The sequence below is a fragment of the Paraburkholderia sp. BGA-UO-ETr-F12 genome, from assembly GCF_059567945.1.
The window spans coordinates 55,840-113,289 of sequence record NZ_JCAQOZ010000024.1 but is presented as its reverse complement, the minus strand read 5'-3'; the positions used below and the strand labels follow the sequence as shown (position 1 = coordinate 113,289).

The following is a 57,450-nucleotide window of genomic DNA, read 5'->3' as shown; positions in this document are numbered from 1 at the left end:
CAGGATAGCGTAATTTTTGGAGGAGCACGAGGCCCGTGGCAGACGACAGGACTTGTTCTCCGCTTTTGGGTTGCCCCGGTGTCGTATCGACCTTCGACTCAGGGGAACCGATGTTCTACTTTTGCGCGATGGGGCCGTCCGGTGCGGCTGGATTCAATGGTTATCCATGTCGGCCCTATGTGGAGATCGGCGTGCGCACCCACATCAATGGTGCCCCGGTAGCGATTAGCGCGGCGTTATCGGCCGATGCCGAGATCGACGCGGCGATCGATCGTTTGAAAGACGAGCTTGAAACGGTCCGGCGAGACGCCAAGGCAATGCTTTGTCCGCAGCGCGAACGTCACGCCATCGGAATTGCCGTGCCTCGACTCATCGGGGGAACGCGAAGCAATTCCGACTGAGTCAGCTCGATCGAAACGTCGTGCCTGGCATCATTGTACGGTCCGGCTGGCTTCATGCGGCGGCAGCGCTGTTCGCGTGTCCGGCGCATGGCACCATCTGGTGCACACAATTGACGCAAATCATGCTTCCGGTGACACGCGAGCCAGCCGGGTCGACGCCTGCTGCGCACTACCGGAACTCGAGCGCCTGACCAGCGCGGCCTGACCGTCCAACGGTTTTGCTCCATCTCGCAGTGCAGCGTTTTCCGATCAGGGTGGGTTACAACATGTAGCCGATATCCGAGGCGCCCGTCGGATAGGCAAAAATCGTCGCTTTCAGATCAGTGGCGGTGATCCCCTGGCGAACCGCTAGTGCAAACACATTGATCACTTCGTCGACACGGGGACCCACCAGATGTGCGCCCAGGATCCTGTCCGTAGCCTCCTCAATCAGGACCTTGAAGCCGTAGACCGTCTCCGCGACGTGTCGGGCGGTATACCAGCTGGCGGCTTCCCGGTGCTGCATGCGAAACTTCAGTCCGCGCGCCCGGGCAGCCGCTTCGGTCAGACCGACTGACGCAAGTGGCGGGATGGTAAAAGCGACGCTGGGTACCCCCTCGTAATTGGGCTTGCGTCGATTGCCGTTCAGGATGTTTTCGGCGACGACCTTTGCATCATGGGCGGCGACCGGCGTGAGCGGCGGCCCTTTGGCGGCAAAATCGCCGGCCGCATAGACCGCAGGATTTGACACGCTTTGCAGATAGTCGTTGAGCCTGATTCGGCCATCCCCGATCTCTATGCCCGCTACATCGAGTTTTAGCCGGCCGAGATCGGGAACGCGTCCCGCGGCCTGAACCACCAGATCGGCCGCCAGGTGTTCGTCCCTGCCGCGTGACGATACCGCGACCGAGAATTCGTCGCCGTTCCGATCGATCCGGGCAACGTTTGCCTCGAGCCGAACGTCGATCCCGAGTTGGTCGAATTTTTTCATCAGCCAGCCGACGACCTCGGCATCGAACCGTGGCAGCAGCCGGTCCCGGCGCTGCAGGAGGGTCACTTTTGCGCCTGCGCGGGCAGCGGTGTGGGCGAACTCAGCCGCGATGTAACCCCCGCCGATCAGGATGATCCGTTCCGGCAACCGGTCAAGTTCGAGAAAGCGGGTACTGTCAATCGCGTGCTGTTCGCCGGGAATGCCCAATGGCCTGGGTACCGCGCCGGCGGCAAGCACAACAAAGCGGGCCTCGAATGTCTCGTTGCCGATCGTGACCGAACGGGGCCCACAGAACTGGGCACTGCCGTGGTAGAAATCGATGCCGTGGTTCGCGAAGCCTTGTTCTTTCATCGCTGGCACAGGATCCGTGAAGGTCCGCTTGAATGCAATGAGCTCCTGCCACGCGATCGACGGTACGCCGCCTTCGACACCTTTACCGCGCATCCGGCCGACGTGATCGTGGGCGTCGGCCGCGCCAACCAGTACCTTCTTGGGATCGCAGCCACGCAATGCGCAAGTGCCGCCAAACGGCAAGTAGTCCATGACCGCAACGCTCCAGCCAGCCGCCCGGCAGCGCAAGGCTGCGACGGAGGCCGCGGTTCCGGTGCCAATGACGATCAGATCGTAATTCCTGGCCATCTTCGCTCCTGTGTGAAATCAGATCGTGTTGCGCGTCTGACATGCGACGCCGCCGTGGCCGAGGGAGATCGTCCGGCGGTGTGCCCGCGACCGGGCGATGAGGTTGGGTAAGGTGCGCTGATCGCACGGGCCCACCGCAGCCCACCCGCAATCCGTTACTGGAGACGCCCGAACGCCTTGAGGACGGAACATCCCTTGATTGTGATGCGCGGCGCCTGGCGCCCGGACGCGAGCTCTTCGAGGCTGACAAGCTGGTGTTCGAGCAGGGAATCAAGGTCGGCGTGATCCAGTTCAATGGGATCGGGGGCGTCCTTGACCAGCATCAGGGTTGCGAATTCGTGAGGGCTCAGCATCTGCGTCTCCTAGCTTGTAGGTGTTACGTTCGCTGGTAACCTGAGTGATAGCCGTTGCGCCGGGTGAGCGTGGTTCGCCCGGCGGACATGATGATGCTGCGTCCGCGGTCCCTGTTGACCGCACGCTTGCGGAACGGCCTGCGGACGGCCATCTCAGGTGGGTAGCCCCGGGTCCGGCAAGACAGGGCTACCCACGAAGTACCGTAGCCCCGGAGCGGGGTACGGACTCAAGAGAAAACCGCACGGTCCCCCGCAAAATACGTTTGTGACGGAATGACTTCTTCGGCGGACGTTCAAGTCTAACTGGCACCGAAAGCTACTGTCCAGCCAGTTGCAAGCCTCTGAGCCCGCATCGCCCGGCCACAACGTCCGTCGCTCCGACTGGGTGACGCGTTCGACGTCTGCGTACCGGTCCGGGCGACGATAGCGCTGCAGGTCAGGCAGGAAGACCCCTCAGCTGGTCCGGGCTGGAGGGGACGCCACGGCCGATCCGCCGACCGCAGCATCGAGTGCGGACTCGCCGGTGTTCGGCTGGTTGAAATAGTCGAGCGTCTGACGGTACGCCGCGTCGATCAATCCGGCGGTATGGCCGAAGTCCAGCAGATCGATCACATGCGCAAAGCGCGGCCGCACCTGATGGATGCGCACCCGTGTGCCACAGCTTTCGAGTTCCACCGCAAATTTGCGATCCAGTGCGATCGAAAAACTGCGTGCAAGGATACGCAGCGCTCCCTGAAATGGTTGCGAGGTCAATTCGCAGCACGCGCACGACACCATCAGGATGGTGCGCGCGCCCAGCTCGATTGCCCGGTCCAGCGGCACATTGTTCGCGATGCCGCCATCGACGAACTGGTGGCCGTCGATTTCTGCCGGCGGGAATAAACCCGGTAGCGTCATGCTGGCGATCACCGGTTCGATAATATCTCCTGTCCCGCTCCAGTAGACGGCGGTGCCGAGTTGAAGATCGGTACCCACGACATGCAACGGGATCCGTAAGTCCTCGAAGCGGGTGGCCGGCAGTACGTGGTGCAGCAGCCGGCGCAGCGGATCGAACGTGAAGCAACCCGGACAGCGCCGGGGTGCCAGGAGCCCCGCCCAGTTAAGCGAGACGCCGTTGCGCAGCCGGAACGCACACCACAGATCGGCGAGCTCCGCGTCAGGCAGCCCGGCGGCAATGCAGGCCCCGTTGAGCGCGCCAATCGAGCTGCCGAGGATGAAATCGACCGTTATCCCCAGTTCCCGGATGGCCCGATAAAAGCCGACCTCCATGGCCCCGCCGCTGCCACCACCGCACAGCACCAGGGCGACGGGAGCCCGCATATCGCTTGCGACCTTCATGTTGCTAACCGGTCTGCGGCCGCGTCTGTCCCAGCAGGCGCCTCTGGAACGAGAAGGTGGCGTTGCCGATCGCCGCGGCTTCCGGCAACGTGAATTGCGCGACGTCCGGCGGGACGGTGCAGTGCCGACAGACGAACACGATGCCCATGCACAGGCTGTCCGCACACGGGCGGGTCCCGGCGTGTGGGCGCCAGATCACGCGGATCCCCTGCGGGTTGCCGCCATCGACGTGTCCGTTGGCTGCGATCTCGCAAGCAAGATGGCAGCGGCATAGCGCGCATCGGGCCGCGATGTACGACGTGCGGTGCGTCAGACGGGGGATCGCGAGCGCCGCAATCGCGCACATCGCATGCACGCTGCCGTCCGCAAACTGCACACGGATGTCTGTTTTGCGGTCGCTAAAGGGGTAACACCCGATGCCATGCGCGTCGATCACGACCGCATCGATGTCAATCAATGCCCGCAGCAGCGTTGGCGCGACATCCAGCATCGCATCGGACGAGCCTTCCTGCACCCAGTGGGCCAGCACACGCCGATACGCGGCCTGGACCGCGGGCTGCGCGCGCTCAATGCGTGCCTGCAGTGGAAACGCGTTCCGCAGTCTTTGTAACGTGTCCAGCACCACGCACCTACGTTCATTTCGATGTTCTCTCAAACCGGAAGCCATGACTCGTCCGTACTGTGCGAAGGGATGACCCGTGCCCGTAATCAGGTTGAGGCCGCGATCAGCCGGCGCGGTCGCTCACGTTTCACGGTTGTCGTCTCCGGGAAAAATGCTTGTGCTGGCGCGTACGCAGAACTTCGCGTAGCACTCCGCTCCGCAGAAATGCAGCACATATTCCGTGCCCTCGGCGCTGAGCGCCGCAGAAACTGGCACTTCGGCGCAGCACTCGGCGCAGCTCAGCAACTCGGCGTCGATCGGTTGCGGTTTGTCCATGATGCCTTCCTCCAGCATTGGGCCCGCCGGTGCAGACTGATCGGTCACCCGGCGCAGCACGACAGCTGCTTTACATCCATCGTGAAGGTCTGGGCGCACAGTTTCAGCCCTTCGACCATCGTCAGGTACGGGAACAACTGATCCGCGAGATCATGTACGCTCATGTGGTTGCGCAGCGCGAGTGCCGCCGACTGAATGATCTCGCCGGCCTCGGCTGCCAGAACATGCACCCCCAGCAACTGCCCGGTATGCCTGGCCGCCACCAGCTTGATGAAGCCGCGCGTATCGAAATTGGCCAGGGCGCGCGGCACATCGGCCATGGCCAGGGTGCGCGTGTCGGGGTCGAGTCCGCGGTCCTTCGCTTGCTGCTCGGTGAGTCCCACCGACGCTACCTGCGGGGACGTGAACACGACCGCGGGCATCGTGGCCAGATCCAGCGCCGCGACGCCCCCCGTCATGTTGACCGCTGCGCGCGTGCCGGCCGCCGCCGCCACGTACACGAACTGCGGCAGGCTGGTGCAGTCGCCCGCGGCGTAGATATGTTCGACCGAGGTGCGCAGGTGATCATCGATCGCGACGGCGCCGGAGCGATCGGTCGCGACGCCGATATCGGCAAGCGCAAGACCGGCGGTGTTGGGCCGACGCCCGGTAGCCACCAGTAACCGGTCACCTGTCACCGTTTGCGCGCCGGCCTCCAGAATGAACTGGCCCTGCTCGAAACGGGCATGCGTGATCTGGGTCTGCGTCAGCACGCGGGCGCCTTCATGTTCGAGGATCTGTCGCAGCCCGGCGCCAATCTCCGGTTCGAATCCGGGCAGCAGCGAGAACAGTTCAATCACGGTGACCCTGGCGCCCAGATGGAGGAATGCCTGGCCGATCTCCAGCCCGACCACGGAGCCGCCCAGCACGATCAGATGCTCGGGCACGGTCTCGGCGACCAGGGCTTCAGTCGAGGTCCAGAACGGCGTCTCCTGCAGGCCGGGAACAGGCGGGATCGCCGGTGCGGCGCCGGTGGCGATCAGCACACGATCCGCCAGCAGACGTGCCTCAGTCCCGTCCGGGCGCGTCACCAGCAGGGTCGAGGCGTCAACAAATCGGGCGCTACCGCGCAGCAGCGTGATGTTCGCGTTGGCATCCACAATGCTTTGGTATTTCGCCTGGCGCAACTCGTGCACGCGCGCCTGCTGCTGGGCGACCAGTGCGGCGCGATCGAGGGCGGGCGTCCGGTGCTCGATCCCATCAAAGGGATGGGCTGATTGCAGATGGGCCACATCCGCGCCCCGAATCATGATCTTCGAGGGCACGCAACCAACATTCACACAGGTTCCGCCGACCTCGGCCCTCTCGATCAACGTCACCTGCGCCCCCTCGTTGGCGGCACGGATTGCGCAGGCAAAGGCGGCGGAGCCGCCCCCGACAATGGCGATATGCAGACCGTGAGCGCCGCGCCGCCTTACTGGCTCTGCGACTGCGCTTTGCTCCTCGAGCAGCGTGGCAACATAGGGCGCGGGAATCGCTGCGATGAGCTTGCTCACCCCCACGTCCGAAGGACTGCTTACCGAAGCCAGGCCCTGCTCGAAAGAAACCCGGGCGGAGACCCCTGACACGGCATTCAGCGCCTGCTCGACGGTGCGCGCGCAGTGGTCGCAGGTCATGCCGGTAAGGCGGAACGTACGTTGGATCATGTCGCTTATCTCCTTTCAGAGCCGCAGTCGTGGCACCAACCTGTAAATCAGGTGCCGGAAGCACAGCCGACGACGCGCGGCCACAGTCGCGGGCACACGGTCCGGGCCGGTGCGCGAGTCAACCGGTCAACGTGACGGTCGAAAGACAACAGACCACGACAAGCACAACGAAAAGCACAATTGCGGCTGGTATCACGAGTTTGCTCATGAACTGTTCCCCTGTGTGATTCCCGCGTAGCGCACGACCGTGATCATGGCGCCATCGGCGGGGAATGGCTTATTGCCAGTTTAGATGCGTACCTTAGTACGGAGTCAAACGGTATATCTGCCAGTGTGGTCCGACGCGGCGTGTGGCAGCATGGCCATCGATGCTTAGCTCTCCGCACGAGCCCTCAGCGCCCGCCAGGCGATAACCAGTAATAACAGGAACAGCAGCGCGAACACTGCGAGCGCGACGCCCATGTGCGCGCCCAGAAAGCCGCCCGCCACCGTGCCGGACAGCAGCACGAGCAGCAGCGGTAGGTGGCATGGACAGGTCAGCACCGCGAGGACTGCCGCCGCATAGCCGCCGATTCGGTGGCGACCAGGCGAACCGGGTTCGATGGACCGTCTCATATATTTCTCCTTCCAGGGCTGCGGGTTGTGCGTGTCGGCCGCACACGCAAAAGGCAAGGTCATCCGGGGCATAACGCAGATCCCGGCTTACGTGGCCCGTTCGAAACAGGGGGGCAACTCCAGTGTGGACGCGTGACCGAGTTCATCAAAGTGTTGGTCAAGCCAATGATCGGCTTGCTCGCGACCAAGGTCTCGAAGATGGTGGAGAAACGCCGGGCGGGTATCGAACCTGGTGTGCCGGCCCAACCCCTGAAACACCTGGTCGGCGGCGATCCGATGGAGATGGACGCACTGGTAGCGCGGATCCTTGACAACGCCGGCTTCGATCAAACCGGTGAGGTTGGGGTCGTCTCAGAAAACGGAAAATAAAGCACGTTAAGCTGGTTGCAGCGGCCGTAGCGACCTGAACTTGCCCGCGCCGATCTTGGCGTTGCTGCGCCAGAGGTAATCGCCAGTCAGGTTGATGTGCTCCCAACCCAGCGGCGACAGATACTGCAATAGAGNTGCAAGAACCGGCGCAGACGGGCGTGCAGGGATTTCCGCCGCAGCAGTTCTCGGTCAGAAAGGGGTCGTCTCAGAAAACGGAAAATAAAGCACGTTAAGCTGGTTGCAGCGGCCGTAGCGACCTGAACTTGCCCGCGCCGATCTTGGCGTTGCTGCGCCAGAGGTAATCGCCAGTCAGGTTGATGTGCTCCCAACCCAGCGGCGACAGATACTGCAATAGAGAATCATCAACGGGCTTGCCGTGGCCACGCAGGGCATTCGCGGCCCGTTCCAGATAAACCGTGTTCCACAGCACGATGGCTGCCGTCACCAGGTTGAGGCCGCTGGCCCGGTAGCGTTGCTGCTCGAAACTGCGGTCGCGGATTTCGCCCAGGCGGTTGAAGAACACGGCACGGGCCAGCGCGTTGCGGGCCTCGCCCTTGTTCAGTCCGGCATGCACACGGCGGCGCAGCTCGACGCTTTGCAACCAGTCTAGGATGAACAGCGTGCGCTCGATGCGGCCCAACTCGCGCAGGGCGACGGCCAGACCATTCTGGCGCGGATAGCTGCCGAGCTTGCGCAGCATCAGCGAGGCCGTCACCGTGCCTTGTTTGATCGACGTGGCCAGCCGCAGGATTTCATCCCAATGGGCGCGGACGTGCTTGATGTTGAGCGTGCCGCCGATCATCGGCTTCAGCGCGTCATAGGCGGTTTCACCCTTGGGAATGTAGAGCTTGGTATCGCCCAGGTCACGGATGCGCGGCGCGAAGCGGAAGCCCAGCAGGTGCATCAGCGCGAAGACGTGATCGGTGAAGCCCGCCGTGTCGGTGTAGTGCTCCTCGATGCGCAGGTCGGATTCGTGGTACAGCAGGCCGTCGAGCACGTAGGTCGAGTCGCGCACGCCGACATTCACCACCTTGGTGTGGAACGGCGCGTACTGGTCGGAGATGTGGGTGTAGAACGTCCGTCCCGGGCTGCTCCCGTATTTCGGGTTGATGTGGCCGGTGCTCTCGGCCTTGCTGCCAGTGCGGAAGTTCTGGCCGTCCGACGATGACGTGGTGCCGTCGCCCCAGTGCTCGGCGAAGGGATGCCGGAACTGTGCGTTGACCAGATCGGCCAGCGCCGCCCCGTAGGTTTCATCGCGGACGTGCCAGGCTTGCAACCAGGCCAGCTTGGCGTAGGTCGTGCCGGGGCAGGACTCCGCCATCTTGGTCAGGCCCAGATTGATCGCGTCGGCGAGGATCGTGGTCATCAGCAGGTTCTTGTCCTTGGCCAAGTCGCCGGATTTCAGGTGCGCGAAGTGCCGGGTGAAACCCGTCCATTCGTCCACCTCCAGCAGTAATTCGGTGATCTTGACGTGCGGCAGGATCATTGCGGTCTGGTCGATCAGGGCCTGTGCGGTGTCGGGCACTGCCGCGTCGAGCGGCGTGATCTTCAGGCCCGACTCCGTGATGATGGCGTCCGGCAGCTCGTTGGCCAGCGCCATTCGGTTGACGGTGGCAAGCTGTGTTTCCAGCAGCGTCAGCCGGTCGTGCAGGTACTGGTCGCAGTCGGTGGCCACGGCCAGCGGCAATTCGCTGGCCTGCTTGAGGCGGGCGAATTTCGCGGGCGGCACCAGGTAGTCCTCGAAGTCCTTGAACTGGCGCGACCCCTGCACCCAGATGTCGCCGGAGCGCAGCGCGTTCTTCATCTCCGATAGCACGCACAGTTCGTAGTAGCGGCGGTCGATGCCCGCGTCGGTCATGACCAGCTTCTGCCAGCGCGGTTTGATGAAGCCGGTCGGCGCATCGGCGGGCACCTTGCGGGCGTTGTCGATGTTCATGTCGCGCAGAACCTCGATGGCATCAAGCACGTCCTTGGCGGCGGGAGCAGCCCGCAGCTTGAGCACGGCAAGGAATTCCGGCGCGTAACGGCGCAAGGTGGCGTAGCTCTCGCCGATGCGATGCAGGAAATCGAAGTCATCGGGCTGCGCGAGCTTCTGCGCCTCGGTGACGCTCTCGGCGAAGGCATCCCAGGACATGACGGCCTCGATGGCGGCGAACGGGTCGCGGCCCGATTGCTTGGCGTCGATTAGCGCCTGACCGATGCGCCCGTACAGGCGCACCTTGGCGTTGATCGCCTTGCCGGATGCCTGGAACTGCTGCTGATGCTTGTTCTTGGCAGCGTTGAACAGCTTGCCCAGAATGCGGTCATGTAGATCGATAATTTCATCGGTAATGGTGGCCATGCCCTCGATGGCCAGCGCCATGAGGGTGGCGTAGCGCCGCTGCGGCTCGAACTTGGACAGATCGGCGGGCGTCATCTGGCCACCCTCACGGGCGATCTTGAGTAGGCGGTTCTGGTGCACCAGCCGCTCGATGCCAGCGGGCAGGTCGAGGGCCTGCCAGGCTTTGAGGCGTTCGATGTGTTCGAGCATGTGGCGGGAGTTCGGTTTGGCGGGCGACTGGCGCAGCCAGGCTAGCCAAGTTGTCTTGCCGTTATCGCGGCGTTTTAGCAGATCGTCGAGACGATGACGGTGCCCGTTCGACAACGGTTCGGCTAGGGCATCGTAGATGCGCCGGTTGGCGCGGGTGATGGCCTCGGCACTGGCGCGCTCGATGGCGTTGAGAGCGGGCAGGATGATCGACTGCCGCCGCAGATGCTCAATCAAGGCGCTGGCCAGCACAATGCCCTTGTCGGTCTGCATGGCCAACTCGGTCAGCAACTGAACAGCCTGCCGGTAGTGGCTCATGGTGAACGGCTGGAAGCCGAACTCCATTTGCAGCTCGACCAGGTGCTCGCGCCGGGTCTGCTCCCGCTGCCCATATTCACCCCAGCTTTCGATGCCAATCTTGAGCTGGTCAGCGACCAGTTTCAGCAAGGGCGGAAACGGCGGTTCATCGGCGCCAAGGATGACGCCGGGAAAGCGCAGATAGCAGAGCTGCACGGCGAAGCCAAGGCGGTTGGCCGGGCCGCGCCTCTGCCGGATGCTGGACAGATCGGTGTCGCTGAACGTGTAGTGACGGATCAGCTCTTCCTTGGCGTCCGGCAATGCAAGCAGGTTGTCACGCTCGGCGGCGGACAGGATCGAACGGCGTGGCATGGATGCTCTTTTTCTTTCTGTGGCCGAGTAAATCCAGTTCCACTAAAAAAAGGCGCGGATATAGAGCGGTATCCCGATGACCGCACTCAAGAGAATAGCCATACGCCAAGCCGCTCACCCTTCTTTACTCCAATACTGCATGTCCGCAAACAGCGCTCCGCTCGCATCAAGTGAGACTCAGGCGAAGAGCTAGCGCAGCTAGTGTCACTGCCAGTACAGGAACAGTTAGTACAACACCCACCTTGAAGTAATAACCCCAAGTGATCGTCATGCCCTTGCGCGCCAGCACATGCAACCAGAGCAGCGTCGCCAGCGATCCGATGGGGGTGATCTTCGGCCCGAGGTCACTGCCGATCACATTGGCGTAGATCATCGCGTCCTTGACCACACCGGTTGCACTCGTGGCATCAATGGAGAGTGCACCCACCAGCACCGTAGGCATGTTGTTCATGACCGACGATAGCAGCGCGGTGAGAATGCCCGTCCCGAAAGCTGCGCCCCATACGCCTCCTTGTGCGAAGTAATCGAGCAGTCCGGCGATATGTTCGGTGAGACCCTCGTTGCGCAGGCCGTAGACCACCAGGTACATGCCAAGTGAAAAAATCACAATCTGCCAAGGCGCTTCTTTGAGCACCTTGCGGGTGGAGATCACATGGCCGCGCGCCGCCACACCCAGTAGAATCAGCGCTCCGGCTGACGCTACAGCGCTGATCGGCACGCCGACATGTTCCAGCCCGAAAAAGCCAACCAGCAGCAGCGCCAATACCCACCAACCGGCCTTGAAGGTGGCGCTGTCAAGAATCGCCTCACGCGGGTTTTTTAGTTGCATAACATCGTAGTCTTTCGGGATGTCGCGGCGAAAGAACCACATCAACATCGCCAGGGTGGCAGCGACGGCGACGATGTTGACCGGCACCATGATGGCGGCATACTCGGTGAAGCCGATCTTGAAGAAATCGGCTGAGACGATGTTGACCAGGTTGGAGACGACCAGTGGCAGGCTGGCGGTATCGGCAATAAAGCCAGCCGCCATCACGAAGGCCAGCGTCGCCGCTGGACTGAACCTGAGCGCCAGCAGCATCGCCATTACGATCGGTGTCAGGATCAGCGCCGCGCCGTCGTTGGCGAACAGTGCCGCCACGGCCGCGCCCAGCAGCACGAAAAAGGCGAACAGCCTGCGTCCGTTACCGTTACCCCAGCGTGCCACATGTAGCGCCGCCCACTCAAAAAAACCGGCTTCATCAAGCAGCAGGCTGATGATGATGACGGCGATGAAGGTGATGGTGGCATTCCAGACGATACCCCAAACCGTTGGAATATCACCCAGATGCACCACGCCGGCTAGCAGTGCCAGTGCGGCGCCCAGCAGGGCACTCCAGCCCACACCCAAACCTTTCGGCTGCCAGATGACCAGTACGATGGTGGCGATAAAAATTAAAAAAGCGGTCAACATTAGCTCAGTCCTTGCTCATGGGGTTGAAGATATCCGCGGTTGCTGGCCAGTCGCTTGATCAAATCGAAGCGCGAGATGATGCCGATCAGCCGCTCGTTTTCGATGACGGGCAGAGACTTGATGTTGTGATCCGCGAGCAGACGCGCGGCCACGGTGACATGGTCTTCGGGCGCCACGGTAAGGACTTCCCGCGTCATGACCTGCGCGGCCGTGCGGCCCTCGGTCTTGTCCGTCTCGGGTGTGCGCCGGCGAAACACAGAGCGGTAGAAGTTCTCCTTCCAGACCGATTCGCGCGGCTCCAACCGCTCGTCGGCGGCGCGATGGACCAAATCACCCTCGGTCACGATGCCGAGCAGACGTCCCTCAGTATCGGTGACCGGAACGCCGTTGATGCGGTGTTCAATCAAGATGCGGGCGATTTCCGCCACAGCCGTCTCGGGCGCGATTTGTATCGGGTTTGGGGTCATCAGGTCGCGAACTTTCATGGTGTGCTCCTTCCTAAAATTTGTGGGTCGATGGGCGGTGAACAACTTGCCACTTCGTTTTTCATCACGCTCGTCCAGGCCTGCGCGCCCATCTGCACCGCGTCCCACGGGCTGCCGAAGGGCGGTGTGTAGCTGAGATCGAGATCGTTCAAGTCTTCGACGCCCATGCCGTGGAACAGTGCCGTTGCGAACACGTCGATGCGTTTCGACACCTCCGAGCGCCAGGGGCCGAGGATCTGCGCGCCCAGGAGCCGGCCAGTCCGGCGATCACCGGTCACCCGGACGCGGAGCTTCTGCGCTCCAGGGTAGTAGGCCTTGTGATCCCAGGTTTCAGTCTCGATGGTGACGGGATCAAAGTCGGCCGTGCGCGCCTCGGCTTCGCGCAAGCCCGTCCGTGCGATTGCCAACTCGAACACTTTCACGGTTTGGGTGCCGACCGAGCCCGCGAACAGACGCTCCCCGCCTACCGCGTTCTCGCCGGCCACACGGCCCTGTTTGTGCGCGGTCGTCCCGAGTGGCAGGTACGCTGGCCGCTGGAGTATCCGATGCCAGGTCTCGGCGCAGTCGCCGGCGGCCCAAATGCCGGGTAGCGTGGTTTCCATGCGCTGCGTGACGCGGATGGCGCCAGAGGGCCCCAGCGCAATCCCCGCAGCGGCGGCTAGGGTGGTGTCGGGTCGCGCGCCGGTGGCGACCAGCACCAGATCGGCAGAGGCGGTAAACCCGCCCGAACCCGATACCGTGAGACCACGCCGGTTATCGGCGGCTTCGATTCGTTCCACGGTGCAACCGACCACGACGCGCACGCCATGCCGTGACAGCTCCTCCCCGATCAGCCTACCGAACGACGGATCGACGCTTGGGAACACGGGATCGGTATGGCTTACGAGTGTGACATCGATCCCTCGATGCCGCAGCGCGTCGGCCATCTCCACGCCGATGTAGCCAGCGCCAATAATGATGGCCGAGCGTGTCTCGCCGCCCATGAGACGGCTATGGACAGCGAAGCCATCTCCCATGGTGTGCAGGAGATAAACGCCGGGGAGATCGAGGCCGGGCAACCCTTGGGGACGGACTGGGACGGCACCGGTCGCGATGACCAGGTGGTCATAGCGCAACGTCTTCACACTGCCGTTCGCCCCGCGCACGACATCGACCGTCTTGGCCGCTGGATGAACCGATACGGCCCGATGGTTCGTCAGGATTTCGATTCCGTCGAACGCGGTGCGATGGGCAAGCTGCCGGTGATCCGGCGTCTCGCCGCTGAGGTAAAAGGGCAGGCCGCAGATGCTGTAATTCGGGTACTCGTCGGCCAGTAGAACCGATACCTCGGTTTGGGGATCGAGCTCGTGAGCCCGCAGCGCCGCGCTGATGCCCGCATCGCTGCCGCCGATGATGAGCAGACGCGTCATAGCGCCACCTTTTGATGTTTCGCGCCGCCAAGGCCGAACCCGTTCCGCGGCTCGACCAAGGCTAGCAAGGGTTCGATGCCAATCGGTTCTTCCGCCTGCATCGGCACCAGGGCGACGCGTTTGGTGTAGCGGGTGCGAACCGCCTCGATCTGGGTCAGCTCAAACGCGGCCCGCCGCTTCAGCAAGGGTGACGCGGTTGGTGCGGCGGACAGGCTGTTGTTGATCAGCCAGGCCCACGGCTCAATGCCAGCGCGGCGCAGGTCTTCCTGTAAATTGGCTGCTTCCAGCACCGGCGTGGTTTCCGCCAAGGTCACAATCATCACCTTGGTGCGCGCCGGGTCCTGCAACTGCATCATCGGCGTGGTGTAGCGCACGTTCGACTCGGCGTGACGGGCCACTTCGCGGTGATAAGCCCCGGTGGCGTCGAGCAGTAGCAGGGTGTGGCCGGTTGGTGCGGTGTCCATCACCACGAACTTTTTACCGGCCTCGCGGATGACGCGCGAGAACGCCTGGAACACCGCGATTTCTTCGGTGCAGGGCGAGCGCAAGTCTTCTTCCAGCATGGCACGGCCTTCGGCATCGAGATCCTTGCCTTTGGTGACCAGCACATGCTGGCGATAACGTTCGGTCTCCGCCTGGGGGTCGATGCGGCTGACTTCCAGGTTGTCCAGCGAACCGGCCAGCGTGTCGGTCAGGTGTGCGGCGGGGTCAGAGGTTGTCAGATGCACGGGCAGGCCGCGTTCGGCCAGCGCCACCGCCACCGCAGCCGCCAGGGTGGTTTTGCCGACGCCGCCCTTGCCCATCATCATGATCAGGCCATGGCCCGTTTCAGCGATCTCATCAACCAGCGTCGACAACGGCGGAAGGTCAACGGGTTTGGCAGGCGCACCGGCGACGACGGGCGCAGCCTCGTCTCGATCGGAGAAGAGGCTGCTCAGCGCCTCGACACCGACCAGGTTGAATGCCTTGAGCGGCAGTTGATCGAGGGGCAGGTCGCGCAGCACGGCGGGCATGTTGGCGATGGCCTCCTGTTCACGGCGATGGATGGCAGCGGCCAGCGCGTCGTGAACGGCTTCGCTTTCCGGCAGCACACCGTTGATGACCAGGTTCTGCCTGGACAGGCCGATGGCGGCCAGTTCCTCGTGCGTGCGTGCGACCTCGTCCAGCGTGGTTTTCTGCGCGCGGGCGACCAATATCAGGCGCGTGCGCTCAGGGTCGGACAGCGCCTTGACCGCTTCAGCGTAACGCTGGCGTTGCTTTTCAAGACCTGCCAGCGGTCCCAGGCAGGACGCTCCTTCCGGATTCTTCTCGATGAAGCCGCTCCACGCGCCCGGAAGTTGCAGCAGACGGATGGTATGACCGGTCGGCGCCGTGTCGAAGATGATGTGATCGTAGTCGGCAATCAGTGTCGCATCGGTCAGCAACGCGGTGAACTCGTCGAAGGCCGCGATTTCGGTGGTGCAGGCTCCGGAGAGCTGTTCTTCGATACCTTTGACCACGTCGTCTGGCAGAGCGCCGCGCACCGGGCCAACGATGCGTTCGCGGTATTGCTGCGCTGCCTGCTGTGGGTCGATTTCCAGGGCTGATAGCCCCGCTACGGTGGAAATGGTGGTGATTTTGTTGCCGATTTCCTGGCTGAATACCTGACCGACGTTGGACGCCGGATCAGTGCTGACCAGCAGTATTTTCTTGCCCTGCCCGGCCAGATGAATGGCGGTGGCGCAGGACAGCGAGGTCTTGCCGACGCCGCCTTTGCCAGTAAAAAACAGGAAAGCGGGTGGGTTTTGTAGAAAAAGCATGATGAAGTCCTTTTAAATAATGAACCAATGATGAACGGGGTCAGCAGGTGCGGCTGCCGCCACCGCAGCAGCCGCCAGACGGGGTTTTCATGGACGGCGCAGCCGCCAACCCAGCCCAGCGGACCAGCTCATCGCGGGTGGGGTAACGCCCTGCGAGGGCCACTTCACCATCGACCAGGATCAGTGGCAGCGCATCCTGACCGGAGCGCTGCAAAAAACCTTTTACGGTCGCATTTTCGGCAAACATCTGTGGCTGCTGCGCCAGGTTGTAGCGTTCGATGTGCGCGCCGTTCTGCTTCGCCCAATCAACATCAGCAGCAAAAGTCACCGAGGCTTGGTCAACCTCCACGCCGCAGACGCCGGTGCTGCAACACAGCGATGGGTCAAACACTTCGATCTTCTTCATTTAAACTCTCCATCAAGTATTCAAATATAAGTCAAAAAAACTACGCCGAAAGCACCCCAATCCGATCCAGTTCCGCCTTCAAGCGTGTCCGGTCGTGCGCAAGTTGCGCCAACGGCAGCGCGTGGAAGGCTTCGATGCGACGCCGCAAGATACGGTAGGCCGTCGTGAACGCGGCTTCGATTTCCGCTTCGGTCCCTGTGGCATGAGCGGGATCGTCAACACCCCAATGCGCACGCAGTACCGAGCCAAGATACGCCGGACAGGTTTCCCCAGCAGCATTCGAGCACACGGTGATGACCACATCCGGAGCCAGCGGCAGGTTGTCCCACGATTTACTGTGCAGTCCGTTCGTGTCGATACCTTCACGCGCCAAGAGCGCCAGGGAACGCGGATGGACGGTCCCGGTCGGCTGACTTCCCGCACTCATCGCTTTCCATCCTGTCGGAGCCAAGTGGTTAAAGGTCGCTTCCGCCAATATAGAACGGCAGGAGTTACCGGTACAAAGAAACAGGATATTCATGTTATCGCTTTCGTTGGAGTGGGTGACAGGGCGGGCAACAGTTCCTTGGCGCAGTTCGAGGCAGCAACCATTTCTACGCATTTAGCGGGACTGCCAGTGCAACACTCATCCGTGAGGTACGCGATCAGATCCAACATCAACGGGATGTCCGCTCGGTAACGCTGGAAACGGCCCTCTTGCTCAACCGTCACCAGGCGAGCTTGTGACAACGCCTTCAGGTGAAAGGAGAGGTTGGCCGGCGGTATATCCAGCGCGTTAGCAATCGCGCCTGCCACCATGCCGTCCGGCCCCTTCTTGACCAACAGCCTGAACACGTCCAAGCGCAGGCCCGATGAGAGGGATTCGAAAATTGATGTTGCGGCTTGCTTTTCCATATTTAAATAATACTACAACCATCAAAATGATGCAAGTGCGTTGACCTGTCTGCTTAGACTATGCCCTAACCGGACGTCAGGACAGCCTACCCAGAAACGTCCGGATAGACTCCATCGCTTAATTTATTGACACAAGCTGCGCAAGGTCATAGATTTATTCCTGACACTTTTCTGTTTGGGGGCATCTTGCAAGGTCAACGTATCGGCTACGTCCGGGTCAGCAGCTTCGACCAAAACCCGGAGCGGCAACTGGAACAGGTCGAAGTCGGAAAGGTATTCACCGACAAGGCATCGGGCAAGGACACCCAGCGCCCGGAACTTGACTCGCTGCTGGCCTTCGTGCGCGAAGGAGATACGGTGGTGGTGCACAGCATGGATCGCTTGGCCCGCAACCTCGATGACCTGCGCCGCCTTGTGCAAAAGCTGACCAGGCGCGGTGTGCGCATCGAGTTCGTCAAAGAATGCCTGACCTTCACCGGTGAGGATTCGCCGATGGCGAACTTGATGTTGTCGGTCATGGGCGCGTTCGCCGAGTTCGAGCGAGCATTGATCCGCGAACGGCAGAGGGAAGGCATCGCGCTCGCCAAACAGCGCGGAGCTTACAGGGGCCGCAAGAAAGCGCTTTCGCCCGAACGCGCCGCTGAACTTCTGCAACGCGTCAAGGCCGGCGAACAAAAGGCAAAGCTGGCCCGTGAATTTGGCATCAGCCGCGAAACGTTGTACCAGTACCTGCGCGAAATTGGAGCTTAACGTGCTTAATTTTCCGTTTTCTGAGACGACCCCAGAAAGGCCAGCAGGTCGTTCATGGCCGCGTAGTTGGCCGAATAGATCATGAAGCGGCCACGCTGCTCGACCGTGACGAGATTCGCGTAGGCGAGCTCTTTCATGTGAAAGGACAGTGATGACGGTGCGATACCTAGGCGCTCGGCAATCTGGCCTGCAGGCAGGCCACCGGGGCCGGTTTCCACCAGAAGCCGAAAGACGGCCAACCGGGATTCCTGAGCCAGGGCGCCAAGAGCGCGGACGATAGAATTAGTTTTCATGTTTCAATGATAGTAGAAACATGGAAGATTGTATAGACTCACATGCAAGTTCGATCGAGCACCGTGCGACGGTCGCGGCGTCGACCTCAAGGAAGAACGGGTGACGTTCGCACTGCTTGCACGGGATCGTGACGATGTGCGGCCTGACACGGCGAGCGGAAGGATGCGCAACCTGATCCGGCAGTCACGCTCGTGCGTGCTGCGATGGACCTGAGATGCAGGAGGCCGAATCTGGAAGGCCTCGGCCGATACCCGTCGAAGCTTGCCTGCTCCCCGGCAGAATTTCTGATTCGCTTTGTCGGGACGCACAGGAACCATGAACCCACGGCAATTCTTGTCGCACTGCCACCCGAGCCTCACCATTCCTCATCCTCGATGAAAGTAAGCAGGGCTACGACATCTTCACGATGTCCATGACATGCTGAGGCACTAATGAAAGCAGACGCTCGGTGTATTCGGTCGAGAATTTCTCGTCAACGCCGCGACATAGCCAGTTTGCCTTCCGTTCATTCAGGATCTCACGCAGTGCCACCGAAAACGCCGGCAAATCCTGCACGAGCGGCAATGTAGCCTGGAGCACGGTTTCGACCGCCTCGGTCTGTGCCTGCATGAGATTGATCCGCTCCCAGAGCTGGCCGACTTCCTGCTCGATATCCTTCAAGGCCGTTCCCTCATTTTTCATGGATCGTCGCGCCACCATCGCTACCGTCATTCAAGCCGGGAACTTCTTTCATTGAGACCCGGGTGATGCTCGCGTCAGCATGCCTCTCGGGCACAATAGACTCGTTGACCTGGATCAAGTCATCTCGTGGCGTCCGCCGACATCATGGTACCGGCATCAAGGCACGCGCAGCGCCGGGCGGGGACTCCAAGGCATTACGTAGCACCTCATCGAGTCAAGCCAGGGAACCGTTTCGCAAGGACTTACCCAGCGCGATTGGTGATCGGCGAAACCGGAACGTTGCCGCGGTACTGCGGCGCGGAGACACGTCAGTCTTTAGACGCGCGCCTTGGGCATAACTAAGCCAGGATCAGGAGTATGTTCCGATGAGCGAAATACAGCGAAAGATGACTTTTCTGGTTCACGCCCAACGCATCGACGCACACGGTAGTGTCGCGCATTGCAAGCAGGCATCGATCACCCTCGACACGGACCTGGGCGGTCGCGAAGACGCGCTGAATCCGGCTGAGTTGCTACTCGCCGCGCTGTCGGCGTGCATGCTCAAGAGTATCGAGCGCGTCGCCCCCATCATCAAGTTTCAGCTACGCGGCGTCGAGGTGCGTGTACGTGGAGTCCGCCAGGATAAACCGCCCCGTCTCGAATCCGTCGACTATGAAATCGTCGTCGACACGGACGAGGACGATCGGCAACTCGATCTGTTGCATCAGAACGTGAAGAAATACGGAACCGTCTTTAACACCATCGCCCCGGGCACCGCTTTGTCCGGCACGATCCGGCGCGCCATGTGATTTACGCGCCATTACTGTCAGGAGCAAGTCCATGAGCAACATAGAGGTCGTCTTGTGCAGCCCGGTCCGCACCGCGATAGGCACTTACGGCGGGGCAGTCAGGGATGTGCCAGCACCAGCGCTCGGCGCTGTCGTTATCCGCGAAAGTCTGAAGCGTGCCGGACTGTCCGCGGACAAGGTTCAATCGCTCGTCATGGGCAATGTGATTCAGGCCGGGGTAAAAATGAACCCGTCGCGGCAGGCAGGTATCGCCGGCGGGCTGCCGGTCGAAGTTCCTGCGCTCACCGTCAACCGCGTCTGTGGCTCGGGCGCGCAGGCGATCGCTAGCGCAGTGACGGAAATCTGGGCCGGCATGATCGATTGTGCGATCGCCGGCGGGATGGAGAACATGGATCGCAGCCCTTACCTGTTTCCGCAGGGGCGTTGGGGCGCCCGCATGGGCGACGTGACCTTGTTCGACAGCATGCTGATGGATGGGCTCAACGACGCCTTCAGCGGCCAGCATTCCGGCTGGCATACCGAGGACCTGGTGACGCAGTGCGGCATCTCCCGGGAAGACCAGGACCGCTGGGCGCTGCGCTCACAGCAGCGTTTTTCCGAGGCCCAGGCTGCGGGCCTGTTCGACGCCGAGATCGCGCCAGTCGAGGTGCCCGGTCGCAAGGGACCGACTGTATTTGCCAGGGACGAACACAATCGGCCTGAGACCACAGCCGGATCGCTCGCCGCGCTTAAACCGGCCTTCCGCAAGGACGGCACTATCACGGCTGGCAACGCGCCCGGCCTGAACAGCGGAGCCGCCGCGATGATCGTTGCCGGGCGCGGCTGGGCTGAGCGCAACAGCCTGACCCCGATGGCGCGGATCGTCAGTTATGGCGTGGGGGCCGTCGAGCCTGGCTTCTTCGGCCTGGGACCCATTCCCGCCGTGCGGCAGGCCATGGATCGTGCTGGCTGGTCGGTGGCCGACGTGGACCGTGTGGAAATCAATGAGGCATTTGCAGCGATCGCGCTGGCGTGCCTGCGTGAGTTGGGGTTTGCGGAAGACATCGTCAATACGGAAGGCGGTGCGATTGCCCATGGACACCCGATTGGTGCAAGTGGCGCTGTCCTGACGACCCGTCTTGTGCACCAGATGCAGCGGGGCGGCGGACGACGTGGCATCGTTACGCTATGCATCGGAGGCGGTCAGGGCATTGCGCTCGCGCTTGAGGTGTTGTGATGTCCGCGCGAAGCGAAAGGAAGCGATGGCCTTGAGTCACGCCCACGACCACGATCCCCCGCCGTCGAGCTTTGGCCGCGCGTTCGCGATCGGCATTGCGCTCAATATGATCTTCGTGGTGATCGAAGCGATTTTCGGCTGGCGTGCCGGCTCGCTCGCGCTGCTCGCTGACGCGGGACACAACCTCAGCGACGTGGGCGGGCTTCTGCTGGCGTGGGCGGCCCTGGCGGCCGATCGTCTGCGCCCGAATGACCGCCACACGTACGGCTGGCGCCGTGGCTCCATCATGGCGAGCTTTGCCAATGCCGTGATCCTGCTTGTGGCGATGGGTTCGTTAGCGTGGGAAGCGGTGCAACGATTACACTCGCCCGCTCCTGTCGAAGGCACAACGGTGATGGTGGTTGCCGGCATCGGCGTCGCCGTCAACGGCATTACGGCGGCGCTGTTCATGGCCGGCGGGAAAGAGGATCTGAATATACGCGGCGCCTTCCTCCACATGCTCGCCGACGCGCTGACCTCGGTCGGCGTGGTATTCGCAGGAGCACTCTATGTCTGGCAGGGATGGACCTGGATCGACCCCGCTGTAAGCCTGGCGATTGCGGCCGTGATCGTCGTCGGCACCTGGTCGCTCCTGCGGCAATCTTTGCATCTGCTGTTTGACGGCGTCCCCGAACATGTCGACCTTTCGGCCCTGCGCCAGACTCTGCTGGCACTGCCTGGTGTTCAGGCCGTGCATGACCTTCACGTCTGGGCAATGAGCACCCACGAAGTGGCCCTGACCGCGCATCTCGTGATGCCGGACGGCCACCCCGGCGATGCGTTTCTTCGCGAACTCGACGAAACGCTGCACGCCCGCTTCAGCATCACGCACCCTACGATTCAGGTCGAAACGGGCGCGATTGAGCATGTCGACAGGGTCTAGCGGCCGAGCGCCTGCCAGCTTTCTGTGTGTTTCCCGTATCGCCATTACCCTTGTCGCAAGATCAATCCATCGAACTGATGCGTCATCGTCCCGTGTCGACTCAACTCAATCGAGGGCGGCCTGCTTTGCCTCCTGGGTCCGAACCGGACGCCGTCGTTGTCCGGCCGGGGCTTATGTCTTTTATGTCTTGCCCACTCGCTGCGACGGGATTGTCGCCGGACTGGCCATCCGCGCTGGTATACACCGGTGCGAACCCACCGCCCGGTGTTCGGAAATTCGTGGTTTGGCCCTGATACAGGCGAGCCGCAACCCATTGAACCGAGCCGTCGTATGCGTAGTTGCGCAAATCGAACTTGAGCGCCTGTGCCACGTCGTGGTGCCCGATGATCCGCAGGCCAGGCGCAACCATGGTCTGGGCCACATAGTCACCCGCGAGGATGTCCTGCCATACGCGCTTCGTGACCTTGTCACCACGATACGCGGCACGACCGCCGAATCCCGCGGTCGGCTTGAAGAACAATGTACGTCGCTCCGTCCACAAGCGTTCGGCATGCGCGACGTCAACAATTTCCGTGTGCGGGATGCTGTCCAGCAGCATCGCTCGCGCGGACGGCGATACGCCAAGTTCCCGAAGGCTGCTGGCATCGCTGAGCAGTGCGAGGTTTCGCTTGTCCGCGTACAGAGCATGAGCTCGCGGATGCGGCGTGAGCACGACGCTGCGTTGAACGTAGGCCTCCCGCAACGGCGCGCTGTTGGGGTCCGCCAATGCGAAATCCGTCAGCCGGTTATAGACAAGGTCGACTTCCGTCCCGTTGTGCCAAAGCGCACCGGCCCGCAGCACCAACGCGGCAGGATCGGCGATCATGGCCGAGATGCCGTGGCGCTCGAACAGGCGCTGGAATAGTATGAATTCCGGATACAGATATTGCTGCTCCGGCGCTTCGTCAACGATTGCGATAGTGCGCAGCGGTTGCGTGCGTCCTGCCAGTCGCCATTCACTGAGAAACATCGCGACGATGCCACGCTCGAACGCGTCGATGGACGCTGGAGACGGAACCATGCCTGCCATTGCGGGGCAGCAGGCGCGCTGCGCCCGGGCCAGGACGGCATTGAGCAACGCCCCACCGGCGTTGGTATTGATTTCGATCAGTCCCAGGGAGCCTTGGTCCAGATGAAAGTCATAGCCGTAGAACACCCCCCGGTTGCCCGGCTCGTGACGAGCGATGACCGGGGCTCGCGCCAAAACTTCCTGCTGGTACGCCGGCAGTGCGACCACCGATTCGATAGCCTGCACCACTTGCGCCATGCGCTGCACGTGAACATTGGAGATGAAAACTGGCTGTGCTGCAAACAGGTAGGGGCAGCGCTGCCTGACCAGTTCATACAAGCCAGGCTGACCCAACTCCGATTCGAGCGCACGGTCCAGCGCCTCGGCATCCAGACTGATACAGAAGCATTCACGGTTCAGCGCTTCGCTTGTGGTTCTTTCGCTATCCAGGTGACCAGCCGTGACGACGGATGCATCGACATCACTCGCACGCGCGAGCGCGTCATCAGGCAATCGTGGTTGTGTCATAGCCTCTCCATCCGCCTTCTCAGCAGAGCAACCAGCACACCGCCCGCCACGAGCGCGGCGCCGACAGTCCAGGCCAGTACAGCGCCCAGTTCGGTACTGGTAGAACCAGGTGGCAAGGCCAGACGCGATAAAACCAATTTCCGTCGCCCCGAACACGACCGTCAACCAGAACTGCAGCTCGGTCATGCGCAACTGGTAGCGCGTCGTGAGCATGAAGCTCACCGTTTCAAGACGTTCCATCACCGCATCGTAGGCGTCCACGATACCGAGTATGCGCTCGCCGTCTTCTGCCACGGTGTCGCCGAATCGTGTCGTCGCGATGGTGGCGCCGTAATATTCCTCAAGGCTGTCGGTAACCTCCCGCCTCAATTCCAGCAAGCCGCCAATCGTCGTCGGCCCGGTGCGAGCCAGGCGTTCGTCAAGCTGCACCAGTACCGCGCGCTCGGTCAGCAGCAGCTCCAGCGTGAGGACAAACGGCATCGCGCTGCGCGGCGGCACGCCGATGTCGAAGGCGGGGATGGTCGCGTCGTCCTGCCTGTCATGGATGTCGAGTGCCGCACGGCGGCCGAGCAGGGTAATGCCACCCTCGCGGGCACAATAGTCCCGCGCCAGTTCGGTTTCCACCACCGTCTGTTTGAGCGCCCGGGCGGACCGGTCGCGCCACAGCAATCGCACGATATCGTTTGAGAACCCGTCCAGGAAGGCGTCCAGCGTTTGATCCTCCAGACGAAGTACACAGCAGGGCAAGTACTGCCGGTAGTGATCCGATCCGCCCAATTCGCGGTTTAACGGTTGCAGTACCTGCCACATCCTCGCCGGAAGGCCCTCGGGCACATCATCATCATCCAGCCACGCTATCCAGCGACTGACATCCAGTCCCTGCCGCGGGCCAGGTAACCAGACCTCCCAGAGCGCGATGCCTGCGACATGCGTGTAAAGATGCACGTCTGCCACGTTGGGAGTCTCGGGCGTGGCACTATCCACATCGAACAAGATGCGCCCGACTGGCCAATGCCGTTGCCGTTCCGCCGCGAGGAAAGGTACGCCGAGAACGTGGGCTTCGGTCTCGGCGCGAAGAGTCTGATACGCCGCCAACTGCTCTGCCGTGAAAGGCGAGCTCGGGGCATCGCGCTCGAATCTTTCAATACGCGAGCCGACGTCCTGCTCTCCGGTCAGCGTCCCCAAAGAGACAGAAAAACAGCAGGATGAATCCCGGCGTCACCGCCGGTAATGCGGCGCGCGAGTCTGTACTCGCCGGGAGCGTCAGCTTGTCCATCAGATCAGAGCCTGCCTCTGAAGCCTGGTTGCCAGAATCATCTTTATGCCCCGCCTGACGTGGATGCCGGTCCTCAGGACACGCTGGCCAGCCAACTTTCCACCTGTGCCCGGCTGGGCACGCCGCCAGCGTGCATCACTTTGCCGTTCACCACAACGCCGGGCGTGCCCAACACACCGTATTTCATGATGCCGGGGATGTCTTCCACCTTTTCTACTCTCGCCGCGATACGCTTCGCCGCGAGCACATCTTCGATCAGCTTCTGCGTAGCCTTGCACTTCGAACAGCCTGTGCCAAGTACCTTGATTTCGATCATGATCCTTTATATGAACGTCCCCCGTTTGCGAAGGTTTTTCGGGTGTTCCGACATAGACAGGATGGGTTGCAGCTTTATATCCGGCCTTCTTGCAGCCTGATACGCTGCGGGCCCCTATGAAATCCGCTGACTCGCGCCTCATTTCTCCGACGAGCTTGAAGCTCGTATGGTCATGCAGGTTTGGCAAGTCCCAGTCCTACCTGTTTAGTCATCACATACGATCGCCACCGCAACCTTTCGACGTATCATCCTGTGTTAAAAGTTAATCTCTATGGAGTGCAAATCGCTCAAACCGACTTGACACTCACATGCCCTTTTTCATACGGCCGGTCATGGGCCAGCACCGCCCAGATCGTCCGGGCCATCTTGTTGGCGAGCGCCACGGTCACCACATTCGGTGGCCGGCGCTTGCTGATCTGTTCGACCCACGGACCAGGCTCCTTCGCGTGTGTCAGCACGCTGCGGGCACCGTGAATCAGCAACGTGCGCAAATACGTGTCGCCCCTTTTGCTGATACTGCCCAACTGGACCTTCCCGCCCGTTCCTGTCTGCCTGGGCACGATTCCGATGCAGGCAGCAGTTCACTTTGGATCCTCCGGTTTGCCTTGGGAAATCGCCATGATCTCCCACCTTGGGCACTCTGATGCCGTCGGCCCGTGAGGATCCACCCTTCCTTCACTTCCCCACCGGACTTACGGGTGGGGGACGTTCATATCATTTCTCCTGTGGATAAAATTGCGGCTACATCACAAGATTGAAAACGTAGCCAACCAGAACGATGCCGATCGCCACCACGGCGGCGAACAGGGCGATCAGCCTGGGTTGCATCACCTTCTTCAGTATCATGAACTCAGGTAACGACAGCGCGGTCACCGACATCATGAACGCGAGCGTCGTGCCAAGCGCCGCGCCTTTGCCAAGCAGCGCCTGTACCACGGGAATGATCCCGGCGGCATTGGAATACATCGGCACCCCGATCAGTACCGCCAGCGGTACGGACCACCAGGCGCTCTTTCCCATCAGACTCGCCATGAAGTTCTCGGGCACGTAACCGTGGATCCATGCCCCCACACCCACACCCGCAACAATGTAGGGAGCCACTTTCACGACGATCTCCCGCACATGCTTCCAGCCTTGTGCGAAGCGCAGTGCCCAGTCGAGTCCGGCCTCGTCAGCATTGACGGCAGGCATGTCGAATACCCAGGGCTCGACCAGTTGCACCGGATTCATACGCCCGATGACAAGTCCGGCGACGATGGCGATTGCCAGGCCCAGGCCGAGATACAACGCGGCGATCTTCCAGCCGAACATGCCGAGCAGCAGGGCGAGTGCAACCTCATTGACCATCGGTGCCGACACCAGAAACGAAAAGGTGACGCCGAGCGGAACGCCAGCGGTCAGAAAACCGATGAACATCGGCACCGCCGAGCAGGAACAAAAGGGCGTGACGATACCGAGTGCGGCTGCCAGAACACTGCCCAGCGTCTGACGTTTGCCTGCCAGAATCGCGCGGGTCTTCTGCGGGGTGAAGAAACTCTGGAGTACGCCAACAACGAAAACGATCAGCGTTAGCAGCATCAGCACCTTGGGCACTTCAAACAGGAAGAAGCTCGTTGCGCCATACAGACGTGAGTCGGACGCCATGGGCAGCAGGTGCATCACCGCTCCCGTTGCCGGTTCGAGGACGCTGTACAGCAGGCACCAGGCCAGGATGAACAGGATCGGCACCAGCCACGCCCGCCAGGCTGGTCGGTGCCCTTTTCCAGCAGGGATGTTCGAGGTTTGCGTTTGCGTAGTCATGCCATATTCTCCAGAGCACATCTTCCTGGCTTCAAACCGGGCTCACACTGAGCCGGGTGAGGTAGAAGGGTTCCACTGGACCAACTTCCACCATCGCGCCGACCGGCGCCGCTGCGGCCCTGAAGCGCGCGTCAAGATGCGAATTTTCGTGATCCCACACCGACTCCCAGATACCGTGCATGAGATAGGCGCGTAGCGCCCCATCGGGCCGGATTTCCCGGAGGATCTCCGTGCTCACCGCCTTGCGATAGAAGCGGTTGTCGCGGCTGCCCGGCATGCCGGATCCACCGGCCTCACCCTCGGGCTGGCAGGTTTGTTGAGCGACCTCCAGCAGCGGTCCAATCCGGTCATCAAACTCAGGCACGCGTTTCTCCGCAACAAACACGTGATTGGCGACTGTCACCCACTCGCCAGGCGCGGCATGTACGGGGCGCCGAAGGAAATGCAGCAGCGCATCGCGGCTGTGGTAAATACCGTCGCGATCGCCGGCTACCCGCGTTTCGAATATGCGGCGATAAACGGCCATCGGCGCGGAGCCTGGAGTGGTTCTCCCGTCCCTGGCTGAGACCGGATGCAGGTGGGGCAAAAGAAACTGGTCAAACGTCGTATCAATTCCGGCGGCCCGCAATTCCCCCAGGCTGGCAAATCGTGCAAACAGGCTGTAGAACAATGGCAAGGTGCGCGCCTGCAGCCCGTCCAGATACGCCGTGGCCAGCGCCCCCTTGGAGGACTCTGGATAGTTCTTGACCATGGTCGATTCGCCGCTCATCTGCTTGAGGGCCGCATTGAGAAAGCCGGGCTGGACGCGCACACGCTCTACGAAATTCTGCATGGCGGCATCGAATCCAGCCTTGATCTGGGGCATCACGCGAAGCTCCGCGTAAAAAGTCACCGGCCCCTTGACTGTGCCATCATGGACGAACTGGACCGCACCAGTGCCTGCAAGAGCGCTGCCGGCAACCAGGGCAGCGCCGGCAGCAGGCGCCGCGGCAAGAACATGGCGACGCTTTGCGGAAAAAACGGGATTCATTCCAGTGCTCCAGATCGATGGCTTCTTACAGGAGACGAATGGGCGCCGAAAAGGATGCAGCCCTCGGGAAGAAACGATGTCGCGTTCATTTCGGTTCGCGTGGCACATGACAGCAAACCCGACCGCCCTCATCAAAACGGACCTGGCAGTTGCGCGTCAAAACGTCGCGCATCCGTTGTCGTGCCCGCTGGACGCGGGATTTCGCGCCCGGCAGACTGAGATGATGCGCGTCGGCGAATGCCTGGAGTTTCATGCCTTCCAGATCGCAGCGCTGGATGATCTCGCGGTCTTCATCGGACAGTTCCGTAAGCACGCGATCAAGACAATCGGTCAGGGCATCGACCGGCGCAATGTCGTCGCGATCTTCAATCAGATCGTCGGGTAGCGGTACCGCGTTCTTGCGCAGACGGCTGTGGTCGACCAGTGCGTTGCGCGCAACCTGGAACAGCCAGGCGCGCGGATTGTCGAGTGTGCAAAATGCGCCACCCTGCTGCATGGCCTTCAAAAAAACATTCTGCAGCACGTCTTCGGCCAAAGCGGGGTCCCCGAGACGGTGGGTCAGATACCCCTGGATCTCGGATCGATACTGGTGCCACGCACGCTGCGCACAGGCATTGGGTGATGTGGTCATTTGAGCCTCACAGCCATGTTGATGTGCCTGGTTTTCTTGCAGTCCGATATCAGCCTGACCCGATGTATCGTCGGCCTCGTCGGCTGCAACTGCAGCCACAGATCGACGGCAGTAGTCGACGTCGTATCCTGGCGGACAATGTTAACAAGGACTGGCCACTGACGATTTCTCCACCGACTGCCATCGCCCTTTCGCCATCTGCCGAAAGTCGCCTGGCTTTCCCGGCCATCGGCATGGTGGTGAAAAGTGTTATGTCACGATGCGACACCGTAGTGGTGACCGGGGCGAACTCAACTACCGCGCCGGACAGTGCCACTGCGATACAGGAAGCGGCGACGTCCAGACACCGCCACGATACCCACGGCGACGCCATCTAACCTGGCCTCGCCTTCAGCTTCGGATCGTCTACAGCAACGCTTCCGGCACCAGCGCCCCCACCAGACGAGTCATCCAGCGACGCCATTCGCCGGCTAACGGCTCGTGGCGATAACGCACGGGGCGATCGTTCTCGATGCAGTCCCAATGCAGCGATGCATTCGCATTGCCGGCTTCATCGAGTTCAACGCGGAACGCCTCGTCCGGAGCGGTAGCGTCGTCGAACAGGGCTGTCAGTTGTTTTCCTAATTCTCGGCTCTCGATTCTCAGCGCCACCTCTGTATTCAGGTGCTTGGATCGGGGGTCGAGATTCATCGACCCGAGGAACACATCCTTGCCGTCGACCACGATTGCTTTGGTGTGCAGACTCGCGCCAGAAGACAGCCCCGTGCGTGCTGGCCTGGTATCGGCTCCGCTGGGTCGCAGCTCATACAATTCCACGCCACAAGCCAGCATGCGAGGGCGATAACGCGCGTAACCCGCGTGCACCACCGGAACGTCGGTGGACACCAGCGAATTGGTGAGGATGCGCACCCGTACCCCGCGGCGGGCAATCCCGCATAGCACCTGTAATCCGCGTTCGCCAGGCACCAGGTAGGGTGTCACCATGATTACTTCCTTCTGGGCGTTCTCGACGGATTGGTGCAACACCGAAAAGATCGGCCCCTTCGTTTCAGCAGCGTCAGTACGTTGAAGGCCTGGCACGTTGTAGAGAGCCTCCGCGGGTGCCGTGATCAAGGGAACCGTCCCCGCTCGCACAAGGCGACCGAATGCTTTCTCGCGCAGCGAGCGAACATAGTCGCCTTCCCGGAACCGGTTCGCGCGCTCGGCCATCTCGCTCCATGCCTGCTCCAAGCCGGCGTTCATCTTCGGAGGACCGGTGATCGATTCGATCGGCAGCGCCCATTCGCTGTTCCAGAATTGGTCGAAACTGCTGGATACCTCACTCACGACGGGCCCGGCAGCCAGCACATCGAGGTCGCCAAAGTCTCGCTCCGGCGCCGCGTTGAAATACGCGTCCCCCAGATTGCGCCCGCCGATCACCGCAACCGCGCCGTCGGCAATCCATAGTTTGTTGTGCATGCGTCGGTTCAAACGATCACTGTCGCCGAGCAACTCAAGCGCGCGCGACAGGCCGAAGCCGCCGCGCAGCGCAAAGGTATTGAACAGTCTCACCTCCACATTGGGGTGCTGGGCGAGGATCGCCAGATCCGACTCGTGATCGACGGCATTCATGTCATCGATCAGCAGGCGCACACGCACACCGCGCTCTGCGGCCCGCAGTGCGGCGTACAGCAGCATCGTGGCAGTCGTGTCCTGTTTGACGATGTAGTACTGCAGATCGAGCGTGCGTTGCGATGATTCTGCAAGAGCGGCGCGCGCAGCGAAGGCGTCCTGCCCGGTGACCAGCAGGTAAAAGCCCGATTGGCCCGGCGTGGCCGCCAGTTGTGGCAGGTAGCTTTTCCCCAGCACCGTCAGAAGCGGCTGGTCGAAAGCATACGACGGCGCTCGCGGCACGGCGAATCGAACCGACGGGCAGCCGGCGAAGAGCAGCGTCAGCGCAATGGTAACCACCCATCGGCGGCAGACTCCGCATTTCAGATTGGCGATTACGCCATCGAATGGATGGATCACGGCATCCTCACCGATGGTTCAACTTTGTGGAACAAGTCACGGCGACGGGCTCGACGCATATCTAAAGAACCGTGTTCCACCCGATGACCCCATGTCATCGGGCACAAGAGGTCATCGGTGAGCAGAAGAACTGGTTGCGCAGCCCGCCGTGCCAGGTCGTGCATCTGCCGGTTGATGTGTTGCACGAATGCGCCGCGAATGTTGCAGTTGACCTCGCGATCACGCATGAACAGCAGCGCGGTGGCCGTCTCGACGGCGATGCCAATGTCCGCGCCTTTCATAATCGTGGGGCGGTCACGGAGCCCGGGTGATCCAGACCGATCCGCCACTCCCCTGGCTAGCGAAGCCGTGGCACCAACCATAGCAGCGCGTTGAAGAAGGCGGAAGGCATGCTGGTGAATACGGCGGGCGGTCAGAACGCAACTAAGCTGCCAGGCACCGCAGGCCAGCACCAGGCCATCGACGTTACTCGAATTGTGACCGGCATCGGCCAACAAGATCACGGAATCCACCTTCACCTTCGGGCCATAAAAAGCTTCGACGGCACAAGGACGACGGTGAGCATCATCGCGAGTGGCAAATGTGCGATCGCCTCCTGCACCTATTCCTCGTTTTCTTCTAGCCGACGAGGTAGACGGCCGGGAATACGCGTAGCTGATCCCACCAATCGGCCCTGTGAGTCGCGCGGAACGGCTAACTCCTGCAAAAAATTTCGCATCGTTCCGCTGTTGGGAAGTTCTGGCATCAAATACCAAAATACCCAAACAACAGGGTCTGGATATGACCCTTGACTTGGCGTGCAGATAACCAGAGCGAAAACGCTATGCGAGTTCAGCGCGACAGGGACGATCTTCGTCCCTGCGATGAGTCAACAGAAACGTCGGTCAAAGCTGAGATTCGCAAATAGGTCGCGAGCATCGCACCGCGAAACAGGCAACCAAGCTAGCGCATCTACGCCTGGCAATACGAGAGGGATATATGAGGCTTTGCCATCATCGGTCCCTAACCTCACAGAGAGCGCAGGTTCTCTAATACAATCCGCGCAGCAGCTATTCACCGTATGAATCCGCCAGTATCCGCTCACGTGGAACGCCCAATGCGGCAAGGGTGCGGATCGATTCGTGCATCGTCTTTGTCGGACCCGCCATATAGACGTCCCGCCCAATTAAACGGTCGGTGGTCCGCGCGAGAGCATCATAGACCGTCCCCTCCGCAAAAGTCATACGTGGCGGGGCAAGGAATCCAGGTCGAGTCGCACGTGCAGTGAGCGTGCACCGGAAATTCGGCGCGCTTGCCATCCAGGCTCCAACAATATCGAGTTCGTAAAAGTCGGCAGTATCCGTCACACCCCAGAAGAGCTGGACGTCACGGCTTCCGTTAATTGCCAGAACCTGCTCGATCATGGCCTTTATTGGCGCAAAGCCCGTCCCGCGCGCTACAAATAGCAGGGGTGTTTCCGGTGCTGAACGCAGTCGGAAATGGCCAATTGGACCCCGCCCGGTAAGCACTTGTCCAACCTCTGCCTTTTCAAAGGCCCAGGTGCTGAATCGTCCACCTGGGACTCTGTGAATCTGAACTTCCAGGCTTCCGTCTGCGCGCGGTGCATTGCCAATTGAGTAAGCGCGAGACAGCCATTTGGCTCCAGGCGCCCATATTTCAACGTAGTCGCCAGCGGCGAACTGACACATGCAGTCATCAGGCAACTTCGCCCCACGCAGGGTAATTACGCGGATGTTGTCGCCATACTCGACGATCTTTTCTACGACCAGGTGAACCTGTTTGTCAGGATGCGGCAAGGCGTCGTTGAGCTTAAGTTCATCCGCTCTGGCCAGAAGTTTGTCCTCCACCGCCTGATGGACCTCAGGCCGGGCAAGGGCGGCCTGAACCTCTTTCGGGTTGGGAAAGGTGATCGCCTGGGCTGGACAAAGGTTGCCACACGTGGTGCAGCCGACCATACAATAGGTCGGATTTACGACGACCGCCTTCTTGTTCTCAAAGTCGAACTTGTAAACGTGCCTGCCGCAAGTCGTCACGCATGTCCCGCAGCCAATACAGGCCGATTCGTTAACCGATGGATTCCATGAAATCAACTCCCTGGGAATGGCAAACCAGGGCTGTGAAAAAGGGGATGCGACCGGGTTGGCCGTCGTGGGCAGGTTCGGCATCATCTGTGTCTCCAATTGAGGTTGAACTGGCGCGAGTGGTGCGCGTGGCGCGAGTGGTGCGCGTGGCGCGAGTGGTGCGCGCGGCAGGAGGTCGGCTCACTGTCGGACCTGACGCGTCACGCCCACCCTTATAGCCACCTGGCAACATGCTGTGATCGCAGCGCGCCGTCTGACTGATCACGGACCTCGCCCCAGAATCTCTCTGCAGCATGCGCGTGACAGGCATGTAGCCGCTTGATGCACGTCAATAATGTGTACCCTGCCCGAGGACGTTTGACGTATGCTGCTCATCACTACGGGAGTCACCCGAAGAAAAAACCGTGCGCTCAAAACCGTCAGATTAACGTGGTGATGGCGAGACAAGTTAGTCACCGCCCCCGTAAAAGCCGTCCATGCGCTCCATCTCGCCGCTCTTGCGAGCTTGATCGAGTTCCTGTCTGACCTGATCACGCGTTTTCCCAAGACGCGCCGGCGCACCCGCTGCGCTAGTGCCCGCAGGCGTTCCGCCCACAGAGGTGGCGGCGGCGTTCGGCGCGGCAGTCAACGCACGTTGCGCATTCTGTACGTCCACCGGGTAATTTTCGCCTTCGCCGCCAGGACGATAGCCGGCGCCCTCAAGTTGTTGCAGTTCGCCGCGAACTTCCGCGCGCGTTTTGCCAGCCGCCTGGGAAGCGTCTGTACCTTGCGCATAGAGCGTGGTCGAGCAGCCGAGCGTCAACGCGAACGTTACGCCAAGACCGAGCGATTTGAGATTGAGTCTGGTAAGCATGATCCTTCTCCTGTCAGGCAGGCCAATCGGCGATATGCCGGTCCCTGATAGACAAGTTACTTGATCGCTCAATGGACTTCTTGACTCATGTCAAGAGCGGCTAACCGCGCCCTGGAGCCCAAGTCTGTCCCTATACGCGCGAGCGTGCCGGCCTCACTCCTGATCTCGGCGCATGCCTGGATATCGTCGTTATCGGCAAAGTCGATCACTGAGCCATGCGCACGAAAGAATGGACAGAAACCGGTATCGCGAATGCGAAGCCGTCGGCCGGGCAATCCACAATGCACCCGTGCAGACCCTCCTGGCGAGCGTAAGCAGTCGAGTGCAGAACAAGATCCAGATGCCCCCAGTCTCTCGCGATACGTTTGTAGACTGGCCCATATCTGATCTTGAACCGTGACGTCACATGGCGTCACGATCGAGCTTTGCAGTGCCGTTGCCAGCGGCCGCACGAAGCGCTCAGCCTTGTCATGGAGACGCCGACGATGAGCCCCTTCTTGCCGTCGAGTGCATGCATGCGTGTTTTCCTGCAGTTGGCCGCCGGTCAACGCCCGGCGCAATGCGGCGCAATCCTGCCGGGGTGAGGTGCCTGCGTCGCGTTGCCCGAGCGGCCCGGTACCGTACATCCTCACGCCGACGTTGGCGACGAACCATCCGGCGAGCGCGGCATTGTCCCGTGAATCCGTCCTACCGCTCCAGGATATAGCGCCCGGGTGCCGGCCCAAGCGCCGGGTACCCTTTCTGCGCGGCCCCCAGCGACGGTGGGGCGACGCGCTCGCTGGACTTCTGTTCGAGCCACCCGGCCCAGGCCGGCCACCATGAACCTTGGGTAACCGGGGTCGCGTCGATCCAGGTTTGTGGATCAAGATACTTTTCGGCTGCTGCTCGATGGGTCATGCGGAAGTAGCGTCCACCGTGCCCCGGCTCACTGACGATCCCTGCGTTATGACCACCGCTGGTCAGGACATACGTCACGTCCGTGTCGCTGACAAGATTGATCTTGTAAACCGAGCGCCATGGCGCCACGTGATCACTCTCGGTAGATACCGCAAAGATCGGCGTACGAATGTCGGAGAGGACGATTGGCCGGTCATCAACTTTGTAGCGCCCCTCGAACAGGTCATTGTCCAGAAAGAGGCGCCGCAGATACTCGCTGTGCATGCGGTACGGCATGCGTGTGGCGTCGGCGTTCCATGCCATCAGGTCAGTCATCGGCGCACGCCGTCCCATCAGGTATTCGTGAACCATTCGTGACCAGATCAGGTCACTGGAGCGCAATAGCTGGAAGGTGCCTGCCATTTGCCTGGTGTCAAGATAACCCTGGTCCCACATGAGGTCTTCGAGGTAGTTGATCTGGCTGTCGTCAATAAAAAGCATCAGCTCCCCCGCTTCAGTGAAATCCGTCTGGGCGGCAAGCAGCGTGACCGAATTCAGCGCCGCGTCATCTTCACGCGCGAGATAAGCTGCTGCGATCGACAGCAGCGTTCCGCCGAGGCAGTAGCCGACAGCGTCGACCTTGCGATCCGGTACGATCGCGCGCACCGCTTTGAGCGCATCAAGGACACCTGAGCGCAGATAATCGTCCATCCCCAGATCGCGGTCTTCGGCATTCGGGTTGTGCCACGAGATCATGAATACTGTGTGACCGCGCTCGACCAGATACCTCACCAAGGAATTGGCTGGCGACAGGTCGAGGATGTAATACTTCATGATCCAGGCCGGCACGATCAGCACGGGCTCAGCGTATACCTGATCCGTTTGCGGCGAATACTGGATCAGTTCAATCAGCTGATTGCGATAGACGACCTGACCAGGCGTCAAGGCCACCTTCTCTCCGGGACGGAAAGCGTCCACCCCTGACGGGGCCTTCCCGCCCATCGCGCGTTCCCAGTCCGCGAGAAAGCTGAAGGCGCCCCGCACGAGGTTCTGGCCACCTTCACGCACTGTGGCTTCGATAACCTCTGGATTCGTTGCGATGAAATTGACAGGGGAAGCCATGTCGAGCAATTGCCGCGCCATGAAGGAGACCACCCGTTCGTGATGCTCCGAGACGCCGCCGAGGCCGGTCGTCGCGTTGTGCCACCATTGCTGGTTCAGAAGAAAACCCTGATAGATCACGTTGAACGGCCAATGCTGCCAGGCGCCGCTGAGAAAGCGTTGATCCTGGGGCAGCGGCGCAATGCATCGCGGACAGCTTGGGTCGGAGGCGATCTGCATCGCGTACATCGCAAGTCGAACCGCCTTGCGCACCGATTTTTCCGCCAGCCGCTGCCATTTCCCGGGCGAGACCGCGAGATGAAACGCCCAGTCAGCGTAGGCAAGGCCAAGCGCCGCAGGAGACAAGCCCAGCGAAAGCCGTCCCATCACGGCGTGCAGCAGACGGTCGCCGCTCGTGGGCGGCTCGATCTCTTCGCACACTGTCACTGTTGGCGGTACCTCGCTACGGCCCGGCATGGCAGGGCCGTCACCGGGCTGCAGGTATCCTCGCGCGAAGCGCAGCCACTGCTCGGTCAACGCGGCCATCGAAGCATTCCCCGTCGGCAACATCCAGAAGGGCGGCTTGCCCGACGGGTCGGCGGTAGCGGCCTGCCGCTGCTCGTCAACGTGCAGATGATCGGCGCTAGCCGGACGCGATGCGAGCTCCGGGTCCGGGGTGTCCTGCGTTTCTGAACGGTGCATGGTTGGGTCTCTCGCCTGGGTTGGGTTGAGCAGAGCTGGAGCTGCTTTCGGGCTCACACGACGCACCGGCGGCGCAATATCGCAAGCATTGGAGACGCGCGACTCCGAACGCCTTGAAGCACCTGAGGGTTTGAAACGCCTCACCGGGAAGGCGACGCCCCAATGACATTGACGATCAATCGGCTCACGCTGTGCCGCCTGGCCCGGCGCACTGCATAGGCGCCGGCCCGGTTTGCGTCGACCGAGCCGTCGGTTGCATACCAGAAGCTGCTTCGTGCCCCCTGAACGGCGCCTGCGAGGCGCGGTCATTCGGATATGCCTCATACACTAACGGGCGCTGTGCCAAACGCCATTGATCTGTATCAAGAAGGACTGGTCCACGCCTCGGCCGGCGGACGAGTCGCCGACGGGGCGGGCAAGCCGTATTTCCGGAATCGGCGGCGTCGCGCCGGTATGGTCTTCAACAGCTTTCGTGGCCGGGATGCCCGCGGTTGCAACGCGCATCGCCCCGACCCGCTCGGGCGGAACAGAGGTACCCCGCAGGTGAACAACACCGTCGCGCGCAATGAAGTTGCGGGCAAGCGTCGCAGTTGTCCCCTATCCGTCATTGATGCAGATCAAGAGCGCATGCTGCGTGCGCTCGTAGGGTACAGGTATCCACAATCGAGACGAAGCGAGGCATAAGGTGAACGACTCCGACAAGCCAGCCGCTCCTGCAGCCGACCGGCGCGGCTTTCTCCGCAGGGCGCTCGGCGCCACTGCAGCAACGGTTGCCGCTGCGGCTGCAGCCGATCTGCCGGCAGCGCTGGCACAGGAGGCCAGGCAGCCAGGGGACGACGCCTTTGGCGACCCGCCTGCGTCGCTCACCCCAGCCGGCACCGACTTCGAAATGGCCCACGACCGCTCGGTGTTTGCCTATACCGTCAAAGACGGCAACCTCGCGAGAGACGGCTTCGAAGGCAAGCGCTGGGGCATGCTGATCGACCTGCGCAAATGCATCGGATGCCAGGCCTGCACGGTGGCCTGCAAGGTCGAGAACAACATTCCCACCGGGGTGTTTCGCACCTGGGTGCCGGATGTGGAACTGGGCACTTATCCCGACACCAAACGCGCCTTCTTGCCGCGCCTGTGCAACCATTGTGAGCGGCCTTCGTGCATCGAGGTCTGTCCGGCCGGTGCCACCTGGCAGCGCAAGGACGGCATCGTCGAAATCGACTACGACCTATGCTGGGGCTGCGGCGCCTGCGTAAATGCCTGCCCGTACGACGCGCGATTCATCAACCCCATCACCAAAACCGCCGACAAGTGCACCTTCTGTTCGCAGCGGGTCGATCAGGGACTGCTGCCGGCGTGCGTGGAAACCTGCGTGGGAGGCGCGCGCCAATTCGGCGACCTCAACGACCGCAATGATCCGATGACCCGACAGGTGTTGAGCGGGATCATCCAGCAACTCAAGCCGGGCACCGGTAACGAGCCGCGTGTGTTCTACATCGGGCTCACTACCGAGTTGCAGAACAACCCTCCCGGACTCCCCACGCAATGGTCGCTCGAGCAGCAGGACATCGGCCGCAACGACCACGATTGGGACGTATCCACGAGCAGGGAAGCCAACCATGTCTAACCCTCTGACCACCCCGCAATTCGTGCCTCCGCTGCGGCAGCTCCATGAGTTGTCCAACGTCGTCCACGACCGGCCGTTTTCCATCCTGTTCGCCAACTATTCCTGGCTGCTGGGCGTGGCCGGTGGACTCGCGCTGATCTGGGCGATCAACGCCTGGCGCGGCCGCACCGGGTCGGTGGAGCACCGCTTCACCATGCCGCTCGTGGTCGCGCTGATCCTGGCGGGTTTCGTCAACGTGCTGGCTGAGGTGAACCAGCCCGGCCGGCTCGTTTTCGGCTACTTCCTCGGTTGGTATAACTGGGACACGGCCATCATCAAGTACGGCATCATCCTGCTGCCACTGTTCATGATGCTGGCGTGGTGGTTGAGCTTCCAGTGCATCCCGCGAGCGCGCCTTGGGGTCGAGATCGAAAAACTCTCCGGGATCTGGCGCAAGCTGGCCGATATCTTCAGCCTGTGGAGCCGGCATTACAGCGTCTTCGAATCGGGTTGGCTCAAGCCGGTACTGATGTTCATCGTGTTGCTTGGCCTGTTCGCACCGCTGTATTCCGCCGTGTTCCTGATGAATGAGCATGGCATCCCGGTCTGGAACTCGCCGGCCGAAGCCCTCCTGTTCCTCGCCAGTGCCATCGCTGTCGCGGCGCTGGCCGAATTGGTGGTGATTCCGGCGCTGGCGTGGGCGGTGAGCGCCACCCGCCCTCAGGCGCAGCCGGGCCATCGCACAACCGCAGCGGTAGCGCTCGGCGTTTGTCTGGTGACCTGGTATGGCTGGATGTGGTGGCTTGGACGCTTCGGATCCGTCGAGGAACAGCGCGCAGCCAACCTGTTCGCAGGTCCTTATGGCGCCGGGATTACCTGGAACTGGACCATCATCGGCCTGCTGATTCCGCTTGCGCTGCTGCTCCTGCCTACCGGGCGCCATTACGGTGGCCAGTTGCTGGTCTTCCTTGGCGTGACCTGGGGCTCGTACGCCACGCGTATCGGCATCGTGCTCGGCGGCGAGGCTATCAACCGCAGCGGCGCCGGCTACTACACGTTCCATCTGAATTTCGAGGAACTCTGGTACAGCGGGGTCAGCCTGCTGCTGTTCATGGGCATCCTGGCTGCGCTGCTGGCTGCCATGCCGCGCGACACCCAATCGGCCCCCTTCTCCGCTCCGAAAAAGGTTTGACATCGTGGACATCTCACGTCGTGGTTTTCTTGCCCTGAGTGCGATCGCCGGTCTGGGCGCAGGAACGCTCGGGTTTTCCCGGCGCCTGATCGATCTGGTGCCGCTGACCAACCGCGGCCGCAAGGCTCTGCACCCGGTCTACGGCAACTCCAACTCCCCGGAATGGCTGCGCGACACCACCACAGGCAAGCTGGTGCCCAATCCGCAATGGACCCTGCACCACACCGTCGATCTGCAATGCCACAGCGAATGCGGGCTGCGCGTGAAAATTGATCGCAAGACCGGGCGCATCCAGCGCATCATCGGCAACCCCTACCACCCCAACACATTGAGCGAATATACGTCGGTCAGCACGCCGCTGATCGACACCGCGCGCCTGCCCGGTACGGTGTGCGCGCGCGGCAACACCGGCATCCAGTCCACGTATGACCCGTATCGGGTGCTCGTGCCGCTCAAGCGCGTCGGACGGCGCGGCAGTGGCCAGTGGAAGCCGATCTCCTGGGATACGCTGGTCAGCGAAGTGACCGAAGGCGGCAGGATCTTTGCCGACACCAACGACCCGGCCAGCAAGGATCTGGAGATCCTCGGATTTCGCGGCCTGTATGCCAGGCGCCATGAGCCAATCGACCCCCAAGCCCCGGAACTCGGTCAGCGGACCAATGGCTTCGTGCTCCAGGGCGGGCGCCTGGTTGGCACGCGCATGACTTTCGCCGAGCGTTTCGTGCATACCTTCGGCAGCGTCAACGTGTTCGACCATGTCAACGAGTGCGAGCTCAGCCACCATATCGCACACCAGCATGTGTATTCGGGCATCAACATGACCCAGCCCGATGTACGCGAGGCCAAATTCATCATCTACTGGGGCACGCAGCCAGGCGACGCCAATTTCCCGATGCAGACCCAGGGCAAGTACGTGGCCGAAGCGCGCTCCAAACCCGATGGCTTGAAGTACGTGGTAGTCGACCCCAAGCTGAGCCGCGGTGGCGTGGTGGGCGACCGGGCGAGCTGGCTGCCGATCAAGCCCGGCACCGACGGCGCCCTGGCCATGTCGATGATCCGCTGGATCATCGACAACCAACGCTATAACGCTCCGTATCTGTCCTGTCCGACGTTGGCTGCGGCGCAGACTGCGGGCGAACTGTCGCACACCGATGCCACGCATCTGGTCATCGTCGATCCCACGCATCCGCAGGCACGGCATTTCCTCACGGCCGGGCCCGCCGGGCTGGGAACGCCGCAAGCCCAAGGCGACGACGATCGCGTTGTCGTCGACACAGTCAGCGGCAAACCCGCGCAAGCCGCGAGTGTCAAGGCGGCTCAGCTCGACTTTGCCGGCGAGGTCAACGGCATTATGGTGAAAACGGCCTTCCGCCTGATCAAGGAAGCTGCCGAAGAACATACGGTCGAACAGTACGCGGCGATTTGCGGCATCGAGCCGCAACGCATCGTGGAAGTGGCGCGGGAGTTCACGAGCCACGGCCGGCAGGTGGCCAGCACCATGTACCGGGGTGTGGTCAAACACCCCAACGGTTATTACAACGGCGTGGCGGTGCTGCTGCTCAACCTGCTGGTGGGCAATATGAACTGGACCGGCGGCCTCACTGCCGGCGGCGGTGGCTATCCGGTGAAAAAAGGCCGCTACGACATCGAAAGCGTGCCCGAGGCTGAGGGCCTGGCCAAGGGCGTGATCATCAACCGCGAAAAATTCCACTACGAAGACACCAGCGAGTACAAGGCCAAGGTGGCCGCGGGCAAGAATCCCTATCCACCCACGCGGCCATGGTTTCCGCTCAGTTTCGCGATGTACAGCGAAACGCTGCCCTCAGCCATCCAGCGTTACCCCTATGGCGTGGATATCCTGCTTTGGCAGAAGGCCACGCCGCTATACAGCGTACCCGGCCAGGGCAACCCGGAGTTTCTGGAAGCCATCAGAAACCCCAAAAACATTCCGCTCATCATCGCGTCGGAAATCGTAGTGGGCGACTCGAGCATGTATGCCGACTATATCCTTCCGGATGTGTCGCACCTGGAAAGCTACGATCTGATCGATACCTTTCCGACCACCCTGACCAAAGGCACCGGCGTGCGCTGGCCAGCGGTCAGCCTCACCTCGAGGACATCCGACGGCCGCCACATCTGTCTGGAGGAATTCCTCATCGACGTGGCCAAACGGATCGGCATGCCCGGCTACGGCGAAAAAGGCATTCCCGATGCAAGCGGCAAATACTGGGCGTTTAACCGCCGCGAAGACTTCTATCTGAAGGCCGTGGCCAATCTGGCCTACGCGAAAGGTGTCGGCGGCGACGAAGTGCCGGAGGCCTCGGCTCTGGAGATCACGGTCACCGATCTGGACGATTACCACAAGCAGTTCGCCGACTCACTCAAGCCCGACGAATGGCCCAAGGTCATGGGCGCACTGGTGCGCGGCGGCCGCTTTGAACCCTACACCGGCGCACGCAGGGGCGATCAGCTCGCACACCAGTACACCAAGCCATTGCACTTCTACGCGCAGAAAACCGCTACGACGCGCAACAGCATGAACGGCGCGTTTTTCCACGGCACCACGCGCTGGGTAGAACCCACGACGGCACTGGGCAAGCATCTCGACCAGCTCGACGACCCGAAAGACTGGCCGCTGACCATTATCACCATGAAGGGCGCACTGCAGTCGCACTCGCGCCTGGTATCGAACTACTCGCTGCGCGAGATCAACCCGGGCAACGGCGTGCACATGGCAGTCGAAGATGCGAGGCACATGGGTATCGCCAATGGCGACTGGATCTGGGTGGTCACCCCCGAAGGCAAGCGCCGCGGTCGCGCGGTGGTGCTCGAAGGCATCCGTCCCGGCGTTATCCTGTTCGAAGTCGGCTATGGTCACTGGGGCTATGGCGCCAGCAACTACCAGGTGGGCGGCAAGCGCGTGCTCGGCGATACGGTGCGCCGGGCCGGCATTCACCTCAATCCCATCATGCGGCTGGATCCCGACGTATGGCAGATGCCGCTGATGGACCTCACCGGAGGCAGTGTGGTGTTCTTTAACACCAAGGCCCGCCTGGAAAAGGAGACGGCCCATGTCTGATTCTGCCGAACTGGCACGCCTCGCCAGCGCAGCCTCGTATCTGATGCTCAATGCACCGGACGCGCGAACCCTGGCGGTGCTGGAAGCTGCGTCGGGCGAGCGGTTCGATGCTGCCCGGGCCCGCCAGGACTTCTACGACTTTCTGTGCATCCCGCAGTCGGGCTGCTTCCTGCCTCCCTTCGCGCATGTGTTGAGCCGGGCGCAGGAAACCCCCGATTACTGGCACTTCCCAACGCCGAAATTCGATGGTGGAGACGCGCTGCTGTCCTGGTACGACGCCGCCGGCTTCGACACGAACACGCTACCGGCCGATCCGATCCTCGCGGCGGCCAGCCGACCGCTCGATCATGTGGGCGTGCTGCTTGCCTTCCTTGCGCTGTTGCTCGACGCGGCGCAGGACAGCGAAGTCGACCGCGCGGTGCTCGGTGAATTCCTCGGCGAACACATCCGGCCTTGGGCCGACATCTTCGTTCGCCTGCTCTCCCAGGCCGGTAGTCCTTACATTGCGCTGCTGGGCCGGACGCTGGGCGATCTGTTCGATGCCGTGTGCGAGGCTTACCCGCCCGTGGCTCCGGTCCAACATCAAGGGCCGCCCAGAACGATCGCGATTCAGCCGGTGGCTTGAATGCCGGGCCACCTTTCATTCTGTTCCTGCTTGGCAGCGTCTGGACGATCTCCCGGTTGAATCCCGAACAGGAACCGTCCGCCGGGCGCGGTGAATGGAACGGGTGGGCCGACAGAGCGGCCGTCGTCAGCGACACCCGCGTGCCATCGGCCGGTACCAATCACAAGGCGTGACGCCAGCGATTCGCTCAAGGCGTTGACCCCGCCCGCGCCGCGAACTGGTCGACGGCTTCGAGGGCCTCTGCCGCGTACATCACCGACGGCCCGGCTCCCATGTAGATCGCCATGGCCAACGTTTCGGCCACAGCTTCGCGCGAGGCACCTCGCTTGACGGCGCCTTGCGCATGATAGGCGATGCAAGGTGCGCAGCGGACGGCGACGCCGATCGCTAGCGCGATGAGCTCCTTTGTCTGGCTGTCGAGCGCGCTGCCTCCATGCGCGGCGACCGCCAGTTCGTTGAACGTCTTCATTACATCCGGCGATGCGCGGTGCAGGTCACCCACTGCGCCGTTCATGCTGGTGATCAGAGCCTGCCAGTCTTCAACCATGGTCGTCACTCCCCATTTTCTGGTGTGTGGTGGCACTGCCACCGTATGCGCTAATAAATGCGGCGCCTGAACAGCCACGCTGCCGCAACGAGAGACACCGCGCCGATGAGCGCCATGGGCCAGTACTGCGGCAGCAGCGAACTGACTGTGGCCTTTTCCAGGAACACGCCGCGTACGACGACGAGGAAATATCGCATCGGGTTGGCCAGCGTAAGTTCCTGGATGAATGTCGGCATGTTGCCGATAGGCGTGGCAAACCCGGAAAGAATCACGGATGGCACCAGGAACAGGAATGCGCCGAGCAACGCCTGCTGCTGGGTGACCGCAAGAGACGAGATCATCAGCCCGACCCCGGTAACTGCGATCACGAAGAGCAGAAGCCCGAGATAGAGCGGCAGCAGGCCGCCGCGCAGCGGCACGTCGAACCACCACACGCCCGCGAGGATGATGACCGTTGCCTCGACCACGCCGATCAGGAGGCCCGGCAGACCCTTTCCCAGCAGGATCTCGACCGGACGCATGGGCGTGACGAGAAGCTGGTCGAAGGTGCCTGCCTCCCGCTCGCGTGCAACGGTGAGTGCCACCACCAGCAACGTCACCACCTGGGTGAGGAGCGCCACGATCCCAGGAACGATGAACCATTGGGAACTCAGGGAAGGGTTGTAGCGCGCACGGACATCGAGCACCGCAGGGGCCTCCTGGGTACCATGATCGCGCATCCAGTCACTGCTGAAGCCGGTGACGATCGTGTTCGCGTAGCCCAGCGCCAGCAGCGCGGCATTGGAATTGCGGCCGTCGACGATGATCTGAACCGGGGCCGGGTGGTGCAGGAGCAGATCACGCGTGAAGCGGCGATCGATGACGAGCACCAGCACTGCGTCGCGCGAACTGATCAGATCCGCGATCTGCCGGTCGCTGTCGAGCGCCGCGATCTGCCGGAACGCCGGCGACCCGGCAAACCGGGCCACGAGGTCGCGGGAAGGCAAACTCCGGTCGTGATTGAGCACGGCGAAGGGCACCTGATTCAGATCGAAGGTCGCGGCATAGCCGAAGACAACGAGCTGGATCACGGGCGGCCCGATGAGGACGAAGCGGCTTTTGCCGTCCTTCAGGATGGCCAGAAGCTCCTTCACGATCAGCGCGAGAATCCGTCGCCACATGGTGGGTCAGTCCAGCCGCTTGCGCGCGAACATCCGCGCCGCGCCGAGAAAGAGCACTGCCATGACCGCCAGCGCCACCATGTTTGGCGCGATCACCTGCCATACGTCGCCAGCCAGAAACACGCTCTGCAGGATCGCGACGAAGTAGCGTGCCGCGATTACATGAGTGATCCACTGGATCGCAGTCGGCATGCTGCCGATATCGAACAGGAAGCCCGACAGGATAAAGGCCGGCAGAAAGGTAGTGATGATGGCGATCTGCCCGGCGACGAACTGGTTTCGTGCGAAGCTCGAGATCAGCAGCCCCATGCCGAGTGAGGCCAGCAGGAACAGCGCGGACGCACTGGTGAGGACCGCGAGGGAGCCTTGCAACGGCACGCGAAACAGCCAGACCGCCATCGCCACGGACGTCATCATCCCGCCCATGCCCAGCACGAAATAGGGAATCAGCTTGGCGACAAGGATCTCCCGGATGCTGACGGGCGTAACCATCAGCGCTTCCATGGTTCCGCGCTCCCATTCCCGCGCGATCACCATCGCGGTCAGCAGCGCGCCAGTCAGCGTCATGATCATCGCGATCAATCCTGGCACGAGGTAGTCCCGGCTGCTGACGGCCGGATTGAACCAGACCCGCTGCTGCACGTCGACCGGCAAGGCCGTCTGTGATTCCCCGGCTCTCGCCTTCGCTGCAATCCAGCCCGCCCAGATCTGCTGGACATAGCCCTCGATGAGACGGGCATCGTTGGCGTCGACGCCGTTCACGATCACGCCGATGGGCGCGCCACCCGTTTGCAGCCGGCGGCTGAAATCGCCACGCAGCCACACCACGCCCTGCACCTGGCGAGCGGTCATGGCTTTCTCAGCCTGCTGGATCGTGCTGAATCCTTGCGGCCGGAAATAGCGCGATTGCGCGAATCGCGCCGTGAAGCTTTGCGAGTCGGCATTCGGCGTCTCGACCACGAGCGCGATCGGCACATTGCGCGCATCGAGCGACACGCCATAGCCGAAGATCAGCAATAGCATCACCGGCAGCAGGAAGGCGATGGCGATGCTGGACGGATCGCGGCCGATCTGCAGGAATTCCTTGCGCATCAGCCCGCGCAGCCGGCGAGAAGCGCCCGTGCTCATGCTGCCCCCGGCTCCGCCGCACTGCTGCCGATCAGCGCAATGAAGGCATCTTCCATGGTCGGCTCGGGCTGGTCGACGCTCTGGAAGCGTGCCTTGATGGCCTCCGACGTGCCCTCGGCCAGGATACTCCCCTGTGCCATGATCACCAGGCGATCGCAATACTCCGCCTCTTCCATGAAATGGGTAGTGACAAGGACGGTCACGCCTGACTCGGCGAGCAGGTTGATCCGTCGCCAGAACTCCCGCCGGGCCAGCGGGTCGACTCCGGAGGTCGGCTCGTCGAGGAAGATGATGTCCGGCTCGTGCATCAGCGTACAAGCCAGCGCAAGACGCTGCTTGTAGCCGAGCGACAGGTCCTTGCTGGTCGCCCCGGCAAAAGACCCAAGCTCGAACTCGTCCAGCGCCCAGGCCATCCGCGTTCTCTGCCGGTCGCCGTAAAGACCATATGCGCTGCTGAAAAAGCGCAGATTTTCGCGCACTGACAGATCGCCATAGAGCGAGAATTTCTGCGCCATGTAGCCGATGTGTCCACGCGCGGTCGCCGGGGCCGCCCGCAGATCGAAGCCGGAGACGCGCAACGTGCCAGCCGTGGCGGGCAACAGCCCGCAAAGCATGCGGAAAGTCGTGGATTTCCCGGCGCCGTTTGCGCCTAGCAGGCCGAAGATCTCGCCTTTGTGGACGGCAAAGCTGACGTTTTTCACCGCGTAGAAGGCACCGAAGCTGCGGGTGAGATCCCGCACCACGATGGCCTCGCCCGCAGTTGTTGCCGGCACCTTGTCCGACACGTTCGCCGTCCCGGTCACGCTCGCCGCCGGGGACATCCCCTGCGCCCTGAGAAGCGCCACAAAGCTGTCCTCGAAGCGAGGCGCGACCGCCGTGATCTCGACACGACCCACATCGGGTCCCAGTGCGTCCAGTACGGGCGCAGCCGTTTTTTCGCTGACGATGCGCACATGCGCCCCCTGGATAACGGCATCGAGCACACCCGGCGTCCTGGCAAGACGTTCCTGCAGGAGCCGCTTGCCGATGCCCTGTGCGCTGACGTGGAAGCTTCGCCCCGCCATCTTGCCGGTGAACCCGTCGGGCGCGCCCGCTCCGATCAGGCGCCCCTCATGCATCAGCAGCACCGTGGCGCAGCGCTCTGCCTCGTCCAGATAAGCAGTGCTGACCAGCACCGTCATGCGCTGGGTCCGGGCCAGCCCGTCGACGATGGCCCAAAGTTCGCGCCGCGACACCGGATCGACGCCGACCGTCGGCTCGTCCAGCAGCAGCAGGGTTGGAGCGCGCACCAGCGTGCAGGCGAGGCCAAGCTTTTGCTTCATGCCACCGGAGAGCCTTCCGGCAAGGCGCGCCGTAAAGGACTCGAGGCCGGTCATGTGCAGGAGTTCGGCATAGCGCGCATGCCGGTCCGCTGTGGGCACGCCTTGCAGATCGGCGTAAAGATCGAGATTCTCGCGGACCGTCAGATCCTCGTAGAGTCCGAAATGCTGGGGCATGTAGCTGATGCGGGCCTGCACGGCCAGCGGCTCCTTGCCGACATCAATGCCCAGCACCTCGATGCTGCCCCGATCGAGCCGCAGCAAGCCTGCCACCAGTCGCATCAGGGTGGTCTTGCCAGCGCCATCGGGCCCAACAATGCCGGTGATGCTCTCGCTTTCGATCCGCGCGCTCATCTCGTCCAGTGCGGTAATGCTCCTCCCGCCCGCGCTGAAACGCTTGCCGACCCGATCGAGCAGAATTGCCGGGGCGCCGTCATTGCCCGATCGCATGTGATGCTCCGCATCCAGAAGCGCCGTTTTGCGTTCCGGCTGGTTTGGCCTGCGACAGATCGATCGTGACGGTTGCCGGCATACCCAGGCGCAAATCGTTGCGCGGATCGCAGACATAGACGCGCAACTGATAGACGAGACTGGTCCGCAACTCCGCGCTCTCGATGGTCTTGGGGGTGAATTCGGCGGATGGCGACAGGTAGCCGATCCAGCCCCGGTACGTGTGGCCGGGGGCGCTGTCCGTGCTGATGCCCGCGTCCATGCCCAGCATCACCTTGCCGAGTTCCGTCTCGGGAACGTAGGCGCGCACCCAAAGCGGGTCCGTGAGGGCGATGGTGTAGACGGGGGCGCTCGGCGAGGCCATATCGCCGGGTTCGAGGATGCGGGCCTCCACGATGCCTGCGGCGGGCGCGAAGAGTTTCGTGTCGATGAACTGCTGCCTCGCGAAGGCGAGCGCTGCGTCGGCGGCCCCGGAAGCCGCACGGGCCGCGGCGATGTCCTCCGCGCGCGGCCCCTTGACGGCAAGGAGATGGGTCTGTTTGGCGGCCTCGTAGTTGGCTCTCGAAGAATCGCGTTGCGCCCTCGCGCTGTCGAGCTGCTGACGCGAGGTGATGGCGTCTGGCGCAAGCGCGGCCACCCGCTCGAAGTTGATCCTCGCATTATCGTAGGTCGCTTCGAGAGACTGCATTGCGGCCCGGGCCTGTGCGATCTCCTCCGGGCGGGAGCCGTTGAGCAGTTTTGCGAGGACCTGGCGCTGGTTCTGCGCCTGGTGCGTCGCCTCGGCGAGCGTGGCCGCGTAGCGCGCATCGTCGATCTCGGCGATCAGTTCGCCCTTGTTCACCCGATCCCCTTCCTGCACGAGCATTCGGGTGACGGGGCCGCTGTCGTTGAAGGCAGTCGCGATCTCGCGGATATCGACGTTTCCATAGAGGACGAGAGGCCGTTCGCTTGCCTTGTCCCGCCGGAACATCCAGAAAGCAAGGCCTGTGGCCACCAGGGCCGCGATGGCGAAAAGCAATACTGCCCGCAGGATGCTTTTGCGTGTCATCGATCAGTGCTTGCGATGAAGCGATCGCAAGCCGCCGTGGCGGCAATCCAGATCGAGCGAAGCGATAAGTATCGGGCAGGCATCTCTGGTCGTCCTGAAGAAACGGGGAAAGCGGCAATACGCTCTTTGTAGCGCCGCAGCGGTCCGCAGGCCTTGACCTAGATCAATTGTGCCGCCGCACACGCCTTGCACAATCCAGTGGCAGGAAAGACAAACGGGGGCCGGGAATATCCGTCGATGAACAAGCGGTCTATCGGCACGGTAAAAGTCCCGGGGAAACGCCGCTTCGGTACACTTCGGTACATTCAGGCTCGCCGGGACGCCGCAGCAATGCTGACTGGGTGCAATCGAGAGACGGAGGCGTGGTGACCTTTTCCATTCGTCGGCGAAGCGTGTTCAATCTTGTCGCTGGACTGGTGGTGCTCGTTGCCGGTTGCACGGTCGGCCCCGATTTCCGTTCGCCCAAGGCCCCTCTCACGCCCGGCTATACCGCGCCCGGCGAAACAAACCTGCCGGAATCGGGCAGCGGCGAGACGCCGCAGCATCTCGCTATTGGCAGGAAGATTTCAGGCGACTGGTGGCAGCTGTTCCATTCCCCGGAGCTCGACCGCGTGCTTCAGCAGGCAATCGCGGACAATCGCACCCTGGCTGCCGCCCGCGCCACCCTGGCGCAAGCCCGGGAAGCAGTCAGCCAGGAGACCGGCGCGATCTATCCGCAAGTCAATATCGGCAGTACCGCGGCCCGTCAGAAGTTCGACTACCAGGCCTTCGGCATGACACAGCCGAGCAAAGTTTTCAACCTCTACACCGTCGCGCCCAATGTGAGTTATGCGCTGGATCTTTTCGGAGGAACGCGCCGTCTGATTGAACAACAGGCTGCGCTGGCACAATATCAGGACTACCAGCTGGCGGCCGCCTATCTCGCGTTAACCGGCAACACCGTGACCCAGGCCCTCTCGATCGCCTCGCTGCATGCGCAGATTGCCGCAGTTCAGGACATTATTGCTGACGACAGGGAGAATTTGCGGTCGGTACAGCAGGAGCTCGCCGTCGGCATGGCCAACCGGCTCGACGTCGAGACGGCGGCGAGCCAGCTCGAAAACGACCGCACGCTGGTGCCACCGCTCGAACAGCAGCTAAGCGTGGCTCGCCACGCGCTGTCCGTGCTGGTCGGTCATGCACCGGCCGACTGGACCCCACCAGAGTTCGAGTTAAGTGACTGGACGCTGCCTGCAGAATTGCCGGTGAGCCTCCCGTCGGAACTGGTGCGACAGCGGCCCGACATCCTGGCGGCGGAAGCACGCCTGCATGCGGCCAGTGCGGCGGTCGGCGTCGCCACGGCCCGTCTCTATCCCAGCTTGACACTCTCGGCCTCACTGACCCAGGAAGCCCTCACGCCCGCCAAGGTCTTCGATAGCTATAACAATGCCTGGTCGCTTGTCGCGAGCCTTACCGCACCGATCTTTAACGGAGGGGCTCTCCAGGCACAGAAGCGGGGAGCCGTGGACGCGTATCACGCCACGGTCGCCAGCTATCAGCAGACCGTCCTCGAGTCCTTCGGTCAGGTGGCCAATGTACTGGAAGCGCTTGCACACGACGCCCAGCTGATCGCAGCTCAGCGCCGCGCGCTCGACTCGGCCCAGGCAACGCTTGATCTCACGCGCAGAACCTATGCTGTCGGCAACGTTGGCGTTCTGCAACTGCTCGACGCGCAACGCTTTCTCGCGCAGGCTCGCCTCGGTTACGTGCGCGCCGACGCCCAGCGCTACCTCGATACGGCACAGCTCTTCGTCGCCATGGGCGGTGGATGGTGGGAAAGGGGGGAGGTGATGGTCTCACCGTAGCGCAACGCACGCGCTAGCGCTGGCAAGACGTTGATTACGCGAGCCGGTTTGCTTTCATCACCAACGAACCGCGTGCACTCTGGCTGCTCATCCCGCGTCGTTTTCCGGAGAAGTCACACGGATTGCTCGTCATTTGCCAAACACTGGATTTTGGTTCGGATATCCCGACAGTGCAGAGACGGGCGGGCGTGTATCGCAACCTGACCGCTTCCAGATCCCTATCCATCTCCACTGCGGCGGCCTCAACCTGTCCCCATCAGCGGCCTTAATCCACACACGAGGGTCCGAGGAACCAAAAAAAGGCCGTCCGTTGCATCGCACGGCTCGTATTGCTTGTATGTTTGTGAGGTGACCGGCAGGACCGAGCGCCAGGAGGGGGTATCAGTTTTGCGTGCCCGTGGCATTGGTGCCCGCAGCGGAGGCTGCTTCCTGCCGCGCCGCGTTCTTGCCGTGGTGCTTCAGCTTCGTATGCAGGACCTTGTTAATCTTATGCTCCTTCACCGGGGCGGGCGAGCTTGCGCCGGCGTCGGAGGCTTGCGCAAACGCCGCAGCGGGAACCGACACGAGCAGCGTAACGAGAACAGCGATGCGAGCAGATTTCACTATCTTCTCCTTTCATTAATCGGTGAGCGAAGCATTCGGAAAAAGCATACAGAACCACTTTGTCGACGCTGATTTTCGACACGGCGTCGCGACCGCAATATCGTCAACCTGATCGCTGCGCTAGCCCCGAAGCTGCATTGGCAGCATGCGCCGAAAGGCTGTGCCGGAGCTTGAGATAAGTCAACGTGCTGATGGCAATCTGTCTCGAGTATTCCGTAAATGACCATTTCACCTATGCCCAACTCAAAGACATACGTTCGCGTCGCCATTGATGTCGTCGTCATCGGAGGCGGCCAGTCGGCGCTGGCTACCGCGTACTTCTTGCGGCGAGCCGGGATCGAATATTTGGTCCTGGACGAACAGGCGGCGCCGGGGGGAGCATGGCAGCACACCTGGGACTCGCTACACCTCTTTTCCCCTGCTCAGTGGAGTTCGCTTCCTGGCTGGCAGATGCCGCCCGCGCGAGACGAGTACCCGCCTGCCGGCCATGTGGTTCGCTATCTGGCCGAGTATGAGCGGCGCTACCAGATTCCGGTACGGCGCCCTGTCCATGTCTCGTCCGTGTCACGCAATGGTGACCGGCTTCTGGTGACAGCGAACCACGGCGAGTGGCTTGCCAAGGTGGTCGTGAGCGCGACTGGCACGTGGGACTGCCCGTACATTCCGGCGTATTCCGGACAGCGTGGCTTCAGGGGAGAGCAGTTGCACTCAGCCCAATATCGGAACCCCGACGGCTTGCGCGGGAGAGATGTGCTGGTGGTTGGCGGCGGCAATTCAGGCGCACAGATTCTGGCCGAGGTATCGCAGGTCTGTAACGCGGTCTGGGTCACGCTGGAAGTACCCACATTCCTGCCGGATGAGGTCGACGGCCGTGTTCTGTTTGAGCGCGCGACGGCAAAATGGACGGCGCGCGGCGAAGAGGAAACTGGCCCTGCACCCGTCGGGAGTCTCAAAGACATCGTCATGGTGCCGCCCGTTCGCGAGGCGCGTGAGCGCGGCGTCCTGAAGTCGGTTCGCCCATTCATCGCATTCGAGGCGGACGGCGTCATCTGGGCAAATGGCTCACACTCCCACGTCGACATCGTCATTTGGTGCACTGGCTTTCGCCCGGCGCTGGACCATCTCGACGCGTTGGATCTCCGGGACAAGAGCGGGATGGTGCAGACTGATGGCATGCGAGCCGCGGGGGAGTCTTGCTTGTGGCTCGTCGGATATGGGGATTGGTGCGGCTACGCGTCTGCGACGCTCATTGGAGTCATGCGCAGCGCAAGGGAAGCCGTAAGCGAAATCCAGGCGTATCTGTCAACCCCGTGAGAACGGCCTCCTTTCTGTTCTCGCATGAAGATTGTGACCGTATCGGGAGCGTCAATCCGCCGGCACTGCACAGCATAAATTGCGAGCCATGCCGATCACGGTCAGGATGTCACCGCCCTCGTTATGGAGAATCTCAGGATGGACGCGAGCAATCAGTACCTCCTCATAGTAGGATTAACAAGCTGCCTGCGCTAACGCGTTTCCGTCAGCCCTTCCAGAATCGGACAGTCGGGACGCGAGTCACCCCGGCAGTGCTCGGCGAGATACTGAAGCGTATCGCGTTCCGTCAGGTCCTGGATGCGCCGGCTCCGCCAAACGCTTGACTTCGCGGCTGGGGCGGTTGCGGTCTTCCCACAGGCTGAGCAATGTGGAAATCTGTTTCATGGAGAAGCCCAGCCGACGTGCCTGATGAACGAATCGCAGCACCTCGACGTCCTTGTGCGTGTACATACGGTAATTCGACTCGGCGCGTGCGGCGGCCTGAATCAGCCCCGCCTGTTCGTAGTAGCGAATCATCTTGGCCGATACACCGGAAGACCTGGCTGCTTCACCGATGTTCATAATCAACTCCTTCCTACCATTTTTATATTTTGAACCTTCCGGCAATGGCAAGGTCAAGCTCCCGCCAAACGGACCCGCAGAGTCCGTCGGACGCCCCGGGGCGCCAGCCTTCGATAGTGTTGAACGAAACGGGCACTTCGATACCTTGCGTGTCCACGCGACAATTCGACTTCGTACAGGGGCCTTGAACCAGGTGTTCATCCCCAGGCCATCCAGGTGATGCTGCCACGCGCGCTAATCGGCAAAGCTTGCGCTCCCGTGCTGACGCAGCGCGTCCAGGAACGCGTGCGGGAGGCCCTGCTTTTTCATGTACGCGAGCGCCTCTTCGTTGATCTGGTAGTCGCTACGGCCCGCACGCAGCAACTCCAGGAAATTGATTCGGCTTTTCGAGCGCGTGCTCTGGAACCAGGCGAAGTGCTCGTTACCGATGTGGGTGACGTAGCCGTTCTTGCCCTGATGCCGCGTGCCGGTAGCGGCCCAATCTTCCTCCGGTCTGAAAAAAGAAGCATCTGGCCACAGCATCGCATTGCCGTCAAACGCGTCCCATGTTCACTTCACGAACGCCCTTGACATCGCGCAACGCAATCGCGGCACGGTTGAGCTCGTCGCGCAGCTGCTCGGCGTGCTTCATGCCCGACAGACGCCACACCGGATTATTCGAGTCGCTCGTCATCACGACCACCGCGCCGATGCCGAATAGGCGCTGCCACCACGGATGCACGGACGTGACATCCTGAATCCGGAACAGCTCGATGCTCGACACCCGGCGGTTCAGGATGCCTTGCCGGCACGTGATGCGCTCGGTGTCGATGATGAATTCGGTGAAGGCCGTTTGCAGGTACACGAGAAGCATGCTGGCACCCACGAGTAGCAGCGCGAGCGCCGGCGCGAACCACGGCACCGGCCAGCGGTTCAGCGCGAACACGTAGCCGGCGACGATCAGCGCGCGGCCACCACGAGCCACCTGATGAACGCCGGCAGGTTCACGACCTGTGACGGCGTCCCGCTGAAGATGACTTCCCGTGCGATTTCCGCCCGGGCAACGATGCCGTACCGCGCCATGATTTGTTTCCTCCTTATCGGTCGATGTCAGGCCCGCGCTCCGGAGCATCCGGACCCTCTGGAGCACCAGGGTCCTCGCGATCGGGAACCTCGGGTTCGCTGCCCGCTCCGCCCGGATCCGGCGCGCGCAGTATATCGCGCAGCCGTTCACGCTGCTGTGCCTCGCGCTCGCGGTCGGTGTCGCGCTGCGCCGTGCGACGGTCGGTCGCTTCGGCATCGAGTTCCGCGCGCCGGATCTGCCGGATGCGCTCGATCTCGGGCTCGGCAAACTCGACGTGCATCCGGGTTTCGGCTGCCACGCGCGCGGCGGCCGCCTGAAACGCCTCCGGACCGGTGAGCGTCAGCAACGGGCCGAACTTCTGCTGCGCGAACCGCAGCGCGATTTCCAGCGCGTCACGCTCCCTATCCCACAGGCGCAGCGTGCGCCCCTCGTCGACAAACAGCGCGGCACCGTCCTTGCGGTAATCCACGTTGCCATTGACGAGCACTTCATAGGTGATCGACGGTCCGCGATAGATGATTTCGTTCCGCTCGCCGGCACCCGCCGGGCGGAACGCCACCGCGCGTGTCTCGTCTGTCGCCCTCGCGAGTTCCGACCGCAGCCGTTGCATTCGCCGCAGTTCGCGCAACGCGCCTTCGTCGCCCGCCTGCGCGCGCTCCTGCAGGAAGTCGCGATACTGGTCCGTCAACGCTCGCCGGGCTGCGCCCTTCAACGCATCGCGCTCGCGGGTGACCTGCTCCCGCAACGCCGCCTCGGCTTCGAGCCGTGCAACGCGGGCAGCGGAGAGCGCGTCCTTGCGCTGCGCCAGCGACAGGTCTGTCCGGTCGGCGATCGCGCTGCGTTTCCCGTAGAACGCTGACTTGATGGCCGTCCGCCGCTCCTTCTCGTGCAGCCCCTGCGCGGTCCATTCGCGGCGCAATGCATCGCGGTACGCCGCGCGCCACGCCTGAAACGCGGCCCACAGATCACGCTCCGGCGTGCGCCGTGGCGCGTGTGCCGGATCCCGTCCGGTCTGCGCCCGATAGGTATCGCGCAGCAGCTGCGCCGCATCGGCCCACGACAGATTCATTTCCTTCGTCAGGAAGTCCGACACGTTGAGATTACGCGAGCCTGCCTTGATCCGGTCGGCACCGTCGCGGCCCTTGCCAATCTGGTATTTCTCGACGATCAGACCGTGCGAGTGCGCAAGAGCGGCGAGTAGCCGGCTGGCATCCAGCGTCGCGCGGATCTCCGCAAATTCGCTGCGCTCGTCCGCGATGCCGGTTGCGCCGCTCCTTGCCCGTGCCTCACTCAGGTCCCGCGCGAACTGGTCGCGAACCGTGTCCGATTCGCGCCCCGTCGCCGCCCTTGCCCGCCCGTTGAACCGCGGTGCAATCGCGTCCGGCGACGGCCCCGCCTCAAACGGCAGGGACGCGATCGCATCAAAGGATTCGATGTCCGCCAGGCTGCGCGCCTGACTCTCCAGGCCGAACTCGCGCGGCATCCTGCCTCCACCCAGTGCCCGGTTCATGCCGAAGGCGTCGCGTGGCCCGAACGGACCGCCGCGGGCCATGAACTTGTCGGCGCCGGTTCGCGCGAGCCTTGCGCGTTCGGTGGCATCGGCCCGCTCCCAGGCCGCGTACATCCGCCGCGCGGTCGTGCGCCAGTCGGGCGCGCCGACGTCCGCCGTCAGTCCTCCTTCTCGCTCGCGATCGCCAGACCATCGCAATGCGTCAACTCGTTCGGCTTGCTGGTTTCCCAGCTCCAGTAATGCATCAGGCGGCAGAAGCATTTGACGTCGCGCGGCGTCGCCATCCAGACGGCTGCCGGGCACACCTCGCACACGGTCGAAGGATTCGGCCGCCGGGCCGGATCGATCGAAGCGAGCGTCAAAGTCACGATCCGCCCCGGCTCGCCACCGCCGGGTGATTTCTTCGTGTTCCCGCTCGAGCGCTTCCCAGCCGGTTTGCCCCCGCTGCGGCTCTCTTCCGGCTCCGGGTTCCCGCTCGTGGCCGCGAGTTCTTCCCAGCCCCCGCCAATCTCGCCAGTTTCCGGGTCCACCGCTTCGGCGTCGTTCGATTTCGCGTTCATCCAGACCTCCAGTGCGTTGATAGAAGCGCGTCTCACGGTGTGCGAGCAGGCGTCGCTGCTCATCCGGTGAAGCGTTCCGGTAGGTTTCGTAAAAACTGCTGCCGCTGTTCAGATACTTGATTTCCCGCGCCCGCACCGCGTGCCACTCGTTCAGCAGTTCGACATACGCGGCCGACGTCTCGCGCGGCACGCCGGGTTCGATGTACTGCGAGTGGATGCCCGATGCGAGCGCCGCGCGCTTGGCATCCGCGTCGAGTTCGATGAACTCGCGCGAGAACACGTATTCCTTCAGATTGACGCCCTTCGCCGCGTCGTGCGGCTTGACGTTTTCATACTCGACGTCGCGCCCGGCGTTGCGCGTACGCGTGTCGCCGTACTCGGCCAGCAGCGCCCTGAAGTCGTCAGGGCGCGTGATGTTGCGCGCCAGCATCGCCTCGAGGATCGACGCCTTCAGTTCCCGGTTCGCGCCGGCGAACGCATCGCCCTTGTACCGGCTGATCATCTCCGACGCGTCGGTGAACGCGACACGCCGGTTGTCCTTCGGACTCGCGAGCCCATATTTCGCGTTCGCGTGTTCCTGGAATGCTTCGAGAAAGCGTGTCTGCTGGTCGACCTTGCCGAACGGCTCCAGCCTCCGTCCGGTCAGCAGATTGACCTCCGGCACCACGAAATGGATATGGACCTTGCGCTCGATCGGCTCGCCGCTTTTGCGGTCGGCATAGCTTTTGAGCCGCGGCACGTGCGCCTCGGCATAAAAGGCATACTCGTCCTTGCGGTACGCGGAAAACGTGAACGCCTCGAAGTCCCTCGTGATCGCTTCGAGCGTCTCGCGCGAGACCTCGTCTTCCTTGAACGAAAGCGTGATGGTCAGATACCGCTCGGCCGCGGTGTCCATGGACTGGATGATCTCGTTCGTCAGGTCCAGGTCGCCCGCGAGAATGGCCCGCTCGTCCATCTCGTCGCGCTCGAACTCGCGATCCTGCTTCTGGCCCTTCTCCAGATATTCCTTGATGCCGTCATGGTGGCCACGCACGCGGATCAGCATGAGCCGGGCTCCGGGTGTGCGCGCGCCTCGAGCCACAACTCGACCTGCGCAATACGCCGCTCAAGCTCGAAATACACGTTTGCGTACAGGAGATGCCGCACGGCCGTGACCTGCGCGCGTGCGGCGTCACAGTGTGTCCGGCTTGATGCCCCCTCCCCGGCGCCCCGCCCGGCACCAAGCAGTTCGCCGCGCAGCCGCGTTTCAAGCTCGACCACTGAGGCGATCGCCTTCTGCACCTCGCTCATGCCGTCTCCATGTCAATCGACCTTACCTAGCGTCGCTTTCAGGTACCGCGAGATCATCTGCAGCTGGTCAAGCAGCTGCGCATACGTCGCCTCGGAAAGCTTGCCGCTTACGTGCTCGGAGTTCGCGCGGTGCGCGATCTGGTTCAGGTTATTGCTCGTCTTGTTGAACACGTACAGCAGGCGCTTGCGATCGGTGCTCGCCTTCGGTCGCGCGACAATCTGCGTGCGGTTCGTGAGCACCGCCTGCCGGAAAAACTCGGACTGCGTCAGGCCCGACGTCTTCACCTTTTCCAGATAGGCGACGCGATCCGCGTCCGAAAGCCGGAACGCGATCGGCTTGCCAAGGCCCGCACCATCGTTGGATTTCGCTCGGGGCATCCGGCTCACCTACCCCTCGAGCGTATGCGCGCCCGGTCAATCGCGGCCGCCGCGATCTTTTCTTCCACACGGAGACGATGTGCCCGGAACTCAAGTTCCGGCCAGCGTGCCTCGCATTCCGCGAGCGCTCTCATCGCTTCATCGCCCGTCATTGGATGGGCGTACCCCGGCCACGGCTCGTATTCGTCGCCACCGTCACTTGCGGCCCGGATGCGCACCGCACGCTGGATGATCCAGTCGTCCGCCACCTTCATGCCGCTCGCACTCACCTTGTCCTCCTTGCAGGCCCGCAGTGCGGGCAGCCATGCAGCGCCGCCAGGCGCGCAC

General features: G+C 62.3%; 53 protein-coding genes and 2 pseudogenes. 13 read left to right on the top strand and 42 right to left on the bottom strand.

Going from position 1 to position 57,450, the window contains the following annotated elements; genetic code table 11:
• The first annotated feature begins 110 nt into the window (after positions 1-110).
• The gene (locus AC57B6_RS09615) at positions 111-401 is read left to right on the top strand and encodes a hypothetical protein (protein WP_496421105.1); all 291 of its coding nucleotides are present in this window, start codon (positions 111-113) and stop codon (positions 399-401) included.
• Positions 402-660: 259 nt separating this feature from the next.
• Here AC57B6_RS09615 and AC57B6_RS09610 read toward each other — a convergent pair whose 3' ends face one another.
• From AC57B6_RS09610 to AC57B6_RS09580, 7 genes are all read right to left on the bottom strand, one after another.
• Positions 661-2,010, bottom strand: coding sequence for a dihydrolipoyl dehydrogenase family protein (locus AC57B6_RS09610; RefSeq protein WP_496421104.1), 1,350 nt, complete (start codon positions 2,008-2,010; stop codon positions 661-663).
• A gap of 155 nt (positions 2,011-2,165) precedes the next feature.
• Entirely contained in the window at positions 2,166-2,363 is a 198-nt protein-coding gene (locus tag AC57B6_RS09605) for a hypothetical protein (protein WP_496421103.1), read from the bottom strand.
• 453 nt (positions 2,364-2,816) lie between these two features.
• Entirely contained in the window at positions 2,817-3,701 is an 885-nt protein-coding gene (locus AC57B6_RS09600; protein ID WP_496421102.1) for a patatin-like phospholipase family protein, read from the bottom strand.
• Between the two features lie 4 nt (positions 3,702-3,705).
• Complete coding sequence (gene merB / locus AC57B6_RS09595) at positions 3,706-4,368, bottom strand: organomercurial lyase (RefSeq protein WP_496421101.1); 663 nt, start codon at positions 4,366-4,368, stop codon at positions 3,706-3,708.
• Positions 4,369-4,443: 75 nt separating this feature from the next.
• Positions 4,444-4,638: a DUF3330 domain-containing protein gene (locus AC57B6_RS09590; RefSeq protein WP_496421100.1), complete on the bottom strand. Its 195-nt coding sequence runs from the start codon at positions 4,636-4,638 to the stop codon at positions 4,444-4,446.
• 44 nt (positions 4,639-4,682) lie between these two features.
• Complete coding sequence (merA, locus tag AC57B6_RS09585) at positions 4,683-6,323, bottom strand: mercury(II) reductase (RefSeq protein WP_496421099.1); 1,641 nt, start codon at positions 6,321-6,323, stop codon at positions 4,683-4,685.
• Positions 6,324-6,695: 372 nt separating this feature from the next.
• Positions 6,696-6,938 (bottom strand): broad-spectrum mercury transporter MerE, encoded by a 243-nt coding sequence (locus AC57B6_RS09580; RefSeq protein ID WP_496421098.1) that lies wholly within the window; start codon positions 6,936-6,938, stop codon positions 6,696-6,698.
• Positions 6,939-7,070: 132 nt separating this feature from the next.
• Here AC57B6_RS09580 and AC57B6_RS09575 point away from each other — a divergent pair, with 132 nt between their 5' ends.
• Positions 7,071-7,307, top strand: a complete 237-nt coding sequence (locus tag AC57B6_RS09575) for a hypothetical protein (RefSeq protein WP_496421097.1) — start codon at positions 7,071-7,073, stop codon at positions 7,305-7,307.
• 229 nt (positions 7,308-7,536) lie between these two features.
• Here the strand turns inward: AC57B6_RS09575 and AC57B6_RS09570 are convergent, their stop codons facing one another.
• From AC57B6_RS09570 to AC57B6_RS09535, 8 genes are all read right to left on the bottom strand, one after another.
• Positions 7,537-10,503, bottom strand: coding sequence for a Tn3 family transposase (locus AC57B6_RS09570; RefSeq protein ID WP_041015698.1), 2,967 nt, complete (start codon positions 10,501-10,503; stop codon positions 7,537-7,539).
• A gap of 166 nt (positions 10,504-10,669) precedes the next feature.
• Positions 10,670-11,956: an arsenic transporter gene (locus AC57B6_RS09565; RefSeq protein ID WP_003799992.1), complete on the bottom strand. Its 1,287-nt coding sequence runs from the start codon at positions 11,954-11,956 to the stop codon at positions 10,670-10,672.
• Positions 11,956-12,441 carry a CBS domain-containing protein gene (locus AC57B6_RS09560; protein WP_003799990.1) on the bottom strand — a complete coding sequence of 162 codons (486 nt, stop codon included), beginning with the start codon at positions 12,439-12,441 and terminating at the stop codon, positions 11,956-11,958. Before AC57B6_RS09560 ends, AC57B6_RS09565 begins: the two co-directional genes overlap by 1 nt.
• Positions 12,438-13,850, bottom strand: coding sequence for an FAD-dependent oxidoreductase (locus tag AC57B6_RS09555; RefSeq protein WP_003799988.1), 1,413 nt, complete (start codon positions 13,848-13,850; stop codon positions 12,438-12,440). Before AC57B6_RS09555 ends, AC57B6_RS09560 begins: the two co-directional genes overlap by 4 nt.
• Positions 13,847-15,649: an arsenical pump-driving ATPase gene (arsA, locus tag AC57B6_RS09550; protein ID WP_003799986.1), complete on the bottom strand. Its 1,803-nt coding sequence runs from the start codon at positions 15,647-15,649 to the stop codon at positions 13,847-13,849. Before arsA ends, AC57B6_RS09555 begins: the two co-directional genes overlap by 4 nt.
• Positions 15,650-15,689: 40 nt before the next feature.
• The gene (gene arsD, locus AC57B6_RS09545) at positions 15,690-16,055 is read right to left on the bottom strand and encodes an arsenite efflux transporter metallochaperone ArsD (protein ID WP_496418318.1); all 366 of its coding nucleotides are present in this window, start codon (positions 16,053-16,055) and stop codon (positions 15,690-15,692) included.
• Between the two features lie 40 nt (positions 16,056-16,095).
• A complete protein-coding gene (locus AC57B6_RS09540) occupies positions 16,096-16,575 on the bottom strand; it encodes an arsenate reductase ArsC (RefSeq protein WP_012387025.1) in 480 nt (159 codons plus the stop codon).
• Positions 16,572-16,949 carry an ArsR/SmtB family transcription factor gene (locus AC57B6_RS09535; protein WP_003799982.1) on the bottom strand — a complete coding sequence of 126 codons (378 nt, stop codon included), beginning with the start codon at positions 16,947-16,949 and terminating at the stop codon, positions 16,572-16,574. Before AC57B6_RS09535 ends, AC57B6_RS09540 begins: the two co-directional genes overlap by 4 nt.
• A gap of 186 nt (positions 16,950-17,135) precedes the next feature.
• On the opposite strand from AC57B6_RS09535, the gene AC57B6_RS09530 reads away from it, so the two are divergent.
• Complete coding sequence (locus AC57B6_RS09530; RefSeq protein ID WP_003799980.1) at positions 17,136-17,699, top strand: recombinase family protein; 564 nt, start codon at positions 17,136-17,138, stop codon at positions 17,697-17,699.
• Between the two features lie 5 nt (positions 17,700-17,704).
• Here AC57B6_RS09530 and AC57B6_RS09525 read toward each other — a convergent pair whose 3' ends face one another.
• A complete protein-coding gene (locus tag AC57B6_RS09525; protein WP_496421096.1) occupies positions 17,705-17,992 on the bottom strand; it encodes an ArsR/SmtB family transcription factor in 288 nt (95 codons plus the stop codon).
• Positions 17,993-18,383: 391 nt separating this feature from the next.
• The gene (locus AC57B6_RS09520; RefSeq protein WP_496421095.1) at positions 18,384-18,704 is read right to left on the bottom strand and encodes a hypothetical protein; all 321 of its coding nucleotides are present in this window, start codon (positions 18,702-18,704) and stop codon (positions 18,384-18,386) included.
• 335 nt (positions 18,705-19,039) lie between these two features.
• Here AC57B6_RS09520 and AC57B6_RS09515 point away from each other — a divergent pair, with 335 nt between their 5' ends.
• From AC57B6_RS09515 to AC57B6_RS09505, 3 genes are read left to right on the top strand one after another with little or no spacing between them, the layout of a single operon-like run.
• A complete protein-coding gene (locus AC57B6_RS09515; protein ID WP_496421094.1) occupies positions 19,040-19,462 on the top strand; it encodes an OsmC family protein in 423 nt (140 codons plus the stop codon).
• Between the two features lie 31 nt (positions 19,463-19,493).
• Positions 19,494-20,678 carry a thiolase family protein gene (locus tag AC57B6_RS09510; RefSeq protein WP_496421093.1) on the top strand — a complete coding sequence of 395 codons (1,185 nt, stop codon included), beginning with the start codon at positions 19,494-19,496 and terminating at the stop codon, positions 20,676-20,678.
• Entirely contained in the window at positions 20,653-21,600 is a 948-nt protein-coding gene (locus tag AC57B6_RS09505) for a cation diffusion facilitator family transporter (RefSeq protein ID WP_496421092.1), read from the top strand. Before AC57B6_RS09510 ends, AC57B6_RS09505 begins: the two co-directional genes overlap by 26 nt.
• A gap of 100 nt (positions 21,601-21,700) precedes the next feature.
• Here the strand turns inward: AC57B6_RS09505 and AC57B6_RS09500 are convergent, their stop codons facing one another.
• The 6 genes and pseudogenes from AC57B6_RS09500 to AC57B6_RS09475 all read right to left on the bottom strand — a co-directional run bounded on the left by AC57B6_RS09500 (position 21,701) and on the right by AC57B6_RS09475 (position 28,229).
• Positions 21,701-24,361 (bottom strand): hypothetical protein, encoded by a 2,661-nt coding sequence (locus tag AC57B6_RS09500; protein ID WP_496421091.1) that lies wholly within the window; start codon positions 24,359-24,361, stop codon positions 21,701-21,703.
• 164 nt (positions 24,362-24,525) lie between these two features.
• A complete protein-coding gene (locus AC57B6_RS09495) occupies positions 24,526-24,768 on the bottom strand; it encodes a thioredoxin family protein (protein ID WP_496421090.1) in 243 nt (80 codons plus the stop codon).
• Positions 24,769-25,055: 287 nt separating this feature from the next.
• A pseudogene (locus tag AC57B6_RS09490) lies at positions 25,056-25,346 on the bottom strand (transposase); the annotation flags it as partial.
• 163 nt (positions 25,347-25,509) lie between these two features.
• Complete coding sequence (locus AC57B6_RS09485) at positions 25,510-26,496, bottom strand: permease (RefSeq protein ID WP_496421089.1); 987 nt, start codon at positions 26,494-26,496, stop codon at positions 25,510-25,512.
• Between the two features lie 103 nt (positions 26,497-26,599).
• Complete coding sequence (locus AC57B6_RS09480) at positions 26,600-27,598, bottom strand: hypothetical protein (protein WP_496421088.1); 999 nt, start codon at positions 27,596-27,598, stop codon at positions 26,600-26,602.
• Between the two features lie 85 nt (positions 27,599-27,683).
• The gene (locus AC57B6_RS09475) at positions 27,684-28,229 is read right to left on the bottom strand and encodes a sigma-70 family RNA polymerase sigma factor (RefSeq protein ID WP_496421087.1); all 546 of its coding nucleotides are present in this window, start codon (positions 28,227-28,229) and stop codon (positions 27,684-27,686) included.
• On the opposite strand from AC57B6_RS09475, the gene AC57B6_RS09470 reads away from it, so the two are divergent.
• A complete protein-coding gene (locus tag AC57B6_RS09470) occupies positions 28,220-28,606 on the top strand; it encodes a hypothetical protein (protein WP_496421086.1) in 387 nt (128 codons plus the stop codon). The two genes, AC57B6_RS09475 and AC57B6_RS09470, sit on opposite strands and share 10 nt — an antisense overlap.
• A gap of 28 nt (positions 28,607-28,634) precedes the next feature.
• On the opposite strand, the gene AC57B6_RS09465 is transcribed toward AC57B6_RS09470, so the two are convergent.
• The 6 genes from AC57B6_RS09465 to AC57B6_RS09440 form a co-directional block, all read right to left on the bottom strand.
• Positions 28,635-30,239, bottom strand: a complete 1,605-nt coding sequence (locus tag AC57B6_RS09465; RefSeq protein ID WP_496421085.1) for a phospholipase D family protein — start codon at positions 30,237-30,239, stop codon at positions 28,635-28,637.
• Positions 30,236-30,751 (bottom strand): hypothetical protein, encoded by a 516-nt coding sequence (locus tag AC57B6_RS09460; protein WP_496421084.1) that lies wholly within the window; start codon positions 30,749-30,751, stop codon positions 30,236-30,238. Before AC57B6_RS09460 ends, AC57B6_RS09465 begins: the two co-directional genes overlap by 4 nt.
• A 537-nt stretch (positions 30,752-31,288) precedes the next feature.
• A complete protein-coding gene (locus tag AC57B6_RS09455) occupies positions 31,289-32,407 on the bottom strand; it encodes an FAD-binding oxidoreductase (protein ID WP_496421083.1) in 1,119 nt (372 codons plus the stop codon).
• A gap of 361 nt (positions 32,408-32,768) precedes the next feature.
• Positions 32,769-33,173: a DUF4148 domain-containing protein gene (locus tag AC57B6_RS09450; RefSeq protein ID WP_496421082.1), complete on the bottom strand. Its 405-nt coding sequence runs from the start codon at positions 33,171-33,173 to the stop codon at positions 32,769-32,771.
• A 205-nt stretch (positions 33,174-33,378) separates the two neighbouring features.
• The gene (locus AC57B6_RS09445; protein WP_496421081.1) at positions 33,379-33,579 is read right to left on the bottom strand and encodes an SDR family oxidoreductase; all 201 of its coding nucleotides are present in this window, start codon (positions 33,577-33,579) and stop codon (positions 33,379-33,381) included.
• A 281-nt stretch (positions 33,580-33,860) separates the two neighbouring features.
• The gene (locus AC57B6_RS09440; protein WP_496421294.1) at positions 33,861-35,627 is read right to left on the bottom strand and encodes a PHA/PHB synthase family protein; all 1,767 of its coding nucleotides are present in this window, start codon (positions 35,625-35,627) and stop codon (positions 33,861-33,863) included.
• 910 nt (positions 35,628-36,537) lie between these two features.
• On the opposite strand from AC57B6_RS09440, the gene AC57B6_RS09435 reads away from it, so the two are divergent.
• From AC57B6_RS09435 to AC57B6_RS09420, 4 genes are read left to right on the top strand one after another with little or no spacing between them, the layout of a single operon-like run.
• Positions 36,538-37,473 carry a 4Fe-4S dicluster domain-containing protein gene (locus AC57B6_RS09435; protein WP_496421080.1) on the top strand — a complete coding sequence of 312 codons (936 nt, stop codon included), beginning with the start codon at positions 36,538-36,540 and terminating at the stop codon, positions 37,471-37,473.
• Positions 37,466-38,644, top strand: a complete 1,179-nt coding sequence (locus AC57B6_RS09430) for a hypothetical protein (protein WP_496421079.1) — start codon at positions 37,466-37,468, stop codon at positions 38,642-38,644. Before AC57B6_RS09435 ends, AC57B6_RS09430 begins: the two co-directional genes overlap by 8 nt.
• A gap of 4 nt (positions 38,645-38,648) precedes the next feature.
• The gene (locus AC57B6_RS09425) at positions 38,649-41,723 is read left to right on the top strand and encodes a molybdopterin-dependent oxidoreductase (RefSeq protein ID WP_496421078.1); all 3,075 of its coding nucleotides are present in this window, start codon (positions 38,649-38,651) and stop codon (positions 41,721-41,723) included.
• Positions 41,716-42,348 (top strand): molecular chaperone TorD family protein, encoded by a 633-nt coding sequence (locus AC57B6_RS09420; RefSeq protein WP_496421077.1) that lies wholly within the window; start codon positions 41,716-41,718, stop codon positions 42,346-42,348. The genes AC57B6_RS09425 and AC57B6_RS09420 overlap by 8 nt, the downstream gene beginning before the upstream one ends.
• A 187-nt stretch (positions 42,349-42,535) precedes the next feature.
• Here the strand turns inward: AC57B6_RS09420 and AC57B6_RS09415 are convergent, their stop codons facing one another.
• From AC57B6_RS09415 to AC57B6_RS09395, 5 genes are read right to left on the bottom strand one after another with little or no spacing between them, the layout of a single operon-like run.
• Positions 42,536-42,895 (bottom strand): carboxymuconolactone decarboxylase family protein, encoded by a 360-nt coding sequence (locus AC57B6_RS09415; RefSeq protein ID WP_496421076.1) that lies wholly within the window; start codon positions 42,893-42,895, stop codon positions 42,536-42,538.
• Between the two features lie 50 nt (positions 42,896-42,945).
• On the bottom strand, positions 42,946-44,055 hold the full coding sequence (locus AC57B6_RS09410) for an ABC transporter permease (protein ID WP_496421075.1): 1,110 nt from the start codon (positions 44,053-44,055) through the stop codon (positions 42,946-42,948).
• Between the two features lie 6 nt (positions 44,056-44,061).
• Complete coding sequence (locus AC57B6_RS09405) at positions 44,062-45,183, bottom strand: ABC transporter permease (protein ID WP_496421074.1); 1,122 nt, start codon at positions 45,181-45,183, stop codon at positions 44,062-44,064.
• The gene (locus AC57B6_RS09400; RefSeq protein ID WP_496421073.1) at positions 45,180-46,952 is read right to left on the bottom strand and encodes an ATP-binding cassette domain-containing protein; all 1,773 of its coding nucleotides are present in this window, start codon (positions 46,950-46,952) and stop codon (positions 45,180-45,182) included. The genes AC57B6_RS09405 and AC57B6_RS09400 overlap by 4 nt, the downstream gene beginning before the upstream one ends.
• Entirely contained in the window at positions 46,936-48,000 is a 1,065-nt protein-coding gene (locus AC57B6_RS09395; RefSeq protein WP_496421072.1) for an HlyD family secretion protein, read from the bottom strand. The genes AC57B6_RS09400 and AC57B6_RS09395 overlap by 17 nt, the downstream gene beginning before the upstream one ends.
• Before the next feature lie 365 nt (positions 48,001-48,365).
• Here AC57B6_RS09395 and AC57B6_RS09390 point away from each other — a divergent pair, with 365 nt between their 5' ends.
• Positions 48,366-49,844, top strand: a complete 1,479-nt coding sequence (locus AC57B6_RS09390) for an efflux transporter outer membrane subunit (RefSeq protein ID WP_496421071.1) — start codon at positions 48,366-48,368, stop codon at positions 49,842-49,844.
• A 381-nt stretch (positions 49,845-50,225) separates the two neighbouring features.
• Here the strand turns inward: AC57B6_RS09390 and AC57B6_RS09385 are convergent, their stop codons facing one another.
• Positions 50,226-50,447 carry a hypothetical protein gene (locus AC57B6_RS09385; RefSeq protein WP_496421070.1) on the bottom strand — a complete coding sequence of 74 codons (222 nt, stop codon included), beginning with the start codon at positions 50,445-50,447 and terminating at the stop codon, positions 50,226-50,228.
• 219 nt (positions 50,448-50,666) lie between these two features.
• Between AC57B6_RS09385 and AC57B6_RS09380 the strand changes: the two genes are divergently transcribed.
• Positions 50,667-51,761, top strand: coding sequence for an ArsO family NAD(P)H-dependent flavin-containing monooxygenase (locus AC57B6_RS09380; protein WP_496421069.1), 1,095 nt, complete (start codon positions 50,667-50,669; stop codon positions 51,759-51,761).
• A 191-nt stretch (positions 51,762-51,952) separates the two neighbouring features.
• Here the strand turns inward: AC57B6_RS09380 and cueR are convergent.
• The 7 genes and pseudogenes from cueR to AC57B6_RS09345 form a co-directional block, all read right to left on the bottom strand.
• Positions 51,953-52,322 (bottom strand): annotated as a pseudogene (cueR, locus tag AC57B6_RS09375) (Cu(I)-responsive transcriptional regulator).
• A 234-nt stretch (positions 52,323-52,556) separates the two neighbouring features.
• Positions 52,557-52,844: a hypothetical protein gene (locus tag AC57B6_RS09370; RefSeq protein ID WP_496421068.1), complete on the bottom strand. Its 288-nt coding sequence runs from the start codon at positions 52,842-52,844 to the stop codon at positions 52,557-52,559.
• 10 nt (positions 52,845-52,854) lie between these two features.
• Positions 52,855-53,286: a PH domain-containing protein gene (locus tag AC57B6_RS09365; protein ID WP_496421067.1), complete on the bottom strand. Its 432-nt coding sequence runs from the start codon at positions 53,284-53,286 to the stop codon at positions 52,855-52,857.
• A complete protein-coding gene (locus tag AC57B6_RS09360; protein ID WP_496421066.1) occupies positions 53,262-53,384 on the bottom strand; it encodes a hypothetical protein in 123 nt (40 codons plus the stop codon). The genes AC57B6_RS09365 and AC57B6_RS09360 overlap by 25 nt, the downstream gene beginning before the upstream one ends.
• Before the next feature lie 14 nt (positions 53,385-53,398).
• Positions 53,399-56,500 (bottom strand): LPD7 domain-containing protein, encoded by a 3,102-nt coding sequence (locus AC57B6_RS09355; RefSeq protein ID WP_496421065.1) that lies wholly within the window; start codon positions 56,498-56,500, stop codon positions 53,399-53,401.
• A complete protein-coding gene (locus AC57B6_RS09350) occupies positions 56,494-56,745 on the bottom strand; it encodes a hypothetical protein (RefSeq protein WP_496421064.1) in 252 nt (83 codons plus the stop codon). Before AC57B6_RS09350 ends, AC57B6_RS09355 begins: the two co-directional genes overlap by 7 nt.
• 12 nt (positions 56,746-56,757) lie before the next feature.
• Complete coding sequence (locus tag AC57B6_RS09345) at positions 56,758-57,123, bottom strand: plasmid mobilization protein (protein WP_496421063.1); 366 nt, start codon at positions 57,121-57,123, stop codon at positions 56,758-56,760.
• Positions 57,124-57,450: the final 327 nt, after the last annotated feature.

Bases quoted from the DNA above. Each gene is read 5' to 3' on its own strand.
- AC57B6_RS09615 (WP_496421105.1), top strand. From the start codon at position 111: ATGTTCTACTTTTGCGCGATGGGGCCGTCCGGTGCGGCTGGATTCAAT.
- AC57B6_RS09610 (WP_496421104.1), bottom strand. From the start codon at position 2,010: ATGGCCAGGAATTACGATCTGATCGTCATTGGCACCGGAACCGCGGCC.
- AC57B6_RS09605 (WP_496421103.1), bottom strand. From the start codon at position 2,363: ATGCTGAGCCCTCACGAATTCGCAACCCTGATGCTGGTCAAGGACGCC.
- AC57B6_RS09600 (WP_496421102.1), bottom strand. From the start codon at position 3,701: ATGAAGGTCGCAAGCGATATGCGGGCTCCCGTCGCCCTGGTGCTGTGC.
- merB (WP_496421101.1), bottom strand. From the start codon at position 4,368: ATGGCTTCCGGTTTGAGAGAACATCGAAATGAACGTAGGTGCGTGGTG.
- AC57B6_RS09590 (WP_496421100.1), bottom strand. From the start codon at position 4,638: ATGGACAAACCGCAACCGATCGACGCCGAGTTGCTGAGCTGCGCCGAG.
- merA (WP_496421099.1), bottom strand. From the start codon at position 6,323: ATGATCCAACGTACGTTCCGCCTTACCGGCATGACCTGCGACCACTGC.
- AC57B6_RS09580 (WP_496421098.1), bottom strand. From the start codon at position 6,938: ATGAGACGGTCCATCGAACCCGGTTCGCCTGGTCGCCACCGAATCGGC.
- AC57B6_RS09570 (WP_041015698.1), bottom strand. From the start codon at position 10,503: ATGCCACGCCGTTCGATCCTGTCCGCCGCCGAGCGTGACAACCTGCTT.
- AC57B6_RS09565 (WP_003799992.1), bottom strand. From the start codon at position 11,956: ATGTTGACCGCTTTTTTAATTTTTATCGCCACCATCGTACTGGTCATC.
- AC57B6_RS09560 (WP_003799990.1), bottom strand. From the start codon at position 12,441: ATGAAAGTTCGCGACCTGATGACCCCAAACCCGATACAAATCGCGCCC.
- AC57B6_RS09555 (WP_003799988.1), bottom strand. From the start codon at position 13,850: ATGACGCGTCTGCTCATCATCGGCGGCAGCGATGCGGGCATCAGCGCG.
- arsA (WP_003799986.1), bottom strand. From the start codon at position 15,649: ATGCTTTTTCTACAAAACCCACCCGCTTTCCTGTTTTTTACTGGCAAA.
- arsD (WP_496418318.1), bottom strand. From the start codon at position 16,055: ATGAAGAAGATCGAAGTGTTTGACCCATCGCTGTGTTGCAGCACCGGC.
- AC57B6_RS09540 (WP_012387025.1), bottom strand. From the start codon at position 16,575: ATGAATATCCTGTTTCTTTGTACCGGTAACTCCTGCCGTTCTATATTG.
- AC57B6_RS09535 (WP_003799982.1), bottom strand. From the start codon at position 16,949: ATGGAAAAGCAAGCCGCAACATCAATTTTCGAATCCCTCTCATCGGGC.
- AC57B6_RS09525 (WP_496421096.1), bottom strand. From the start codon at position 17,992: ATGAAAACTAATTCTATCGTCCGCGCTCTTGGCGCCCTGGCTCAGGAA.
- AC57B6_RS09520 (WP_496421095.1), bottom strand. From the start codon at position 18,704: ATGACGGTAGCGATGGTGGCGCGACGATCCATGAAAAATGAGGGAACG.
- AC57B6_RS09515 (WP_496421094.1), top strand. From the start codon at position 19,040: ATGAGCGAAATACAGCGAAAGATGACTTTTCTGGTTCACGCCCAACGC.
- AC57B6_RS09510 (WP_496421093.1), top strand. From the start codon at position 19,494: ATGAGCAACATAGAGGTCGTCTTGTGCAGCCCGGTCCGCACCGCGATA.
- AC57B6_RS09495 (WP_496421090.1), bottom strand. From the start codon at position 24,768: ATGATCGAAATCAAGGTACTTGGCACAGGCTGTTCGAAGTGCAAGGCT.
- AC57B6_RS09480 (WP_496421088.1), bottom strand. From the start codon at position 27,598: ATGAATCCCGTTTTTTCCGCAAAGCGTCGCCATGTTCTTGCCGCGGCG.
- AC57B6_RS09470 (WP_496421086.1), top strand. From the start codon at position 28,220: ATGTGGTCATTTGAGCCTCACAGCCATGTTGATGTGCCTGGTTTTCTT.
- AC57B6_RS09475 (WP_496421087.1), bottom strand. From the start codon at position 28,229: ATGACCACATCACCCAATGCCTGTGCGCAGCGTGCGTGGCACCAGTAT.
- AC57B6_RS09455 (WP_496421083.1), bottom strand. From the start codon at position 32,407: ATGATGCCGAACCTGCCCACGACGGCCAACCCGGTCGCATCCCCTTTT.
- AC57B6_RS09450 (WP_496421082.1), bottom strand. From the start codon at position 33,173: ATGCTTACCAGACTCAATCTCAAATCGCTCGGTCTTGGCGTAACGTTC.
- AC57B6_RS09440 (WP_496421294.1), bottom strand. From the start codon at position 35,627: ATGCCGGGCCGTAGCGAGGTACCGCCAACAGTGACAGTGTGCGAAGAG.
- AC57B6_RS09430 (WP_496421079.1), top strand. From the start codon at position 37,466: ATGTCTAACCCTCTGACCACCCCGCAATTCGTGCCTCCGCTGCGGCAG.
- AC57B6_RS09420 (WP_496421077.1), top strand. From the start codon at position 41,716: ATGTCTGATTCTGCCGAACTGGCACGCCTCGCCAGCGCAGCCTCGTAT.
- AC57B6_RS09415 (WP_496421076.1), bottom strand. From the start codon at position 42,895: ATGGTTGAAGACTGGCAGGCTCTGATCACCAGCATGAACGGCGCAGTG.
- AC57B6_RS09410 (WP_496421075.1), bottom strand. From the start codon at position 44,055: ATGTGGCGACGGATTCTCGCGCTGATCGTGAAGGAGCTTCTGGCCATC.
- AC57B6_RS09405 (WP_496421074.1), bottom strand. From the start codon at position 45,183: ATGAGCACGGGCGCTTCTCGCCGGCTGCGCGGGCTGATGCGCAAGGAA.
- AC57B6_RS09400 (WP_496421073.1), bottom strand. From the start codon at position 46,952: ATGCGATCGGGCAATGACGGCGCCCCGGCAATTCTGCTCGATCGGGTC.
- AC57B6_RS09395 (WP_496421072.1), bottom strand. From the start codon at position 48,000: ATGACACGCAAAAGCATCCTGCGGGCAGTATTGCTTTTCGCCATCGCG.
- AC57B6_RS09380 (WP_496421069.1), top strand. From the start codon at position 50,667: ATGACCATTTCACCTATGCCCAACTCAAAGACATACGTTCGCGTCGCC.
- AC57B6_RS09370 (WP_496421068.1), bottom strand. From the start codon at position 52,844: ATGCTGTGGCCAGATGCTTCTTTTTTCAGACCGGAGGAAGATTGGGCC.
- AC57B6_RS09360 (WP_496421066.1), bottom strand. From the start codon at position 53,384: ATGGCGCGGTACGGCATCGTTGCCCGGGCGGAAATCGCACGGGAAGTC.
- AC57B6_RS09355 (WP_496421065.1), bottom strand. From the start codon at position 56,500: ATGCTGATCCGCGTGCGTGGCCACCATGACGGCATCAAGGAATATCTG.
- AC57B6_RS09350 (WP_496421064.1), bottom strand. From the start codon at position 56,745: ATGAGCGAGGTGCAGAAGGCGATCGCCTCAGTGGTCGAGCTTGAAACG.
- AC57B6_RS09345 (WP_496421063.1), bottom strand. From the start codon at position 57,123: ATGCCCCGAGCGAAATCCAACGATGGTGCGGGCCTTGGCAAGCCGATC.